The 46,601-nt window shown below is 66.4% G+C and carries 36 protein-coding genes and 1 pseudogene; 13 read left to right on the top strand and 24 right to left on the bottom strand.

Annotated features, from left to right (window positions below; genetic code table 11):
- Window positions 1-77: 77 nt before the first annotated feature.
- The 3 genes and pseudogenes from IG178_RS23415 to IG178_RS23405 form a co-directional block, all read right to left on the bottom strand.
- Window positions 78-1,586, bottom strand: a pseudogene (locus IG178_RS23415) (arylsulfatase).
- A 67-nt stretch (window positions 1,587-1,653) separates the two neighbouring features.
- Window positions 1,654-2,628: an HAD family hydrolase gene (locus tag IG178_RS23410; RefSeq protein ID WP_193215022.1), complete on the bottom strand. Its 975-nt coding sequence runs from the start codon at window positions 2,626-2,628 to the stop codon at window positions 1,654-1,656.
- 82 nt (window positions 2,629-2,710) lie between these two features.
- Window positions 2,711-4,261, bottom strand: coding sequence for an arylsulfatase (locus tag IG178_RS23405; protein WP_193215021.1), 1,551 nt, complete (start codon window positions 4,259-4,261; stop codon window positions 2,711-2,713).
- A 102-nt stretch (window positions 4,262-4,363) separates the two neighbouring features.
- Between IG178_RS23405 and IG178_RS23400 the strand changes: the two genes are divergently transcribed.
- Window positions 4,364-5,350 (top strand): LysR family transcriptional regulator, encoded by a 987-nt coding sequence (locus IG178_RS23400; protein WP_193215020.1) that lies wholly within the window; start codon window positions 4,364-4,366, stop codon window positions 5,348-5,350.
- Here the strand turns inward: IG178_RS23400 and IG178_RS23395 are convergent.
- The 15 genes from IG178_RS23395 to IG178_RS23325 all read right to left on the bottom strand — a co-directional run bounded on the left by IG178_RS23395 (window position 5,251) and on the right by IG178_RS23325 (window position 23,719).
- Window positions 5,251-6,144: a bile acid:sodium symporter family protein gene (locus tag IG178_RS23395; RefSeq protein ID WP_193215019.1), complete on the bottom strand. Its 894-nt coding sequence runs from the start codon at window positions 6,142-6,144 to the stop codon at window positions 5,251-5,253. The genes IG178_RS23400 and IG178_RS23395 overlap by 100 nt on opposite strands.
- The gene (locus IG178_RS23390; protein ID WP_193215018.1) at window positions 6,141-9,260 is read right to left on the bottom strand and encodes an efflux RND transporter permease subunit; all 3,120 of its coding nucleotides are present in this window, start codon (window positions 9,258-9,260) and stop codon (window positions 6,141-6,143) included. Before IG178_RS23390 ends, IG178_RS23395 begins: the two co-directional genes overlap by 4 nt.
- A 26-nt stretch (window positions 9,261-9,286) precedes the next feature.
- Window positions 9,287-10,465, bottom strand: a complete 1,179-nt coding sequence (locus IG178_RS23385) for an efflux RND transporter periplasmic adaptor subunit (RefSeq protein WP_193215017.1) — start codon at window positions 10,463-10,465, stop codon at window positions 9,287-9,289.
- Between the two features lie 12 nt (window positions 10,466-10,477).
- Complete coding sequence (locus IG178_RS23380; protein ID WP_193215016.1) at window positions 10,478-11,947, bottom strand: efflux transporter outer membrane subunit; 1,470 nt, start codon at window positions 11,945-11,947, stop codon at window positions 10,478-10,480.
- A 74-nt stretch (window positions 11,948-12,021) separates the two neighbouring features.
- Window positions 12,022-12,912, bottom strand: coding sequence for a polyphosphate kinase 2 family protein (locus tag IG178_RS23375; RefSeq protein ID WP_193215015.1), 891 nt, complete (start codon window positions 12,910-12,912; stop codon window positions 12,022-12,024).
- A gap of 122 nt (window positions 12,913-13,034) precedes the next feature.
- Window positions 13,035-14,642, bottom strand: a complete 1,608-nt coding sequence (locus tag IG178_RS23370; protein ID WP_193215014.1) for an integrin alpha — start codon at window positions 14,640-14,642, stop codon at window positions 13,035-13,037.
- A 267-nt stretch (window positions 14,643-14,909) separates the two neighbouring features.
- Window positions 14,910-15,311, bottom strand: a complete 402-nt coding sequence (locus tag IG178_RS23365) for a hypothetical protein (protein ID WP_193215013.1) — start codon at window positions 15,309-15,311, stop codon at window positions 14,910-14,912.
- 61 nt (window positions 15,312-15,372) lie between these two features.
- Window positions 15,373-15,822, bottom strand: a complete 450-nt coding sequence (locus IG178_RS23360; RefSeq protein WP_193215012.1) for a DUF5069 domain-containing protein — start codon at window positions 15,820-15,822, stop codon at window positions 15,373-15,375.
- Between the two features lie 44 nt (window positions 15,823-15,866).
- Window positions 15,867-16,877, bottom strand: a complete 1,011-nt coding sequence (locus tag IG178_RS23355) for an NHL repeat-containing protein (RefSeq protein ID WP_193215011.1) — start codon at window positions 16,875-16,877, stop codon at window positions 15,867-15,869.
- Window positions 16,878-16,983: 106 nt separating this feature from the next.
- On the bottom strand, window positions 16,984-17,916 hold the full coding sequence (locus tag IG178_RS23350; RefSeq protein ID WP_193215010.1) for a PEP-CTERM sorting domain-containing protein: 933 nt from the start codon (window positions 17,914-17,916) through the stop codon (window positions 16,984-16,986).
- Between the two features lie 180 nt (window positions 17,917-18,096).
- Complete coding sequence (locus IG178_RS23345; protein ID WP_193215009.1) at window positions 18,097-19,209, bottom strand: ABC transporter permease; 1,113 nt, start codon at window positions 19,207-19,209, stop codon at window positions 18,097-18,099.
- 1 nt (window position 19,210) lies between these two features.
- Complete coding sequence (locus IG178_RS23340) at window positions 19,211-20,329, bottom strand: ABC transporter permease (protein ID WP_226895710.1); 1,119 nt, start codon at window positions 20,327-20,329, stop codon at window positions 19,211-19,213.
- 5 nt (window positions 20,330-20,334) lie between these two features.
- The gene (locus tag IG178_RS23335; protein ID WP_193215007.1) at window positions 20,335-22,056 is read right to left on the bottom strand and encodes an ATP-binding cassette domain-containing protein; all 1,722 of its coding nucleotides are present in this window, start codon (window positions 22,054-22,056) and stop codon (window positions 20,335-20,337) included.
- The gene (gene hlyD, locus IG178_RS23330) at window positions 22,056-23,039 is read right to left on the bottom strand and encodes a secretion protein HlyD (protein WP_193215006.1); all 984 of its coding nucleotides are present in this window, start codon (window positions 23,037-23,039) and stop codon (window positions 22,056-22,058) included. Before hlyD ends, IG178_RS23335 begins: the two co-directional genes overlap by 1 nt.
- Window positions 23,036-23,719: a CerR family C-terminal domain-containing protein gene (locus IG178_RS23325; protein ID WP_193215005.1), complete on the bottom strand. Its 684-nt coding sequence runs from the start codon at window positions 23,717-23,719 to the stop codon at window positions 23,036-23,038. Before IG178_RS23325 ends, hlyD begins: the two co-directional genes overlap by 4 nt.
- Window positions 23,720-23,865: 146 nt before the next feature.
- Here IG178_RS23325 and IG178_RS23320 point away from each other — a divergent pair, with 146 nt between their 5' ends.
- The 5 genes from IG178_RS23320 (at window position 23,866) to IG178_RS23300 (ending at window position 31,121) form a co-directional block, all read left to right on the top strand.
- Window positions 23,866-24,855 (top strand): 2-hydroxyacid dehydrogenase, encoded by a 990-nt coding sequence (locus IG178_RS23320; protein ID WP_193215004.1) that lies wholly within the window; start codon window positions 23,866-23,868, stop codon window positions 24,853-24,855.
- Window positions 24,856-24,975: 120 nt separating this feature from the next.
- The gene (locus tag IG178_RS23315; protein WP_193215003.1) at window positions 24,976-26,133 is read left to right on the top strand and encodes an alpha/beta hydrolase family protein; all 1,158 of its coding nucleotides are present in this window, start codon (window positions 24,976-24,978) and stop codon (window positions 26,131-26,133) included.
- Between the two features lie 303 nt (window positions 26,134-26,436).
- Window positions 26,437-27,534, top strand: coding sequence for a serine hydrolase domain-containing protein (locus IG178_RS23310; protein WP_193215002.1), 1,098 nt, complete (start codon window positions 26,437-26,439; stop codon window positions 27,532-27,534).
- Window positions 27,535-27,583: 49 nt separating this feature from the next.
- Window positions 27,584-29,734 carry a DUF1549 and DUF1553 domain-containing protein gene (locus IG178_RS23305; protein ID WP_193215001.1) on the top strand — a complete coding sequence of 717 codons (2,151 nt, stop codon included), beginning with the start codon at window positions 27,584-27,586 and terminating at the stop codon, window positions 29,732-29,734.
- The gene (locus IG178_RS23300; protein ID WP_193215000.1) at window positions 29,724-31,121 is read left to right on the top strand and encodes a DUF1501 domain-containing protein; all 1,398 of its coding nucleotides are present in this window, start codon (window positions 29,724-29,726) and stop codon (window positions 31,119-31,121) included. Before IG178_RS23305 ends, IG178_RS23300 begins: the two co-directional genes overlap by 11 nt.
- A gap of 45 nt (window positions 31,122-31,166) precedes the next feature.
- On the opposite strand, the gene IG178_RS23295 is transcribed toward IG178_RS23300, so the two are convergent.
- Together IG178_RS23295 and IG178_RS23290 are read right to left on the bottom strand one after the other, a co-directional pair.
- A complete protein-coding gene (locus IG178_RS23295) occupies window positions 31,167-32,483 on the bottom strand; it encodes a DUF1501 domain-containing protein (RefSeq protein ID WP_193214999.1) in 1,317 nt (438 codons plus the stop codon).
- A gap of 18 nt (window positions 32,484-32,501) precedes the next feature.
- Window positions 32,502-34,541 (bottom strand): DUF1549 domain-containing protein, encoded by a 2,040-nt coding sequence (locus IG178_RS23290; protein ID WP_193214998.1) that lies wholly within the window; start codon window positions 34,539-34,541, stop codon window positions 32,502-32,504.
- A 178-nt stretch (window positions 34,542-34,719) separates the two neighbouring features.
- Between IG178_RS23290 and IG178_RS23285 the strand changes: the two genes are divergently transcribed.
- Window positions 34,720-35,409 (top strand): spermidine synthase family protein, encoded by a 690-nt coding sequence (locus tag IG178_RS23285; protein ID WP_193214997.1) that lies wholly within the window; start codon window positions 34,720-34,722, stop codon window positions 35,407-35,409.
- Between the two features lie 6 nt (window positions 35,410-35,415).
- On the opposite strand, the gene IG178_RS23280 is transcribed toward IG178_RS23285, so the two are convergent.
- Both IG178_RS23280 and IG178_RS23275 read right to left on the bottom strand, forming a co-directional pair.
- Window positions 35,416-37,344, bottom strand: a complete 1,929-nt coding sequence (locus IG178_RS23280) for a fructose-bisphosphatase class III (RefSeq protein ID WP_193214996.1) — start codon at window positions 37,342-37,344, stop codon at window positions 35,416-35,418.
- A 303-nt stretch (window positions 37,345-37,647) separates the two neighbouring features.
- Window positions 37,648-39,003: a Gfo/Idh/MocA family protein gene (locus IG178_RS23275; protein ID WP_193214995.1), complete on the bottom strand. Its 1,356-nt coding sequence runs from the start codon at window positions 39,001-39,003 to the stop codon at window positions 37,648-37,650.
- 100 nt (window positions 39,004-39,103) lie between these two features.
- Here IG178_RS23275 and IG178_RS23270 point away from each other — a divergent pair, with 100 nt between their 5' ends.
- Window positions 39,104-39,553, top strand: a complete 450-nt coding sequence (locus IG178_RS23270) for a PA2169 family four-helix-bundle protein (protein WP_193214994.1) — start codon at window positions 39,104-39,106, stop codon at window positions 39,551-39,553.
- Window positions 39,554-39,556: 3 nt separating this feature from the next.
- Here the strand turns inward: IG178_RS23270 and IG178_RS23265 are convergent, their stop codons facing one another.
- Window positions 39,557-39,862: a YciI family protein gene (locus tag IG178_RS23265; RefSeq protein ID WP_193214993.1), complete on the bottom strand. Its 306-nt coding sequence runs from the start codon at window positions 39,860-39,862 to the stop codon at window positions 39,557-39,559.
- 4 nt (window positions 39,863-39,866) lie between these two features.
- Window positions 39,867-40,313: an ester cyclase gene (locus tag IG178_RS23260; RefSeq protein WP_193214992.1), complete on the bottom strand. Its 447-nt coding sequence runs from the start codon at window positions 40,311-40,313 to the stop codon at window positions 39,867-39,869.
- Between the two features lie 111 nt (window positions 40,314-40,424).
- On the opposite strand from IG178_RS23260, the gene IG178_RS23255 reads away from it, so the two are divergent.
- From IG178_RS23255 to IG178_RS23235, 5 genes are all read left to right on the top strand, one after another.
- Window positions 40,425-42,224 carry an SLC13 family permease gene (locus tag IG178_RS23255; protein ID WP_193214991.1) on the top strand — a complete coding sequence of 600 codons (1,800 nt, stop codon included), beginning with the start codon at window positions 40,425-40,427 and terminating at the stop codon, window positions 42,222-42,224.
- A gap of 82 nt (window positions 42,225-42,306) precedes the next feature.
- Window positions 42,307-44,109, top strand: a complete 1,803-nt coding sequence (locus IG178_RS23250; protein ID WP_193214990.1) for an SLC13 family permease — start codon at window positions 42,307-42,309, stop codon at window positions 44,107-44,109.
- 54 nt (window positions 44,110-44,163) lie between these two features.
- The gene (locus IG178_RS23245; protein ID WP_193214989.1) at window positions 44,164-44,727 is read left to right on the top strand and encodes a hypothetical protein; all 564 of its coding nucleotides are present in this window, start codon (window positions 44,164-44,166) and stop codon (window positions 44,725-44,727) included.
- Window positions 44,728-44,841: 114 nt separating this feature from the next.
- Window positions 44,842-45,531 carry a hypothetical protein gene (locus IG178_RS23240; RefSeq protein ID WP_193214988.1) on the top strand — a complete coding sequence of 230 codons (690 nt, stop codon included), beginning with the start codon at window positions 44,842-44,844 and terminating at the stop codon, window positions 45,529-45,531.
- Window positions 45,532-45,581: 50 nt separating this feature from the next.
- Window positions 45,582-46,601 (top strand): alpha/beta hydrolase family protein (locus tag IG178_RS23235; RefSeq protein WP_226895707.1); only part of this gene is annotated, 1,020 nt, incomplete at its 3' end.

Raw genomic sequence — 46,601 nt, 5'->3', positions numbered from 1 at the left:
AGGGGCTAATTCGGTGATGGGCAAAAGTGAGCCGCGCCCGGCTGTCCCGGGCGCGGCTCTTGAAGAGAAGCAAGGCCTCAGTGGGTGCCACCTTCCTGAAGCTTCTCCAGCACCTGGTTGAGGCCGAATGTTCCGGGCTTCTGCCGCGGGGGATAAGCCTTGTACGTCTCGAGGTGCTTGGCCACGAATGCCTGTGCCGGCACCATCGCGTAGATCCGTTCGATCCTCCATTGACCGTAGTTCATCGCCTCGTGATCGGCCCGTTCATAGGGATCGGTGCGCAGGCAGAACAGCTTCGGAAGCCGCAGGGTGACGAGGGGTTCTTCCCAGACGTCGAAGCCGTGGGCGCGCTGCTACATGAACACGACCTTCCAGCGGTTGTAGCGCAAGTTCGCGAGGTTCCCGTCGTCGGTCCAATAGAAGAATTCCTTGCGGGGGGCCTCTTCGATTTCTCCCTTGAAGTAGGGCAGCAGGTTGTAGCCGTCGAGGTGGACCTTGTAGTCGCGCTCGATCGCCTTGTGTCCGGTCAGCAGCTTCTCCTTCACGTCGGGCTCGCCGGCGGCGGCCAACAGTGTGGGCAGCATGTCCTCGTGGGAGAGGATGTCGTTGCAGACGGTGCCGGGCTTGATCACGCCCGGCCAGCGGATGACGCAGGGGACGCGGTAGCCGCCCTCCCAGTTCGAGTTCTTCTCGTTGCGGAAGGGGGGTGAGCCGCCATCCGGCCAGGTGAAGCATTCGGCGCCGTTGTCGGTGGACCACATCACGATGGTGTTGTCGGCGATGCCGAGTTCATCGAGCTTGCCGAGGATCTGGCCGATCATGCCGTCGTGCTCGACCATGCCGTCGGGATAAACCCCGAGCCCGGTCTTGCCCTTCGACCCTTCCTTGAGGTGGGTGAAGATGTGCATGCGGGTGGAATTCCACCAGAGAAAGAACGGCTTCTCCGCCTTGTGGGCGCGTTCCATAGAGTCGATCGCTCCGGAGGTGACCTCTTCGTCGATGGTTTCCATCCGCTTCTTGGTGAGCGGGCCGGTGTCCTCGATCTTGCCGTCGGAACTCGACTTGATCACTCCGCGGGGGCCGAACTTCTTCTTGAATTCGGGATCCTTCGGGTAATCGACGTTTTCCGGCTCCTCCTCGGCATTGAGGTGGTAGAGGTTGCCCATGAACTCGTCGAAGCCGTGGTTGGTAGGAAGCATCTCGTCGAGATCGCCGAGGTGATTCTTGCCGTATTGGGCGGTCATGTAGCCATGGTTCTTGAGCAGTCCCGCGATGGTCGGATCCTTGATCGACATGCCCTCCTTGGTCCCTGGAAGGCCGACCTTGAGCAAGCCGGTCCGGAACGGGCTCTGGCCGGTGATGAAGGCGGCGCGGCCGGCGGTGCACGACTGCTGGCCGTATCAATCGGTGAACATGGCGCCTTCCTTGGCGATGCGGTCGATGTTGGGCGTCTGGTAACCCATCATCCCGTGATTGTAGCAACTCGGGTTGCTCCAGCCGATGTCGTCACCCCAGATGACGAGGATGTTCGGTTTCTTGTCCTGGGCGGTGGCCGCGGCGGCAAGGGCCACGGTGGCGGCGACAATGCATCGCCGGAGTGTTGGTTTTGCTTTAATGGTTTCACTGGTAGGGAGAGCTTTGGTGACGCGTGGCTCAGTCGGCCGGGTAGATGGTCTGCCAGTCGTCCTTCATGCTGACGAGGGTCCAGCCGCGCTTTGGCCCTTCGTCCAAGCCCTTGTCGAGCTTGCCGACGTGGGACTCGCGGCCGTAGGCCCATTCGCGTTCGGCGTCGGTGTGGTGGACGAGCAGGCCGAAGCGGGCACCTTTACCGGCCGTGGTCCACTCGAGCATCTGGAAGTCGCCGTCGGAGTTGCCGGCGGCGAAGATCGGCCGGCGGCCGATGTGCTGGTGGATGCCGACCGGCTTGCCGGCCTTGTCGTCGATGAAATCGAGTTCGGGCAACTTCATCACGACCGGCTTGCCGTCGCGGATCTCGTAGCCGGCCTTGATGCTGGAGCCGACCACCTGTTCGGGCGGGATGCCGTAGGCTTCCTCGGCGAAGACGCGCAGGAAGTCGATTCCGCCGCCCGAGACGATGAAGGTCTTGAAACCTTCGGCGCGGAGGTAGGCGAGCAGTTCGAGCATCGGCTGGAAGATCATCTTGTCGTAGGCCATGCCGGTCTTCGGGTGGCGGGCGGTGTCGAGCCAGTCGCGGACCACCTTCCGGAATTCCTCGTCGGTGAGGCCCGCATGGGTGGCCATCGCCATTTCCAACAGCGCTTTCTCACCGCCGGCGAGGGCTGCCTTGACGTCGCCTTTCAGCACCGAGGCGAAGGGCTCCTTCTCTTTCCACTCCGGGTGTTCCGGGGCGAGGGCCTTGATCCGGTCGAAGATGTAGAAGGCCTGGAAATACATCGGCTGCTCGGACCACAGGCAGCCGTCGTTGTCGAAAGTGGCGATGCGCCCGGCGGGATCGACGTAGTCCGGAGAGCCGGGGGTGGTGACTTTTTCCACGAAGGAAACGATGGCCTTCTTGGTGCCGGTTTCCTTCCAGGAGGGGAGCGGATCGGCGACGGCGAGGGCGGCGGAACCGAGGAGCAGGGTGGCTTTGAGGAGCAGGTGGTTCATGTCGAGATTCGGTGTATAAAAAGGGGCCGCACCCGTGTGGCGACGGATGCGGCCCCGGAGTTCGGGATGAGCCGGAGTCCGCTCACTTGCCGCCGACGGCGGACTGGATCTGCTTCTGGACCTTCTCCAGGTTGAAGGAACCCGGGGTCTGGCTGGGTGGGTAATCCACCATGGTCTGCAGGAACTTGCCGGCATAGGCCTGCATCGGCACCAGCAGGTAGACGCGGTCGAGGAACCAGTCGTTGTAGGTGTTCGCGTTGTGCTGGGCCTTCTCGAAGGGATCGCGCTCGAGGTTGAACAGCAGCGGAACGCGGAGCTCGATGAAGGGCTCGCGCCAGACTTCGAAGGCCTTGCCGCGGTTCTCGAGGAAGACCGCCTTCCAGGCATCGTAGCGGATGGCGACGATCTGACCGTCATCGTTCACATACATGAACTCGTGGCGCGGCGACTCGTCGGTCTTGCCGGTGATGTAGTCGAGCTGGTTGTGGCCGTCGATGTAGTTCTTGTAGTGGCGGCCGTTGAGGTCGACGCCCGCGAGCAGCTTCTCCTTGATGTCCGGAGCGCCGGCGATGGCGGCGAAGGTCGGCAGCCAGTCCTCGTGGGAAACGATGCCGTTGAGTACGGTGCCGGCCGGGATCTTGCCGGGCCAGCGGACATAGCAGGGCACGCGGTAGGCACCTTCCCAGTTCGAATTCTTCTCGCTGCGGAAGGGCACCGTGCCGCCGTCGGGCCAGGTGTTGTAGTGAGGCGCGTTGTCCGTCGAGTAGACCACGATGGTGTTCTCGGTGAGACCGTTGTCATCGAGGAACTTGAGGATGTCGCCGACCATCGCGTCGTGCTCGATCATGCCGTCGGTGTACTCGTCGTTGCCCTTGTGGCGATGCTCCTTCTTCACATGGGTGCGGAAGTGCATGCGGGTGGTGTTGTACCAGCAGAAGAAGGGCTTCTCGGCCTTCACCTGGCGGGACATGAAATCCTTCGCGGCGGCGAGGGTCTCCTCATCGACGGTTTCCATCCGCTTCCGGGTCAGAGGACCGGTGTCCTCGATCTTGCCGTCGGCGAAGGAGTGGATGACGCCGCGGGGACCGAACTTCTCGCGGAAGGTTTTGCCGTCGGCCATCACCATGTCGCCGGGATAGTCTTCGTGCTCGGGTTCCTCCTCGGCGTTGAGGTGGTAGAGGTTGCCCATGAATTCGTCGAAGCCGTGGTTGGTCGGCAGGTGTTCGTCGCGGTCGCCCTGGTGGTTCTTGCCGAACTGGCCGGTCATGTAGCCCTGTGACTTGAGCACGGTGGCCATGGTGACGTCGGTCTTTTGCCAGCCCTCCTTGGCGCCGGGCATGCCGACCTTGGTCATGCCGGTGCGGACCGGCACGTTGCCGCCGATGAAGGCGGCGCGGCCGGCGGTGCAGGACTGCTGGCCGTAGTAGTCGGTGAAGGCGACGCCTTCCTTGGCGATGCGATCGATGTTGGGAGTCTGGTAGCCCATCATGCCCCGGCTCCAGAAACTGGTGTTCCAGGTGCCGATATCGTCACCCCAGATGACGAGGATGTTGGGTTTCTTGTCCTGGGCCGAGGCGGTCGCCGTCAGCAGAAGTGCGCTTCCGAGGGGGAAGAATAGATTTCGTAATTTCATGTTAATCGCCGAGTTCAGGCATCCTCTTGGTAGGGAAGTCCGGCGCATTTGGAAATTGCTTAGTTTTGATGATGACGATAACCCTGATGCATTGTGATCGAATTGAGGCATCTTCATCACGCGCTGGCGCTGCATGAGCACCGCAATTTCGCGCGGGCGGCGGAAGCCCTTCACCTGAGCCAGCCGGCACTGACGCGCAGCATCCAGATGTTGGAGGAAAACATGGGCTGCCTCTTGTTCCTGCGGGCGCGAACCGGGGTGGAGCCGACCGAAGCCGGGCTGCTGATGTTGAAGCGGGCGCGGGCGATCGTCGGCCAGGCGGACGACCTGATGCGGGAAGGTTCGGCCTTGAGAAAAACGAAGGTCCGGGAAGTGCGGGTCGCCGCCGGTCCCTATGCGGCGCATCTGGTGGTCGCCCCGACCGTGGCCCGGCTGCTGGCGGCCGATCCCAGGCTCCGCTTCGACCTGCGGGTGGACCATTGGGTCAAGGTGTTCCGCATGCTCAAGGAGCGGAGGGTGGACCTGGCGGTTTGCGAGGCCAGCGAGATCGAGGACGACGAACTGGAGGTCACGCCGATGCGCATCAGTCGCGCCTACGTGGCGGTCCGCCCGGGTCATCCGCTGGCGGAGACCGGGGGGGCGCTGGACTTCAGCCGCGTGCTCCGCTGGCCGCTGGCGATCACGGCCCGGCTTCCGCCGCGCGTCCTGACGCCGCTGCTGGCGTTCCAGGGCAAGTCGACCTTCGTTCCGTCGGTCCACTGCGAGGACATCGGCGTGGTACGTTCCATCGTGAAGCAATCCGACGCGGTCGGGTTTTTCCCGCTGCCGCTGGTGCGCAAGGAACTCGAGTGGGGCGAACTGAAACTGCTCGAAGTCGAGGCCACGTGGTTGCACACGCAGTTTGCGATCCTCCGCCTCAAAGACCGGCTGACCGCAAAGCCGGTGCAGTCGTTCATCGAGGAGATCCTGAATACCGACGAGATGCTGGCTCAAACCGAGGAAGAACTTTCGGCGAGGTTCCTGCCGGCACGGCGGGACGAGATGGCGCGGGCGACGCCCCACATCAACGGCACCTCGATCACGAAGTAGACGGCGACGACCGCGGTGAGTTCATTGCGGCGGAGCAGGCTGATGGCGATCAGCGCGGCGACGCCGACATTGCGCACGGGCAGGCAGAGGGCGGCCGCCACGCCGTCGTCGCGGTCCGGGGTCCGGACGGCCAGCAGCGCGGCCGGGACCAGCGAGAGGAGCAGGAAAGTCGCCGCGGTGATCACGGCGGGGAGGTAATGGTCGATGCGGAACGCCGGGGAGAGGAGGACCAGGGCGACCAGCAGGAGGATGCCGATGCCGGTGAAGCGGTGGATCGCTTTGCCGGCTTTTGCGGCGAAGGCGGGCCGGTGGCGGCGGAGCAGCAGGCCGGCGCTCACGGGCAGGGCCAGCAGCAGCATCAGCCGCACGAACAATGGGCCCGGCGGAACCGCGAGGTAGGTTTCGCTACGGCCGCAGGCGTGGTAGCCGGCGATGATCGCGGTCATGGTCAGCGGGGCGGCGACGGCGGTGAGGATGTTGATCACCAGCGAGCGCGCCGGGTTGGCCCCGGCCAGCAAGGTGTAGACGTTGGCGATGTCACCGACCGGGCAGGCGGCGAGCAGGAGAATCCCGGCGGCGACCGCCGGCGGTGGATCCAGCAGCCACACCGTCGATAGGCCGAGCAGCGGCGGCAACAGGACCACCGCGGCGAGTTGGACGGCCAGTGGACCGGGCGGGCGCAGCGCCCGCGGCAGTCCGCGGGGATCCAGGGCGAGGCCGACGCCGGCCATCAACGCCAGGGTGACGAGCGCGATGCCCAGGTCCAGCAGGTGACTCAGGAACGCGGGGCTCAAGGTTCGGTGGGCTTGGACTTGCGACGTCCCTCGCTGAGCCGCTGGACGATGAAGTAGAGCATCGGCACCGCGGCCAGCGAGACGAGGGTCGCGGCGATCATGCCGCCGAACACGGCGGTGCCGAGGACCTTGCGCGACTCGGCGCCGGCTCCGGAGGCGATGAGCAGGGGAATGACCCCGAGGACAAAGGACAGGGCGGTCATCATCACCGCGCGGAAGCGCAGGCGGACGGCCTCGACCGCCGAGTCGAAGATGCTCATGCCCTCGTCGCGCTTCAGCTTGGCGAACTCGGTGAGGAGGATGGCGGTCTTGGTCGACATGGCGATCAGCAGGATGATGCCGATCTGGGTGTAGACGTTGTTTTCCATGCCGCGCAGCTTGATGGCGATCACCGCGCCGAGGAGGGCAGTGGGCACCGAAAGGCAGACGGAAACCGGCAGCGACCAGCTTTCATACTGCGCGGCGAGGACCAGGTAGACCATCAGCACCGCGAAGCCGAAGATCGCGACCAGGCCGCTGCCGGCCTGCTTCTCCTGGAACGACAGGTCGGTCCACGAGTAGCCCATCGACGAGGGCAGCACGCGGCCGGCGATGGCTTCCATGGTGGCCATCGCCTGGCCGGAACTGGTGCCGGGAGCCGGGTTGCCGAGGATCTTCACCGACGGCAGCATGTTGAAGCGCACCACGTTCTGCGGGCCGAGGACGTCCCTGCGTTCGGCGACCGCGCCGAGCGGGATCATCTTGCCCTCGTTGTTGCGGATCTGGAGCTTGTCGATGTCGCCGGGCTGGTCGCGGAACGGCGCGTCTGCCTGGGCGGTGACCTTGAAGACACGGCCGAAGAGGGTGAAGTCGTTGACGTAAGCGGAGCCGAGGTAGACCTGCAGGGTCTCGAAGACCGACGACATCGAGGTGCCGGTGCGCTTGACCTGCTCGCGGTCGATGTCGACGTAGATCTGCGGGACGCTGGCGCGGAAGGTGGTGCGGACGCCGCCCAGGGTCGGGTCGGCATTGGCGGTGGCGATCACCTCGCCGGCGACCGCCTGGAGCTGGTCGAGGCCGACGCCTTCCTTGTCCTGGAGCATGAAGGAGAAGCCGCCCGAAACGCCGACACCCGGCAGCGAGGGCATCGGGAAGGCGAAGGCGCCGCCTTCCTGGATCGAGCCCAGCCCGCGCTGGATCTTGGCGAGCAGGGCGCGCTGGTGGAGGCCGGGATCGCCGCGCTCGTCCCACGGCTCGAAGGTGATCACGCAGAAGCCGGTATTGGCCGCGGCGCCACCGTCGATGATCGAGTAACCGGTGATCGAAAGGCAGTCGGCGGTACCTTCGGTGGCGGCGACGATGGCCTCGACCTTCGCCATCATTGCCTTGGTGCGGTCGAGGGTGGCGCCGTCGGGGAGCTGCACGCCGATCATGCAGTAGCCCTCGTCTTCCTGCGGCACGAAGCCGGTCGGCAGGTCGCCGAGGCCCTTGATCGAGCCGCCGGTCATGGCGATGAAGGCGAGCAGGCCGATCGCGGAGAAGCGCAGCGCGAGGCGGACGATGCCGCGGTAGCTCTTGTTGGAGACGTCGATCGCGTTGTTGAACCACTTGAAGACGCCGCGGGGTTCGGCGGGGTTCGGCTTGAGCAGGATGCCGCACAGCGCCGGGCTGAGGGTCAGCGCGTTGATCGAGCTGAACACGGTGGCGATCGAAATGGTCGCCGCGAATTGCTTGAACATGGTGCCGGTGATCCCGGGCATGACCGCGGTGGGGACGAACACGGCGAGCAGGACCAGGGTGGTGGCGACGACCGGGCCGGACACCTCTTTCATCGCGGCGGCGGCGGCTTCCTTGCCGCTGAGGCCCTTCTCGAGGTGAACGAAGGTGTTCTCGACCACGATGATCGCGTCGTCGACGACGATGCCGATCACCAGCACCAGTCCGAAGAGGGTGAGGATGTTGAGGGAGAAGCCCATCGCCAGCAGCACCGCGAAGGTGCCGATGAGCGACACCGGGATGGTGATGGTGGGGACCAGCGTCGCCCGCGCGTTTTGCAGGAACAGGTAGACCGTGAGCACCACCAGCACCAGCGTGGCGAAGAGCGTGATGATGACTTCCTTGATCGAGGCGTTGATGACGTCGGTGGAATCGTAGACGACGTGGTATTCGACGTCGTCGGGGAAGGCGGCCGAAAGCTCGTCGAGCTTGGCGCGGACGCCATCGGCGACGTCAATCAGGTTGGAGCCGGGGATCTGATAGATGGCGAGCGTGGAGGAGGGCTTGCCGTTAAGGCGGGAGGCGAGGGAGTAGGCGTCGGCCCCGAGTTCCACGCGCGCGACGTCGCGCAGGCGGATGGTACCGCCGTCGTCGCCGGTACGGACGATGATGTTCTCGAATTCCTCGACCTGGGCGAGGCGGCCCTGGGTGCTGAGGATGAACTCGAAGGCGGTGCCCGGGGTGGAGGGCGCGGCGCCGACCCGGCCGGCGGCCACCTGGATGTTCTGCTCGCGGATCGCGGCGAGGACATCGGAGGGCGCGAGGTTGCGGGCGCGCAGCAGGTCGGGATCGAGCCACACCCGCATGCTGAACTCGCCGACGCCAAAGACCGTGACATCGCCGACCCCGGGGACGCGCGAGAGCTCGTCGCGCAGCCGCAGGTTGGCGTAGTTCGAGAGATAGGCGGCGTCGTAGGTGCCGCCCGGCGAGAGCAGGCCGATGAACATCACCGTGTCGGTGGACTTCTTCTTCACCGTGACACCGGTGCGCTTGACCTCTTCCGGGAGCCGGGGCTCCGCCTTCGAGACGCGGTTCTGGACCAGCACGTTGGCGGAGTCGAGGTTGGTGCCGGGCTCGAAGGTGACGGTCAGGTTCATGCTGCCGTCGTTGCCGCTGACCGACGACATGTAGATCATGCCCTCGACGCCATTGACCTCCTTCTCGATGGTCGCGGCGACCGTGTCGGCCACGGTGCGGGCGTCGGCGCCGGGATAGCTGGCGGTGACCTGGATGGTCGGCGGGGCGAGGTCCGGGTAGCGCGCGACCGGCAGGTTGATCAGGGCGACGATGCCGATGACGACCGTGACGATCGAAATCACCGCGGCGAAGATCGGTCGCTTGATGAAGAAGAGGCTGAACATGGCGGGAGCTCGCGGGGGGGCGGAGTTCAGTTGGCGGCGGCCTGCGGGGCGACGACGGCGCCGTCGCGGGCGCGCTGGAGGCCGGAAACGATGACGTTTTCACTGCCGTCGAGGCCCTTGAGGACCACGGTCTGGCGCTCGACCGGCTGGTTCGGGTCGGTCACCGGTTTCTCCACCGAGTCGCCGGTGGTGACGGCCTTGCGGTGGACGGTGTTGGCGTCGTCGACGACCCAGACGAAATCGCCGCCGAGGTCGCGCAGGACGCAGGTGGAGGGGACCAGCAGGGCTTCCCTGGCGGCGGGGTCGGCGGGATCCGGGCCGGCGGGGTAGCCGACCAGGCCGTAGAGCCCTGAGGCGAGCTTGGCATCGGGATTGGGAAACACGGCCCGGACCTTGGCGGTGCGGGTCGAGGGATCGACCTGGTTCTCGATGTAGTCGATCTTGCCGGGATGCTCGTAGGTGGAGCCGTCGGCGAGCTTGAGGCGGATGTCCGCCTGGTAAACCGGGTCGGTCGTCTTGTTGGCGTCGCGGCGTTCGAGAAAGCGGATCAGCGGGCGCTCCGGGACCTCGAAGTAGGCGAGCATGCTCGATTCCTCGATGATGGTGGCTAGCAGCGTCGATTCGTTCGCGCCGACCAGGTTGCCGGGGTCGACGTAGAGGCGGGAAATGCGGCCGGTCACCGGCGCGGTGATGCGGGTGTAGCCCTCGGTGATGCGGGCTTCCTCGAGCTGGGCCTCGGCCTGCGCGACCGCGGCGGTGGCTTCGGCGAGGTCGGCCTGGGCGCCTTCCTCATCGAGCTGCGAGACGGCGCGGTTGGCCCCGGCATTGGCGCTGCTCACGCGGTCGGCCCGGTTCTTCGCCTGCTCACGGACGGCCTTCGCGCGGTCGACCGCGGCGGCGGCGGCGCGGGTCGCCTGGGCGTAGGAGTCGGGCTCGATCACGAACAGCGGGTCCTGCTCCTCGACGACATTGCCGGCGAAGTCCGGGCGGGCACCCTTGGCGAGCGAAAGGATGCCGCGGACGCGGGCCCGGATCTCGACCTCGCGGCTGCCGACGAGCGTGGCGGGGAACTCGCGGTAGACCGTGACCTCGCGGCGCTCGGGCTTCGCGACGGTGACCGGCATCGGTTGGGGCGCGGGCGGGGCGGGCTTCTTGCCGCAGGAAGCGAGGAAGGTGGCGAGGACGAGGACGGGGAGGGATTTCACGGGCTGGGAGGATCAGGATTTGTCCTGGCTGGCGACCTTCGGCGGGCGCATGCGGGTGCCGCCGCCGAGGGCCTTGTAGAGCGAGACGTAGGCGACGGCGATCTGGCCCTGGGAGACCGCGCGGGAGTCCTCGTTGGCGAAGATCGTGCGCTGGGCATCGAGCACGTTCTGGAAGTCGATGAGGCCCTCGCGGTAGTTGTCGGTGACCAGCGAGACGGTCTTGGCGGACGCCTCCACGGCGTCGTTCAAGGCGGCGAGGCGCTCGCGCTCGTTGGCCACCGAGGCGAGGGAATTCTCCACTTCCTCGACGCCCTTTAGCACGGCGTTCTGATAGGCGTAGTAGGCCTGTTTGGTGCGGGATTCCTCGATCGCGATTTGGCTCTGGATGCGGCCGGCGCTGAAGATGTTCCAGCGGAACGACGGGCCGAAGGAGTAGTTGCGCGAGCGCGACTCCAGCAGGTTCTCGGCATCGAGCGCTTGCAGCTGGAAGGTCCCGGCGAGGGTGAAGCGCGGATAGAGGTCGGCCTCGGCGACGCCGATGAGGGCGGTCTGCGCGGCGAGGTTGCGCTCGGCGGCGCGGATGTCGGGGCGGGCGCGGAGGAGATCGGCGGGGATGCCGATGCCGGCGGAGCGCGAGGGAACCGGGATGCCCTTCGATTTCCCCAGCATCGACTCCGCGGCGGACGGATAGCGGCCGATCAGGGTGGCGAGGCGGTTGACGGCGATCGAGCGCTGGTTGCGCAGCGAGGGCACGACCGCCTTGGTGTTGGCGAGGTTGGAGGAAGCTTGGGACACATCGAGCTCCGGAACGATGCCGGCATCGAGCCGGTCCTGGGTGAGGCCGACGGACTCCTGCTGGTTCTTGATGTTGGTTTCGGCGATGCGGATCCGTTCCTCTAGGGTGCGGACCTGGATGTAGTTGTAGGCGACCTCGGCGAGCAGGCTGACCAGGGTGTCGCGGTACACTTCCTCGACGCCTTCGGCGCTGGCATCGGCGGCTTCGACCGAGCGGCGGACGCCGCCGAACAGATCGGCCTCCCAGCCGGCGTCGAGACCGGTGGACCAGAAGTCGGTGGTCTTCCCGGCGGCGAGCGAGGACCCGGTGTTCTCGCTGCTGCGGTTTCTCGACACCCCGCCGCCGAAGTCGAGGCTGGGAAAGAGCTGGCTGCGGGCGATGCCTCGGGCGGCCTTGGCCTCGGTCACGCGCTCGGCGGCGATGGCGATGTCGCGGTTGGAACTCCGCGCGGTGTCGACGAGGCGGTTGAGCGTCGGATCGTTGAAGCGGGTCCACCAGGACTCGAGGCTCGAGGACCCCGAGTGGAGGTCCGCGGCGAGGCTCTGGTGCCAGGTGTCGGGCGTGATCGCCGAAGGATCGGTATAGTCGGTGCCGACGACCATGCAGCCGGCGAAGAGGCAGGCGGCGGGAGCGGCAAGGAAACGGGTGACGGCGCTCGACGGCGCGGGATTGGGGAAGACGGGCATCCGGGACTCGCGGTTAGACTTGTCCACTATCTTCGGTTCCGGATTCTTGTCGATGCCGAAGGGGGGGCGCGTCGTCAGCCGCCGAGGGCCTGGCGATACTTCTCCACGCCGGCGAGTTGCTCTTCGGTCGGTTGCGGTGGCTCGAGCTTGAGCCCGCGGACCTTCGAGACGATGAGGTCGGCGATCGCCGCGCGGGCGAACCATTTCTTGTCGGCGGGAATCACGTGCCAGGGAGCCGCTTCGGTGCTGGTCGCGTTGAGCATGTCCTCGTAGGCGCGGTCATACTCATCCCAGAGTTCCCGTTCGGCGAGGTCGCCTGCGCTGAATTTCCACAGCTTTCCGGGCTCGTTCAGGCGGTCGAGCAAGCGCTCGCGCTGTTCCTCCTTGGAGACGTTCAGGAAGATCTTGATCACCGAGATGTCGCTGTCGACGAGGTGTTGCTCGAAGCGGTTGATCTCATCGTAGCGGGCTTCCCACAGCTTCTCCAGGGGCTTGCCGGCGAGCCGCGAGGGGATGACCTGGCGGTCGAGGAAGGACGGGTGGACCCGGACCACCAGCACTTCCTCGTAGTAGGAGCGGTTGAAAATGGCGATGCGGCCCCGGGCGGGCAGCTTCTGCATCGGCCGCCACAGGAAGTGATGCTTGAGCTCCTCGTCGTCGGGCGCCTTGAAAGAATAGACATCGACGCCCTGGGGGTTGATCCCGGACATCACGTGCTTGATTGCGCCGTCCTTCCCGGCGGCGTCGCGGGCCTGCAGGATGATGAGCAGCGACCGGGTGCTGTTCGCCCACAAAAGCGACTGTGCTTCCGCGAGTTCGGAGATGTCGTCGAGCAGGGCCTCCTTGCCGTGCTGCTTGTCCTTGATGCCCTGGGTATCCGCGGGGTCGAAGTCCTTCAGTTTGACCTTTTTGCCGGGCTCGACGCGGAAGGCGTCGCGGGGGAAGCGGTGTTTGTCTTTGCTCATGGGGCGGGAAACGGGTCTCCGAGACATAGCCACCCGTGCGGTGGCGGGTCAAAGGGATTGTCCCGGCACGAAAACGCCACGCCCCGGATTCCGGGACGTGGCGCGAGGTGGAATGCGTCCGTTTACTTTTTCTTTTTCGCGCTCTTGGCGGAAGCCTTGTCCGGCTTGAGGGCGGCGAGCTTGGCCGCCTGGGCGGCCTTGCGGATCTCTTTTTCCTCGGCCCGGGTCAGCAGGCCGGCCTTTTCCATTTCATCGGCCAGTTGGGTGACCGCCGACTGGTAGTGGGCCGGATTCCCATAGTCGTCCGGGGCGCCGAGGGCGTCGAAGCGATCCGACAAGGTGGTGCCCTCGGCATCGACGAAGTTCTCGACGTCGGTCGTTACCCCGGCGATGGCGACCGTGGGGGCGACGTTCGAGTTCGGGTTGGCGTCCTGGTCGTCGGGAATGCCGTCGCCGTCGCTGTCCACGACGACCGGCGCCTCGTCGACCTGCCAGAGGTGGGCGAAGCCGGTGCCGCCGGTGTCGGGAAACAGGACGGACGACTCGCCGGCCGCGAAGCCGAGCCCGGGGATGACCGCGGGTTTCAGTCCGAGACCGTCGTATGGAGCCGTCGAAAGCCGCTCGAACAGGGTGGAGTGGTCCGCTCCGGAGATGATCCGGATGCCCCCGGCCGCCGGCGAAACAGCGGTGTTGAGGGCAGGAGAACCCACCAGCCAGTCCTGCATGCCGTCGCCATCGTAGTCGAGGCTGCCGCCGACATGCACCGCTTTGTACGGGGGCAGGCCGGACACCGAGAGGTCGTCGATGACCGAGAGGTCGGCGCCGGAAAGGACTTTGGCAACGCCCCCGGAAAGGGAGCCGGCCATCAGGTCGGGCCGGCCGTCGCCGTCGGCATCGCGGGTGATCGACAGCGACTCGCCGAGGCGGGTGTAGCTGCCGGATCCCGTCGCCTCGGCGATCACGCCATCGTCGGTGCTACCGAACAGCGTGACTTTTCCGACGGTCCCGGAGGCGGAGCGATAGCCCGGGGTGCTTGCCGCCAGATCCGGGCGGCCGTCGCCATCGAGGTCCGGGACTGCGATCACGCTCGCCCCGAACGACGCGAATGCCGTAGATGACGGGACGTGCCGGACCGGCGCACCGGTTTTGCCCGATTGAACGACCACCTGGCCGCGGAAGCTGTCGGCCAAGGGTGCCCCGACGAAGAGATCGTCGAGGCCATCCCCGTCCTGGTCGCCGGCATTGGCGAGAGCGGTGCCATATTGCGATTGGAGGCCACCGGTTCCCGTGGATATCAAGGATCCGTCAGCGCCCGAATAGACCAGGACGGCGCCGTTGCCCCCGTTCTGACCGGGAGCCCCGACCGCGAGATCCGGAACTCCGTCGCCGTCGGCGTTGAGGGAGGCCAATGAAAAGCCGAAATAGCGGGCTTCGTCGGGAAGCCCGCCGAGGCTGCGGAGGGTGCTGCCGTCCACGCCGCTGACGAGGTGGACGATGCCGGACCCGAGCTTTGTCCCGCCGCCCCGGTAGTAGGGGTCGGCGACGGCCAGATCGGGAACGCCGTCGTCGTTCAAATCGCCGGTCGCGGCGAAGTTCGAACCCAGCTGGCGGTGGTTGGTGGTTGGAGTCAGGGTGAAGGCCGGATCATGGGCGTGAACCGGCACACAGGAGGCGACTGCCAACAGGGCGGCACGCAGGCCGCCCGGCAGGCAGGGGTGTGGGTGTGTCATGGGTGTGGGACATGTAAGTGTGATGGCGACCCTCCACGTTGACTTAAGAATTCAATGAAAGTCAATAATCCACCTAACGGTTAAATGGCGTTAACCATTTGGGAATCCGAGAGAGATCCCATTGAATGCCCGTCATTCCAATGCCGGCGGATGGCCGGCGATCTCGGTCTCGATCCCCGGGGTCGCGAAGGAACGCGCGGAACGCCGCCGCTTGATTCCCCTTGGGGCGGGTCCACTGCCCCTCGATGGACCTGTCGACGCTCGACTTTAGTAGCGGTAGTAGCCGCGCGGATAGTAGGCGCCGTACCAACGATACGCCATGTCCTGCTGCATCTGCGCGGCCTCGTACTGGGCGCGGGCAATGCTCTTCTCGGTGGCGAGCTTCTGGTACTGCTGGTAGGCGTCTTCGTTTCCCACGTAGGCGACGCCCTGCTTCTCGTCCTTGTAGGCGTAGAAGATCTTCCCCTGGTATTCGCCGCGCTGGATCTTGTAGGGCGGCAGCTGGTCGTAGAGCTGTTGCTGGGTGGTATTCTCCGGCTTCTTCACCCGGAAGCCGGAGGCGGAAAGCATGGGTTCGGTGCTGGAGGCACCCATGCCGGCACAGCCGGTCAAGGCACCGATGGCGATCGGAAGGAGGGCGGGCAGCAGGAAGCGGAGGAGCGTTTTCATGGCCATATCAAGGGCAACATGAGTGCGCACCGGCGTCAGCGCCATCTGAAAATGGTGACGGTCAGAGGCGGCCCTCCTCGAGGTCGTAGACGTCGAACCAGACATAGACCGGCCGGTGTTTCGGGACGAACTCCTCGATGTATCCCTCGAGAAAGGCCTGCAATTCGTCCGGCATCTCGCAGAGCCGCTTGCCGCGCAGGTCGTTGTTCCACTTGATGATGTCGATGTCCTTCTTCCGGGCCGTGAGCTCCTTGATCCAGGCGCCCATTTCCTCGTCCGTCGCGCCGCCGGCGACCTTGGACTTGAAGGCATCCGAGCTGATCCCGGTGAAGTCGAAGAACAAGCGGTCGAGCGGACAATCGAAGTGATACTCGCCCGCCGTGCCGGCGAGCACCGCGCGGCACTTGTCGAGGGTGCGGCCGGCGATGACGTAGCCGCCGAGCGTGGCCCGCGGGCTGCGCGGGACGTCCGTGGAGAGATCGGGGGCGAGGGATTTCAGCGTTTCATTCATGGCGCCGGACCCTAGCGCGGGTCCGGCGAAACGCGAAAATCCGCTCACAGTTTCTGCAACTTCGTCACCCGGCCGGACTGGTTCCAGTCCTGGACGTAGAGGTTGCCGTCCTTGTCGAAGGACAGGCCGTGGGGCGAGGTGAAGATGCCGAGGTGCATCTGGTCGAGCGGGATCGGGAACTTGGCCCACTGGTCGCGGTTCGGGTTGTCGCCGAGGAAGGCGACCGGAGTGCCGGACTTGTCGAGGATGGTGACGCGGGCCTCAAGCTCGGCGACGGCGAGGTGGTCGCCGAGGATCGAGACGCTGCAGGGGCGGCGCAGGTGGGTGGCGTGGACGCCGATCCAATTGCCCTCGAGGTCGAAGTGGACGAGGCGGCGGTTTTCGCGGTCGCAGACCAGCAGGCGCGGTTCGCCGAAGCGGGTGTCGATGGCGAGCCCGTGGCTTCTGTCGGTCTGGCCGTCACCCTTGCCGCTACCGCCGAAGGTCTTGAGGTGCTTGCCGGCGGCGTCGAACTTGTGGATGAACTGGGCGCCGTAGCCCATCGAGCAGAAGATGCTGCCGTCGGGTGCGACCGCCACGGCGGTGAGCCCGCCCCAACCGCCCTGGAGGTCGCCGGCGGTGGCCTGGGAGATTTCAAGGAGCTGCTTGCCGGTAGTGTCGATCTTGCACACCCGCAGTGCCTTCGGGCCGGCGAGCTGGGCGCCGTAGATCACGGTTTGGCCTTCCTCCTCGCGCACGGCCATGGCGTGGAAGCCCTGGCATTCCGGGGCGATGGCGGGCAGCGCCTTGCCGTCGGGCTGATAGACGAGGATGCCGTGCGGCGCGTCGGTCGAGACGTAGATGTTGCCGGTCTTCGGGTCGATGACCACGCCGCCGTGGGTCGGGCCGACGTTCTTGCCGTCGGGCAGTTCGCCCCAGTGCGGGACGGCCTCGTATTGCCAGGCTCCGTTGCCGGTGCGGACGGCGGTGTCGATGTCCTTGCCCGGCTCGGTCCCGTGATCGGGGTGGGCGAAGGCGAGGGCGGGCAGGAGCAAGAGCAATGCAGCAGGTTTCATGTCGGGCCAGTGAAGCGAACGAGGGGAATTTGGCAATTCCGCTGATCGGGGTAGCCGGCGGCGGACCCGGATTCAGTGGTCCTTCCGGGGCCCTTGCTCCTGTGCGTCAATGGATCGACCGCTGATGCCGCCGGCGACGGAAGCCGGCGATTGCTCCCAAGGCGAGAAGCGCGGGTGCAGTTGGTTCCGGCACCCCCGTAACATCGGACCAGGATTCGCCGAAGCGGATCGCGTCGAGTTCACCATTGCCGTTGCCATTGAGCCACAGCAGCAGGTGGTCGGCGGCCATGTTGCTGTCAAAGGCGGACGAAGCCAGCCACGAAACAGCGGCGGGATTGGTGGCGATGGACTCACCGGAGCCGTAGCGCATGATCCGGATCAGGTCATCGCCGGTCGCGCTGATCATGATCTGCCCGACGAGCAGGGTGGGGCCGTTGATGCCGCCCGCCGCTTCGCTGGCCTGGATGGCGTAGGGACCGTCGTTGTTCCCGTCGAGATCCTGGCCCAGGGTGCCATGGCTGATGTAGGCGGCGTTTGCCGCGTCTTGTGAACCCAGTGAGGTGGCGGTGTTCCAGGTGAGGCCGGCACCGACGAACTCGGAGGATCCGGCGCTCCCGTTGGCAAGCCCGATGCCCATCGAGGTGTCACCCCCGTTGTTGAGGCGGACACTGAAATAAAGGGTCCCGGTGACCGAGAAATCGACCGCGGAGGTCAGGCCGATGGTCGTGTAGATGCCGGTGTTCCAGTCAGCGCCGCCGGCACGCCAAACACCACCGTTCGCGCCGGCATTCGACGGCAGCCCGGGAAGGCCCGGGGCGGCGTCCTCGACGTTGAAGTTGTTTGCCGTGGTCATTCCGCCGATGCCGGGATCCGACCAGGTTCCGGTCAGTCCGATCGACGAACCGGTGCCACCTTGGCCGGCGATGGGAATGTCCGCGCCGGCGTTGTCGAAGAGTTCCTGGATAAGGATGGCACCCTGCAGGTTGACAGGGAACAAGAGGGCGGCGGCGAGGGCCAGGCGGGTAGGTGTGGGTTTCATGGGGAGTTGGGTTTGGCGAAGCGGCGATCCGCGTTCAGGCCCGGGATAACGGGCCATGGAGCCGCGGAAGCTATCAAGCGCCGGCGCGACCGCCTAGCTAGCCAAGCGGGTAGTCTTTTCCGCGTTGGGGTAGATTCGCAGTGGGGCGGCGTAAACGGGCTTCCGGAACCCCGCGGCAGATCAGGCTGACTTGCGGTGGAACATCACCGCGGCGGCGCTGAGCGTGAAGAAACCGATGACCATCAGCGGGACGATCAGGTGGAGGAACCGCTCCGGCGAGGCGTCCTTGAGGAACACTTCCTTCACGATCTCGATGAAATGGCGGACCGGGTTTGGCCAGGTCGCGACCTGCAGCCAGTGCGGCATGTTCTCCACCGGTGAGGTGAAGCCGGACAGCATCATCGCCGGCATCATGAAGGTGAAGGCACCGAGGAAGGCCTGTTGCTGGGTGCTGCAGAGCGAGGAGATCAGCAGGCCGACGCCGACCAGCGAGAGGCTGTAGAAGAACATGCCGAGATAGAGGAGCAGCAGGCTGCCGCGGAAGGGCACGTGGTAGAGGAAGACCGCGGCGCAGAGGATGAGGGTGGCCTGGAAGAAGGCGACGATCATCGCCGGTACCGCCTTGCCGATCATCACCATCTCCGGGTTGAGGGGCGAGACCATCAGCTGGTCGAAGGTGCCCTGCTCGCGCTCGCGGGCGACCGACAGGGCGGTGAGGATGAGGGCGCCGATGGTGGTGATGATGGCCACCAGGTTCGGCAGGATGAAGTGCTTGAAGTCGAGGTTCGGGTTGAACCAGTAGCGGGTGACGACTTCCGACGGCAGGTGCCTGCCGGCCAGTTCGGCGCGGTCCTTCATGTAGCCCTCCACCATGCCTTGCAGGTAGCTGAAGGCGATCTGTGCGCCGTTCGAGCGGCGGCCGTCCATCAGCACCTGCACCGGGGCGGTCTCTCCGGCGGCGAGCTTGCGCGAAAAGTCCTCGGGGAAGCTGACCGCGAGCATCGCCTTGCGGGTTTCGATCGCGTTCTCCATTTCACCCTGGCTGTGCACCGGCACGATGTCGGTGAAGGCGGCGGAGCGGGTGAAGCGCTGGACCAATTCGGTCGAGGCCGCGCCGGTGTCGCGGTTGTAGATGGCCATCGAGGCGTTCTCGACCTCGAGCGTGGCCGCCCACGGGAACAGCAGCGTTTGCAGGACCACCGGCATCACCAGCAGGGCGCGGCTCGACGGGTCGCCGAACAGCGATTGCAGCTCCTTGATCACCAGGGCGCGGATGCGGAGGAGGAAGTTCATGTCAGTCCATGCGGCGTTTGGTCAGCCGGGCGGTGAGGCCGAGGAAGAAGGCGGAGGAAAGCATCAGCGCGAGGATATCGGGCAGCAGGACCTTCCACAGCGAGCCGGCCTGGAAGATCGTCTGGATGGAGGAGACGAAGTAGCGCGCCGGGATGAGGTGGGTGACGCCGCGCAGGAAGGCCGGCATACTGGAGATCTCGTAGACGAAGCCCGACAGCATCATCGCCGGCAGGAAGGCGGCGTTCAGTGCGGCTTGGGCGGCGTTGAACTGGTTTCGCATCCCGGTGGAGATCGCCAGGCCGATGCCGAGCACGCTGAGCAGGAAGAAGGTGCCGACGACACAGAGGGCGAGGATCGAACCCCGGAACGGCACCCCGAGCAGCCAGCGGGCGGTGGCGGCGCAAAGCAACAGCGAGAACATGCCGAGCAGGTAGTAGGGGATGATCTTGCTGAGCAGCAGCTCGGCACGGCTGACCGGCGAGGCGAGCAGGGCCTCCATCGTCCCGCGTTCCCACTCGCGGGCGACCACCAGCGAGGTCAGCAGCGCGCCGATGACGGTCATGATCACGGTGATCGATCCGGGGATCAGGAAGTTCCGGCTTTGGGCGGACGGGTTGAACCAGTAGCGAGGCTCGAGGGCGATCTCGCGCTTCAACTCCTTCCCCCGGTCCGCGAAGTCCTGTTGCAGCCAGCTTTGCCAGACTCCGTTCACGTATGAGCCGACGAACTGGGCGATGTTCGGCTCCGAACCGTCGGCGACCACCTGCACCGGTGCGGTGCCGGAGGGATCCTTGAGGCGGCGGGAGAAGTCGGGGGGAATGATCACGAAGCCGCGGATCTTCGATTCGGTGATGTCGTGCCCGAGGCCGGCGCGGGTCTCGTAGCGGTGGACCTCGAGCCAGGGCGAGGCCTCGAGGGCCCGGGCGAAGCCGTTGGACTCGGTGCCGCTGGCCTCGTCGAGCAGGCCGATCCGCAGCACCGAGGAGTCGAGGTTGATGCCGAAACCGAAGACGAACATCATCACCATCGGCAGCACGAAGGCGATCAGGTTGCTACTGGGGTCGCGGAAAATCTGCAGCGTCTCCTTCCAGCAGAGCGCCCGCAGGCGGCGGAACGACAGATTCTTCACGTGCCCTCCTTTCCGGTAACCAGCGCGATGAAGGCGTCTTCCATGGTCGGGTCGGGGTCGTCGCGGGTGGCGACGCTCGCCTTCAGTTCGTCGGGTGTTCCGTTGGCGATGAGCTGTCCGCGGAAGACCAGGCCGATGCGGTCGCAGTACTCCGCCTCGTCCATGAAGTGGGTCGTGACCATCACCGTCACGCCGCGCTCGACCAGCCCGTTGATGTGGGTCCAGAACTCGCGGCGGGTGACCGGATCGACGCCGGAGGTCGGCTCGTCCAGGAACAGGATGTCGGGCTCGTGCATCACCGCGCAGGCCAGCGCGAGGCGCTGCTTGTAGCCGAGCGAGAGCGAGTCCGTCTTCGCGTTGAGGAAGGGCCCGAGGTGGAAGATTTCGGTCATGTCCCGGATCCGTGAGCGCTGCTTGCTGTTGTGGATCCCGTAGATTCCGGAGAAGAAGGCGAGGTTCTGGGCGACGCTGAGGTTGCCGTAGAGCGAGAACTTCTGGGCCATGTAGCCGAGCCGCTGGCGGGCCTTGCCGGCGCTGTGGCGGAGGTCGAGTCCGACGACCGTGGCGGTGCCGGAAGTGGGGACCAGGAGGCCGCACATCATCTTGAAGGTGGTCGATTTGCCGGCGCCGTTCGGACCGAGCAGGCCGTAGATCTCGCCGCGCTTGACTGCGAAGCTGACCCGGTCGGTGGCGGTGAAGTCGCCGAAGGTCTTGGTCAGGTCGCGCGCCTCGATCACGGTTTCGCCGTCGAGCGGGATTTCCTTGGTATGGGCGGCAAGGGCCGACTCCCCGGGCGGGCCGCCACCTAACAGGTCGATGAAGGCATCTTCGAAGCGCGGCTTGACCGGCTTCCAGTCGGCGTCCGGGCCGGCGCCGATTTCGCCGGGCGGGAAGGGCGCGGTGCCGGGCCGGAAGGTCAGCCGCAGGTTGTGGCCCTGGATGGTGCCGTCGCTGGTCTCGTCGCGGACCAGGGCCCTGGTGAGCAGCCGCCGCTTGCCTTCCCCCGGGTCGCGGAGGTGGAAGCAACGTCCCTCCAGCGGCCGGGCGATGTCGGCCGGGGTGCCGTCGAAGATCAACTTGCCCTCGTTGAGGACCAGGGTGGTGCCGCAGAGTTCGGCTTCGTCGAGGTAGGCGGTGCTCCAGACCACGGCGATGCCTTGGCCGACCAGTTCCTCGACCATGCGCCACAGCTCGCGGCGGGAGATCGGGTCGACGCCGACGCCCGGCTCGTCCAGCAGGAGCAGCTTCGGCGTCCCCAACAGCGCGCAGGCGAGGCCGAGCTTCTGCTTCATGCCGCCGGAGAGCTTGCCCGCGAAGCGGCCGGTGAATTTCTTGAGGTCGGTGAAGGTCAGCAGCCGCTCGAAGGACTCCTCGCGCTCGGTCCCGGTGACATGTCGGAGGTCCGCCTGCAGGGTGAGATTTTCCAGCACCGTCAGGTCCTCGTAGAGCCCGAACTTCTGCGGCATGTAGCCGACCTCGCCGCGGATCCCGGCGGCGTCGCGGATGGGATCGAGGTCGAGCGTCCGCAGCTCGCCGCGGTCGGGTTCCATCAGCCCGGCGATGAGCCGCAGCAAGGTGGTCTTGCCCGCGCCGTCGGGCCCGGCGAGGCCGGTGATGAGGCCGGTGCGGATTTCACCCGAGACCGCGTCCAGCGCCGGGACCTCCATGCCCTTGAAGGTCTTGGTCACGTCGCGGAAGTTGACCACGACCCGGGACATCAGCGTGCCTCGTCGAGGGAAAGGGTGACCGGCATGCCCTGGCGGAGGGCGCCGTCGCTGTCGGCCACCACGACCCGCATGCGGTAGACCAGCGAGGTCCGCAGCTCTTCGGTTTCGACCGACTTCGGCGTGAACTCGGCGCGCGGCGAGACGAAGCCGACGGTGCCGTGATAGGGCTGGTCCGGCCGGCTGTCGGTGACCAGCGTGACCTTGGTGCCCGGCGGGAACTTGCCGAGGTCGGGTTCGTGGACATAGGCGCGGACCCAGACCGGATCCTCGAGGGAAAGCGACATCACGGTTGCGCCGGCCTGGACGATGGCGCCCGCTTCGACCGCCCGGGTGATGACAATACCGTCGGACGGGCTCTTCAGCCCGGTGTCGGCCAGGCGGATCTTCGCCAGCTCCACGGCGGCTTCGGCCTGGGCCAGGCTGGCCGCGGCGGCGGCGATTTCTTCGCGGCGGAATCCGGCCTCGAGGTTCTTGAGCGAGGCTTCGGCGACCTTCACCTGCTGTTCGGCCTCGTGCAGCGCGGCTTCGGCGTTTTCGAACGACTGCCGGGAAACGCCGCTCGATTCCACCAGCGCGGCCTGCCGTTCATAGACCCTCCTGGCGTTCGAGGCGGTGACCTGGTTGCGGTTGAGTTGCGCCCGCGCCTGCTCGATTTCCTCCGGCCGGTAGCCGGCTTGCTTGAGGTCGAGATCCGCCTTGGCGAGCGCGAGGGCGGCTTCGGCCTGGTCGAGATCGCGGCGGTAGGGCTCGTCGTCGAGACGGGCGATCAGATCGCCGGCTTTCACCGCGTCGCCCTCGTCGACGAGCATCGTCCCGATGCGTCCGGCCACGCGGAAGCCGAGGTCGACGCCGCGGATGTCGACGTTGCCGTGGAGCACCAGCGGCGCGTGTTCGACCCGGTATTTGTCGTAGAAGTGCCAGCCGCCGGTCGAGACGGCGATGAGGATCAGGATGATGATGATGCGGGTTCTCATCGGGTTGCGGGGTTGAGGCCGAGGCAGACGGCCTCGATGTGTTCGTCGAGGATGTCGCCGATCATCGCGGCGTGTTCGGCACCGAGCTTCTTGATGCCGAGCCGGCGCAGGATGGTTTCGCGGGCCATCGCGAAGGCCAGCACCTGGCCGATCAGGGCGTGGGCCCGCAGGATGGTGACGGGCGAGGCGGGGTCCTCGCCGATCGCCGTGCCGACCATCCGCGTGAGCAGCTCGTGGGTCGGCTTGAGCATGTCCTTGTAAAGCAGGCCGAAGCTGTCGCTGGGCGACGATTGCTCGCGCATCATCACGTTGCGGATTTTCTCGAACTCGCCGCCGAATTGTTCACCGAGCAGGGTGCGGAGCATGCGCTTGATCACCTCCGCCGCCGCGGCGGGGCCGAGGGTGCCGGCTGCCTGCCGCTCTTCGGCATCGTCGGCGATGCCGCGGAACAGGCCGCCGATGTGTGCCGCGATGCCCTGTAGCACCGCGGCATAAAGCTTCTCCTTGTTGCCGAAGTAGTAGGCGATCGCCGCCACGTTCTGTCCCGCCTCGTCGGCGATCTCGCGGACCGAGGCGTTGTCATAGCCCTTGTCGCCGAACTTTTTCAAGGCGGCCAGCAGCAGCTTGCGCCGAGCCTGTTCGCCCTTGTTCGGGGTGGATGGAAAGAGTTCCCGCTGCACGGACGGAAAATTGAACGAGCGTTGAATAAAGTCAAACGAACGTATAAAAAGAGTGTGACCACCGGTCGCCGCGAATCAGGGATCCGTTGCAGCGGGCGCGAAAAGTTCCCTTGATCCGTATGGATCCTGCTGGCCCTTTGGGTTGCATGAAGGTTGCCGTTTTTTCCACCAAGCCGCATGACCGCGAGTATTTCGATGCCGCCGGGAGCGATCATGAGTTCCGCTATTTCGAGAATCGCCTGCGGGCCGAAACCGCGGGCCTGGCGAAGGGCTGCCAGGCGGCGTGCGTGTTTGTGAACGACGAGGTCGACCGCGACACCATCCGCGAGCTGGCGGCAGGCGGGGTGGGCCTGATCGCGCTGCGCTGCGCCGGCTTCAACAACGTCGACCTGGCGGCCGCGGCGGATCACGGGGTGCGGGTGATGCGGGTGCCGGAATATTCACCGCATGCGGTCGCGGAATACTGCCTGGCCCTGCTGCTGGCCGCCAACCGTCATATCCACCGGGCCTACAGCCGGGTGCGCGACGGCAACTTCGAGCTGAAGGGGCTGTTGGGATTCGACCTTCACGGCAAGACGATCGGTGTGATCGGAACCGGCCGGATCGGGCTGATCTTCTGCAAACTGCTCAGCGGCTTCGGCGTGCGGGTGCTGGCGAGCGACCCCTATCCGAACGAGGCGGCGGTTGCGGCGGGGGCCTCCTACGTCCCGCTGGAGCAGCTGCTGGCGGAGTCCCATGTGATCACCCTGCACTGTCCGCTGACGCCGGCGACCCATCACCTGATCGACGACGAGGCCCTGTCCCGCTGTCGCGACGGTGTGTTGCTGGTGAACACCTCGCGCGGCGGCTTGGTCGATACCGCGGCGGTCATCCGGAGCCTCAAGTCGGGCAAGATCGGGGGGCTGGCGCTGGACGTGTACGAAGAGGAGTCGGGAATCTTCTTCGAGAACCTGTCCGACGTGGTGATCGACGACGATCGGCTGATGCGGCTGATGACCTTTCCCAATGTGCTGGTGACCTCGCACCAGGCATTCTTCACCGCGGAGGCGTTGTCCAACATCACCTCGGTGACGCTGGACAACCTCGATGCGTACGAGCGCGGCGAGACCGATCTGGCAACCGAGGTTCGTTCCTGAACAGGAGTTGCGGGCCGGATCGAGTTCGTCGCCTGCATTGCCATTGCGGTGAATGCCATCCGTCCAGACCGCCTGCTTTGTGGTATCGACCGCCCGCGATTCCCCGGGCAGATTCTCCGGATGCGTTGGGCAAAATGGGTGGCAATTGGCGTCGTCGGATGGTCGGGAATGGCGGGCGGGCAGGAACTCCGGCAGGGGCGGGTGTTCACCCCGGAGGAAGGCAAGGCGGACCTGGCCGCGCGGGCGAAGGAGTATGAGGATCGCGAATCCTGGAAGTCCAAGGCGAAGCGTATCCGCCAGGGAATCCTCGAAGGGGCGGGGTTGTGGCCTTTGCCGGCAAAAGGAGCGCTGAATCCGATCCGCCATTCGCCTCAAAATCAGGATGGCTACCAGGTCGAGAATGTCGCGATCGAGTCGCTGCCGGGATTTTTCGTCACCGGCAACCTGTACCTGCCGGATGCACGGAAAGACATGCCTCTGGTGCTGTGTCCGCACGGCCACTGGCAAGGAAAGGACCTCCGCGAGCACGGTCGCTTCCGCGACGACATGCAGAAGCGCTGCGGAAGTTTGGCGCGGATGGGTTGTGCGGTGTTCGCCTTCGACGGGATCGGCTTCGGCGAATCGATGCTGCTCGGCTGGAAGCACGACTTCGATCCGCGGGTGCTGGGCTTGCAGCTTTGGAACGCGATCCGGGTGCTGGATTTCATGTGTGAACTCGACGGCGCGGACCGTTCGCGGGTGCTGGTCACCGGCGCGTCGGGTGGCGGCACCCTGACCATGCAGCTGGCGGCCGTCGACGACAGGGTCAGCATGTCGGTCCCTTGCGCGATGGTCTCGTCCTACTTCTACGGCGGCTGCGTTTGCGAAAGCGGCATGCCGATCCACGTCCGGCCGGGGCATGTAACCAACCCGGTCGAGATCGCCGGGGTAATCGCGCCCAAGCCGATGCTGGTGATTTCCGATGGCGGCGACTGGACCGCCCACACGCCGGACGACGTTTTCCCGCATTTGCAACGGATCTACGGGTTCTTTGGCCAGGCGGACCAGGTCGAGAATGCCCACTTTCTGGAGGGGAAACACGACTACGGCAAGGACAAGCGCGAGGCCCTGTATGAGTTTGTCGCGCGGCGGTGGAAGCTGGATGCCGGGTGTGCGGCCGAGGACAAGGTCGGGATCCTCGATGCCGCGGGCCTGCGGGTTTTCGACGAGGCGCATCCGGTTCCGGCAGGTGCGGCGAAACCGAACCAGGTTCCGGGTTTCAACGGCGACGCTCACTGAGTCCGGTCTCGCGGGGGGGGCGGGGTGGCAAGGCGGACCATGAAGTTCCGGCGGGCGTAGAAGTGGGATGTTTCCTGAGGAACCGGGCGCCGGATTGAGAGGGGATGCGTGGCGATGAAAGGGGGGGGCGGTTCCCTCCTCATTCGTGGGGGATGTTGTTCTAAAATTGAGATTCCCGGCCGCCGGTGGATCATCACCGGATGACAGAGCGCGTCCGAAAGACGCGCCTGCGGTGCGGCGTTCCGCCTTGGCGGGCAGGTTTGCTTGCCGTCCGCAGAATGCCCGGTCCCGCTGCGAAACTTCATGAAAGCCCGATCCTGTATCACCACCCTCCTGGCACTGCTGCTCGCCAGCGCGGCGGCCGCGCCGCTGCCACGAACAACGCCGGAGGCCGCGGGGGTGGCTTCGCGGACGATCCTCGATCTGGTCACGGCAGCCGACCGGAAGGTCGACACGATGCACAGCGTGATGATCCTGCGGCATGGTGAGGTGTTGGCCGAGGGCTGGTGGAAGCCGGAGGCGGCGGACAAGCCGCACGTGATGTTTTCGGTGACTAAAAGCTTCACCTCCACCGCGGTGGGGCTGGCGATCGCGGACGGAAAGCTGAAGCTGGACGACCCGGTGCTGAAGTTCTTCCCCGATGACGCGCCGGCCGAGCCCTCGGAGAACCTGAAGGCGATGACCGTGCGCGACCTGCTGACGATGACCTGCGGTCACGACGCGGAACCCAAGATGACCTGGAACGCGCCGACGGTGAAGGAATTCCTGGCCTACCCGGTGACCCACAAACCCGGGACCTTCTTCAAATACAACACGCCGGGCAGCTACGTGCTGTCGGCGATCGTCACCAAGGTCACGGAGAAGACGGCGCGGGACTACCTGACGCCGCGCCTGTTCGAGCCGCTCGGGATCGACATCCCGCGCTGGGACCAGAGCCCGGAAGGGGTCTCGATCGGCGGCTACGGACTTTTCCTCAAAACCGAGGATGTGGCGAAGTTCGGCCAGCTCTACCTGCAGAAAGGCGAGTGGCAGGGCAAGCAGCTGATCCCGCGGGAATGGGTGGAGCTGGCGACCGCGAAGCAGGTGTCGAATGCCGAGGAGAACCGCACCCAGGGGCCGGACTGGCGGCAAGGCTACGGCTACCACTTCTGGCGCTGCCAGCACGACGCCTACCGCGCGGACGGGGCCCAAGGGCAGTTCTGTGTGGTGTTCCCCGGTCAGGATGCGGTGCTCGCCAGCACCTCGCAGACCGGTGACATGCAGAAGGAGCTGAACGTGATCTGGGACTTCCTGCCGGCGGGCTTTCAGGCGGAGGCGCTGGCGCCGGATCCGGCGGGCGTGGCGGAGCTCAAGCAGGCGACCTCGGCCCTGGTGGCCAAGGAGAAGCCGGAGGAGAAATGATTTCGAATTTGGAAAACCCATTCACGGCAATGAAGGTCCGCACGAATCCATGGTATCCGGAACAAACAGAACGGGCGTGAAGTTCGGCGGGATCATCGCCGCGGCGTTCTTGGCCGGCGGCACCCTGCCGGCCGCGGAGCCGGCGGGCGCGGACGAGCCATGGTGGTCGCTGGCGCCCGTGGTGGAGCCGCCGGTGCCAGCGCTGGAGGCCGCCGGGGAAAATCCGATCGACCGCTTCCTGGAGGTGGAGCGGCAGTCGCGCGGGCTGGAGGCGGTCGGCCCGGCCGACAAGCTGGTGCTGCTGCGGCGCGTCTATCTGGATCTCATCGGCCTGCCGCCGTCCCCGGAGGATCAGCAGGCCTTCCTGGCCGATTCCTCGCCGGATGCCTACGAGAAGGTCGTCGACCGCTTGCTGGAAAGCGAGCAGCACGCGGTCCGCTACGGGCGGCACTGGCTGGATGTGCTGCGCTACTCGGACGCGGACGAGCGGATGACCGCCGCGCCGGGGATCCACCTGTGGCGTGACTGGGTGATCGACGCGCTGGCGGATGACGTGCCCTACGATGAATTCGTGCAGGTCCAGCTGACCGGCCGCCGGTCCGACGAGCGGACGCAGATGTCGGCGACCGGCTACCGCAGCGAGAAGGAAATGCGGCCGGGCGACCTGTTCGCGCTGGGCTTCCTGGCGCGCGGCGCCGGGGTGGGCCCGCAGGATCTGGCGATCAACGCGGTGGACACGGTCTCGACGGCCTTCATGGGGATGACCGTCGGCTGCGCGAAGTGCCATGACCACATGTTCGACCCGATCTCGGAGGTCGACTACTATTCGATGAAGGCGCTCTTCGATCCGCTGGTGCTGCGCAAGGTGACGCTGGCGGGCGCGGACGATCTGATCGAGGCCGGCAAGGTAATGGCCGAGCGCGACGAGAAGCGCGCGCCGCTGGTGAAGGAGCTCGCCGCACTGCTGGAGCCTTTCAAAAGCCAGCTCTACGAGGAACGGGTGGAGATGCTGCCGGCCGAGGTGAAGGAGGTGATCCGCAAGCCGGAGGAAGCGCGCAGCGTGGCGGAGCAGAAGATCGCCGATGACTACTTCCCGATCCTGCGGATCGACGACGGCAAGATCGACGAGATCCTGCCGGACGAGATCCGCAAGCAGGCGGGCGCGCTGAAAAAGCAACTGGGCGAAGTGGACCGCAGCGGCCCGCGGGGGCCGGAGATCCCGGTCTTCCACACCGTGGAGGTGGATCGGATCCGCGAGCAGGAGAAGAGCTACGTGCTGACCAGCGGCGACGCGGCCCGGCCGGAGCTGGACAATGAGGTGCAGCCGGGTTGGCCTTTTTCGGGCGGCGACTACGATTTCCGCGACGGCCGGGTGGAGGCCTTCACCGACTGGCTGACCGCGCCGGAGAACCCGCTGTTCGCCCGGGTGGCGGTGAACCGGATGTGGCAATGGCACTTCGGGACCGGGCTGCACCAGCAGCCGAGCGACTTCGGCAAGCAGGCCGGCGAACCGACGCATCCGGCGCTGCTCGACTGGCTGGCCGCGGAGTTCGTGCGCGGCGGCTACCGGATGAAGCGGATGCACCGGCTGATGGTGACTTCCCGGGCCTATCGGATGGCCTCCGAAAGCGGACCCGCGGAGGCCGCCAGCCAGCAGGCCGACCCGGGCAACACCTGGCTCTGGCACTTCCGCCTGGAGCGGCTGGAAGCCGAGCCGGTCTGGGACTCGATCCACGCGGCGGCGGGCAAGCTCGACCTCGCGGTCGGCGGGCGGTCCTTCGAGCCGGGCCGCGGCCGCCGCGGGAAGGAAGCGGCGACGGTACGGCGGGCCTCGTACATGATCCGCGGGTATTCGCCGAGCCGCGACCTGACGCCGGGCTTCCTGCAGACCTTCGACGTGGACGACGGACGGGTGCCGTGCCCGGTGCGGACCCGCACCGTGACCGCGCCGCAATCGCTCTTCCTGATGAACAGCCCGGAGATCGAAACCGCCTCCGCGGCGCTGGCCGATCGGCTGCGGGAAAGCGCCGGCGGCGACCTGAAGGCGGCGGTCGACGAGGCCTACCGCCTGACCGTGGGCCGGCCGCCGGACGAGGCGGAGACCGGCCGTGCGCTGGACTACCTGCAGGGCGACCCCGACCGGCTCAAGGCGCTGTGCTGGCTGATCTTCAACCTCGATGAATTCATCTATGTCCGCTAGTTCGCCCCTCGATTCCCGCGGTCTGGTTTCCCGCCGGAACTTCCTGTTCCAGGCGGGCGGCGGCTTCCTCGGCACCGCGCTGGGTGGGCTGTGGGCCCAGGACGGCGCGATCCCCGACGCGATGCTCGGCCCGCATTTCCAGCCGAAGGCGAAGTCGGTGATCTTCCTTTTCATGTGCGGCGGCGTCAGCCACCTCGACACCTTCGACCCAAAGGGTAACGCGCACGTCGGCAAGTTCATCGACGCGATCGGCTTCGGCGACAACCTGGCCGAGATGAAGCGCCCGGTGATCCCCTGCCACCGCACCTTCACCCGCTACGGGCAATCGGGGATCCCGGTGTCCGACTGGTTCCCGCACGTCGGCGGGGTGATCGACGACATCGCGGTGGTGCGCTCGATGTGGTGCCATGAGGGGAATCATTTCCCGGCGGTGATCGAGACCACCACCGGGCATCGCGGCCGCGCCTTCGAGCACCCGAGCTTCGGCAGCTGGGTGTCCCACGCGCTCGGCTCGGTGAACCGCGACCTGCCGAGCTTCGTGAACATCGGCCGGCCGTCCTCGCCGGTGCAGCTGACCGGCGGCTACCTCGGGGCCTCGGTCTCCGCGACGCCCTTCCAGGCGGGCGAGGTGCCGATCCCGAACCTGCATCCGCCGAAGGGCACCCCGGCCGCCGAGCGCGACCGGCAGATGAAGGTGCTGGAAAGCATGAACGCGGAGTTCCGCCAAAGATATGCGCTCAACAGCGACATCCAGGCGCGGATGAAGGCCTACGAGCTGGCGGCGAGCATGCAACTGTCCGCGCCCGAGGCGGTCGATTTCTCGAAGGAGCCGGAGCACGTGAAGGCGCTCTACGGCATGGATGAGGACATCACCCGGGACTTCGGCAAGCAGCTGCTGCTGGCGCGGCGGCTGGCCGAGCGCGGGGTGCGCTTCATCCAGATCTGCCACTCCGGCGGCGGCAACGGCGGCTGGGACGCCCACGGCGACATGAAATCCCACGAGCCGCTGTGCCGGGCGACCGACAAGCCGATCGCCGGCCTGATCCGCGACCTGAAGCAGCGCGGGATGCTGGACGACACGCTGGTCGTCTGGACCAGCGAGTTCGGCCGCACGCCATGGTCCCAGAACACCACCGGCCGCGATCACAACCCGAAGGGCTACACCTCCTGGATGGCCGGCGGCGGCATCAAGGGCGGCATCATTCACGGGGCCACCGACGAGGTCGGCTACCGGGCGGTGGAGAATCCGCATTACTACAGCGACCTCCACGCGACGATCCTCCATCAGCTCGGGATCGATCACACCAAGATGTTCATCCCCGAGCTGGGCCCCGTGTCACGGCTGGTCGAGGACGGGCACGGGCCGATCCGGGAGATCATCGCCTGACCGGATGCTGCCGGTTCGCGGCCGCGCGTGTCACCGGCGTTCCGGTCAGCCGAAGATCGCGGTGATCGGCTTGCCTTCCTGTCCGCCCATCTTGAACGGGCGCTTGGCGGGCGACATCACCGGCAGGTCGTGGGGGAGGCCGAGGGAGAAGGCGATGGTGGCGTTGAAGTCGGCGGCGCCGACCTTGTTCTCGATCACGTTCGAGCCGGTCTTGTCGGTGGCACCGTAGACCTGGCCGCCGCGGACCCCGCCGCCCGCCAGCATGCAGGAGAATGCCTTGGGGAAGTGGTTGCGGCCGGCGTTCGGGGTGATCTTCGGCGAGCGGCCGAACTCGGTGGCGACGACGACCAGCGTCGAGTCGAGCAGCCCGCGGGCGGCGAGGTCGGAGAGCAGGGTGGAAAGCGCCTGGTCGAGCACCGGGATCTTCTCCTCCATTTGTTCGAAATTGTCGGCGTGCCAGTCGAAGCCGCCGTATTCGACCTCCACGAAACGGACGCCGCGTTCCACCAGGCGGCGGGCGAGCAGGACGCCCTGGCCGAAGCGCTCGCTGCCGTAGGCGGCGCGGCTGTCGGCGGGTTCCTTGGACAGGTCGAAGGCCTCGAGGTCCTTTGAATTCATCATGGTGACGGCGGCGTCGTAGACCTCGTTGTAGGCGCGCACCGATTTCTGGCCCTTGTGGTAGCGGGTGTCGAAGTCGTGGTCGAGCTCGCGGCGGAGGTCGAGCTGGCGCTTGAACGAATCGTCGGTGGTGTTGGAGCGGCGCCGGATGTTCTGGAGGCCGAGTTCCGGGTCGCCGATCGGCAGGGGCGAGAACTCCGGTTCGAAGAAGCCCCCGCCCGGGTGGCGGTTGGCGCCGCCGACCAGGACGAAGGGGGGGAGATCCGCATTGATGCGGCCGGCGAGCTTGGCGACCCAGGAGCCGGACGAGGGATGGGTCACGGTGCCGCGCGGGGCGTAGCCGGTGTGCATCAGGTACTTGCCTTGTTCGTGGGCGCCCTGGGTGGTGCTGAGGGAGCGGATGAGGGCGATCTTGTCGGCGTGTTTGGCGAGCCCGGGCAGACAGTGGCCGAGTTGGATGCCGTCGGCCTTGGTCGAGATCGCCTTGACCGGCCCGCGGTACTCGGAGGGCGCGTCGGGCTTGGGGTCGAAGGTGTCGAGGTGGGTCATGCCGCCCGACATGTAGAGGTAGATGACGTGTTTCGCCTTGCCGCCGCCGGCCTGGACGACCGCGGGATCGGCGGCGAAGGCGGGGCTGTCGAAGAGCTTGGCCATCGAGCCGCCGATGGTGAGGCCGAAGCAGGTCCGGGCGGTGCGGCTGAGGAAGTCGCGGCGATTGATTTCGTCGAGTTGGTTCGGGCGCATGGCGGGTCGGGGTGACGGTTACTGGATGAACAGGAAGCGGTTGGAAGTCATCATCGCGCGGGCGAGGTCGCGGAGGGCGGTGGGGTCCTTGGCGAGGGGCAGGAAGCGCTCCTGCTCCGCGGCGTCGGGGCGTTGGCTGAAGAGGGTGAGGAACAGGCAATCGAGCCGCTCCCGGGGCGTCTTCAAGTTGGCGAGTTGCCGGCCGAGCATGCTTTTCTTGCCGGCGACGATGTCGGTCTTGGGGTTGTTGAGCAGGGCCAGCGCCTGGGGAACCGTGGCGGTGGTGTCGCTGGAGGACGGGGTCTGGCGGTCGGAGCCGCCGAACTCGCGCACCAAGCTGCCGGGGTTGAAGGGGGCCGGGTGCTCGGAGGCGCGGAGCGAGCCGTTGTTGTCCCGGGCACCGGCGCGCTTGCCCATTTGCATCGCGCGGAGCGGGTCGGCCTGCTTGCGCGCGGCGAGGAATTCCTCGCGTGCGTGCTGGAATTCGGCCTGCGCGGCGCTGCGTTCCGCCGGGGTGCCGGCGACTGCACGGGCTTTCTGGGCGGCGCGCAGTCCGGCCTGGGCCTCGCGGAGCAATTTCTCGCCCTGGCGCGCGGACTCGCCGAGGAGGACCAGGTCGCGGGTTTCGGCATTGAGCAGGTTGGTGACCTGCTGGCGGTAGGCATCCCACGACTTGGTGAAGGCCGGCGTCGGCGAGTCGTCGATGGAACTGCGGGTGAGGACCAGGAACGAGTCGTGCAGTTGCTCCGCGCTCATGCGCGTCAGGGTCGGCCCGCGGAAGGCGAGCGGCATGCCCATGGCAGGCTCCTCGTCGAGGCATTCGCGCTCGAAGAGGCGGGTGCGGTAGAGGATGCGGAGGAACTGGCGGAGGTCGTAGCCGACGCCCTTCATGGTGGTGTCGAGATAGGCCAGCACCTCGGGATGCGATGGGACGGTGTCCTCGCTCCAGTCGTCGACCGGGTCGACGAGGCCGTGGCCGAAGGTGCGGGCCCACAGGCGATTGGCGATGACCTTGGTGAAATACGGGTTGTCCGGCGAGGTCACCCACGCTGCGAAGGTTTCGCGGCGGTCTTCGGGGGCGACCCCGCTGATTTTTTCGCCGAACAGGGTTTCCGCCGCGACGATCTCGCCGGGTTTACCGTCGCGGTACTGGTAGTCGTCCGGCAGCTTCAACATCGCGCCGGGGTCGTCGAGGATGGCGTTCTTGTTGAAGTCCTTGAAGATCGGCCGGAACTGGCCGGCGAGCGTCTTGTTGGCGCGCTGGAGCTCGCGGCGGCGCTTCTTTTCCGCATTCTTGTTCTTGCCGGCCGCCTTGATCTCCCGCGGTCCGTTGGCCGCGGTCTTCGACGAGGACAGTTCCTGGACCGTCTTGCGGATCAGGTCCTGCGCTTCCTTGCTGCGGTACTCGATTCCGCCGCCGAAGGCCGCCATCTGGTAGTAATCGTACTGGGTCCAGGTGTCGAACGGGTGGTCGTGGCACTGGGCGCAGCCGATCTGGCGGCCGAGGAAGACCTGCATCGAGTTGCTGAAGTTATCCAGCTGCATGTTGCGGTCGCGCAGATAGTAGCCGACCGCCGGGTCGGTGACGCAGTGGCCGGTGGCGCCGAGCATTTCGGAAACCAGCTGGTCCCACGGCGTGTCGCCGGCGAGCGACTGGCGCAACCAGACATGCCAGCCGAGCCCGAACTGTTCCTGGCGCGTCTGCACCCGCAGCAGGTCGGCGGTCCAGTTGAAGAGGTGGGAGTCGAAGCCGGGCGAGGCGACGAGCCGGTCGACCAGGGCGCTCCGCTTGTCGCCGGCCCGATCGTCGAGGAAGGCCAGCGCCTCGGCTTCCGACGGAATGCGGCCGACGATGCCGAGGTAGGCGCGGCGGAGGAAGGTGGCGTCGTCGACCCGCGGGTTGGGCGTGCTGCCGGCGCGCTTGAGGTCCGCTTCGAGCAGGGAGTCGATGCGTGCCGCGGCCTGCTCGACCGTGGCCTCGGGCAGCGGCTTGGACCACGCGGCGAGCGGGGTCAGGACGAAGGTGGTGAGGGCGAGAAGCCGTGGGGTCGTGAACATGGCGGAAATGGGCGGTCGGCTCTAGGGGACTTCGCGAAGGTGAAAAACGTTCCTGGGAAAAAGCGGACGGTCGCAAAGGCGCGGCCCGGGCGGTCATTCATTAAACCCGGGATGGCCGTCCGTCCTGTCGAAAAAGCCCGGACTTGCCCGCGCGGGGATTCGGGAGATGGTCGCTCGCGTGAAACCCTACGTCCAACTCGCCGAGGCCCGCCTGCCCGACGGCACCTTGTTCACCCTGCACAAGCACGACGGGCGTTTTTATCTCAAGAACGACGGGCGCGAGCTGATGAGCACGGCGCTGACCCACTCCGAGCAGATGCTGGCGGAGCTGGGATGCGCGGGCATCGCCGAGGGGATGCCAGGGCGCCCGAAGCATCCGAAGGTCCTGATCGGCGGGCTCGGCATGGGCTTCACGCTCAAGCGGGCGCTGGAGGTGGTCGGCAGCCCGGCCACGGTCGAGGTCGCGGAGCTGATGCCGGAGATCATCGGCTGGAACCGCACCTTCCTCGTCGAACACAACGGCCCGATCCTCGCCGACGAGCGGACGAGGATCTACGAGGGCGACCTGTTCCACTGCCTGGCGAAGTACCCCAAGGGCAGCCTCGACGCACTGCTGGTCGACATCGACGACGGCCCGGACATGCTGATCACCGGGGGCAACTCGCGGCTCTACACGCCGGCCTTCTTTGCCAAGGTCCGCGAGACGCTGGCCCCGGCCGCTTGCGCCGCCTACTGGATGGCCCATCCCACGCCGGCCTTCGAAAAGGCGCTGGTCCGCGCCGGATTCCGCGTCGAGGCGCACCCGGCGAAGGCCCATGCCAAGGCGAAGAAGCCGCGGCACTGCATCTACGTGGCGAGGCGGAGATAGAGCGGCTCAGCGCGGCGGGCGCTCCTGGATGTCGCCGTTTTCAAAGGCCGTGACCAGTTCCTCGAGCGCCCGGATCTGGGCGCGGATCGCCTCGCCCTGTTCGGTGTCGCCGACACTGCGCGGGCGCGGATAGCCGCGAAGCAGGGTGCGGATGGGGATCAGGTCGTCGCCCTGGCGCACCGCCGAGATGGGATCCGGAAAGGCGTGGTGCTCTGCCAGAACCTCGCCCTCAGGACCGAGGATCAGGGTGTAGCCGCGGTCGCCGTAGGCTTCGGAAAAAGCGCCGTCGATGGTGACCGCGTTGCCGCCGTCCTTGAGCGGGCTTTCGCCTTGCTCGACCTTCACCGGGACGTGGCCGTTGACCACGATGCCACCTTCCGCGACGCCCATCTCCTGGCAAATCCGGTCGCAGAAACCGAAGTCGTGGATCCAGCGGAACCACGGGTTCTTCACCTCCTTGTGGGTCGTCTTGTCGGCGACGAAGTAGGTCTCGAAAGTGGCCATCCGGTCCTTGCCGAACAGCGGCGAGCGCGGCCCGGCCCACAGGTAGTAGAACCAGTCCTTGTCCTCCCGCGTGGCGTGGGTGCCGGCGCGGAAGGCGCGCTTGATCACGCGGTTCAGGGCGTCGAACTGCTCTGGGCCGCGGCACTCCTTGCCGTCGATGGTCAGCGGCAGGTAGTTGCCGTCCGCGTCCACCGCCAGGCAGGCGTGGAAGATCACCGCGCGGTCGCGGACCAGCGCCATCTTCCCCCGTTCCGCCATCCACTGCATGTGCTGCCACAGGCGGGGCGAGGTGGTGAACGACTCCACCAGGCGGTCGATGCAGTGCTGCTCGTCCTCCGACAGGCGGTTGGGATCGGCGGGGTCGACGGTCGGCAGGGAGGTGTCGCGCAGCGGGTAGTCGCGGCCGCCGAGGCGGACAGTGCCCTTGGCGAAGTCGATCTGCCGCAGCACGTTGCGGTCGTCCATCCGCCACTCCGGATGACGCTCGACCAGCTGGCCCTCCAGCTTGAACTCGAGCACCGCGGCGGCCTTGTGCATGCGGGCGATAAGCAGCGGGTCGCGCTCGCCCTCGCGCTTCGACAGGAAATGCTCGGCCGGGTCGTCGCCGTAGGCCGTCTGGGCGAGCTGCTCCAGCGCCTTGGTCAGCAGCCCGTAGCCCTCCTCGAGCTGATAGAGCCGGCGGTAGCGCAGCGAAATCCGTAGCACCAGGGCGATCAGGGCCTCCTGGCCGAGGCAGGCGCCCATCCAGCTGACGTCGTGGTTGCCCCAGATCAGCGAAACGTTCGGCTGGCGCAGGAGGTAGTCGACCACCCGGTCGAGCCGCGGCCCGCGGTCGCCGAGGTCGCCGGCGACGATCAGCTCCTCGACCGTCAGGTTGCGGATGAAGCGCGAGGCGCTGCGGATCGCGGAGAAGGCCAGCCGCCGCTTCACCATCTCGCGCAGCTGGACCTCGAGGAAGACCTCGGCGTGGCCGCCGGCGGGGTAGTTCAGCAGCACCTCGAAGAGTTCGCGGTGTTCCTTCGGCGCCATCGCCTTGACCGTCTTGCGGCGGCGGTTGCGGATCATCACCCGGATCAGCGCGAACTGCCGCTTGAGGATCTTCAGCACCCATTGGTAGCGCGCCTCCTCGTCGGACAGGTCCTCGCCCTTCAGTTGCAGGATCTCCGCCGGGTAGTAGAGCACGTTGAGGAATTCGCGGAATTCCTCCTCGTCGAGTTCGTCGCGGAACAGGTCCTCGACCAGCGGCCGCAGCCGGCCGGAGGCGTTGTTGATCACGTGGCGCAGCTTCTTCGCCTCGCCGTGGATGTCGGAGATCACGTGGATCACGCCCTTGGGCAGCTCCAGCTGGGCCTTCAGCGCGGCGATCTCGGAGACCGCCGACTCGATGGAAGGGAAGCGCTCGGCGAGGGCGCGGTGGATCCACTCGGACATGGCCGGATCATGCCGTGGAATCCCGGCGACCCAAGCGGGAAGGACGCCCGAATGACACGATTGCCAGAGGGCTTTTCATGGCCGTCATGAATCCGGTCCGCAGGGAGCGCCGGATTCATCCGGCTTGGAGGGATGGTGGGTGGAGGCGCGAGCTTGGAGGGATCCAAACCTCGCTTGCCGGGTTCGCGATCATTCACTCCCGGCTGGAACGGTGCCGGCCGGCCGGACCCGCCTCCATCCAACCGTCCAAGCCGACTGAAGTCGGCGCTCCCTTCTGAATGATCTGCCCTTTACGCCGGTCGCTCACGGATGCACGTACGGCGCGCGGTAGGGCCGGGCGAGGGCCAGGTTGGCCTCGTCGTCGTTGACGATCCGCGTGGCGTCGTTGTCCCAGGCCAGCGAGCGGCCGAGCTTCTGCGACATGTTCGCGAGGATGCAGGCGGTGGTCGAAAGGTAGCCTTGCTCGATGTCGGCCACCGGCTTGCCGCGGTCGGCGACGCGGAGCAGGAGGTCGCGCATGTGGCCGCGGCCGGCGGAGGCGACGTGGACCTCCAGGTCCTTCTCGGTCTCGTCCTCGGGGTACTTGTCGAATTCGATCAAGGCCGTTCCCTTGAGCCGCGGACCCTTGCCGCGCGGGATGAATTCCCACTTGTGGAGGTCCGCCTTGAGGGTGCCCTTGTCGCCGTAGAGGAAGAAGGCCCAGGGGTACTCCGGGTCGGTCGCCTCGCCCCACGAGCGGTGGTTCCACACGACCTCCAAGCCGTCGAAGCTGAAGGTGGCGGTCTGGGTGTCGGTGATGTTGGCGATGCTTGCCGGGTCGACGTAGATGCCGCCACTGGAGGAAACCCGCCGCGCCGGGCCGAGGTCGAGCAACCAGCGGACGGTGTCGAGCATGTGGATGCACATGTCGCCGATGATGCCGTTGCTGTATTCCATGAAGGCGCGCCAGCTGCGCGGGTGGACGATGCTGTTGTATTCCCGCAGCGGCGCGGGGCCGGTCCACAGTTCCCAGTCGAGATGGGGCGGCACCGTCGCCTTGGCCTGCGCCGGCGTGGTGCCGTTGCGCATGTGGTAAAAGCAGCAGATCTCGGCGTGGGCGATGTCCCCCAGCAGGCCGGCGTCGACGACCTGTTTTTTGGCGTCGATGAGGTGGGGCGTCGAGCGGCGCTGGGTGCCGACCTGGACGACCCGCTGGTGCTTGCGCGCGGTGTCGAGGATCGCCTTGCCTTCGGCGACATCGACGGAGATCGGCTTTTGCAAATAGAGATCGGCGCCGGCTTCCATCGCCGCGATCGCGGGCAAGGCGTGCCAGTGGTCGGGCGTGGCGATGATCACGATCTCCGGCCGCTCCTTCTCCAGCAGCTCCTGGTAGTGCTTGAAGGTCGGCGGGCGCTTCTTCGAAAGCTGGCGGCTGGCGACGATGTCCGCGGCCCCGTCGAGCATCTTCGAGTCGACGTCGCACAGCCCGACCACCTCGACCGGCGCGACCTGGATCAGGCGCAGCACGTCGACCTTGCCGAACCAGCCGGAGCCGATCACCGCGACGCGCTTCTTGAAGTCGCCGTATTCGCCGTAGCTCGCACCCAGCGAGCGGGAGGTCGAAAGGAAGGGCGCGGCGGCGAAGGCGGCAGCGGTGCGGGTGAAGGTGCGGCGGTTCATGGCCTCCGAACCTGAAGCTTTCGCGCGGGGCTGTCGAGTTGGAGCGCGCGGGAGCTTTGGGCGTGTGCCGCGGTGACGCCTCGTGTAGGGATCTGGAATCATGGATGCAGAGCCCGCCTCGACCGCCGTTCCGGATCTCCAAAACGTCCTCACCCGCTACGCGGATTCCTACGAAGGCTTCCACCAGGCAGCCGAGTTGATGCCCAAGTCCCATCTGGCCGACGCCTTCCGCGAAATCGCCGCGCGACGGCACGAAATCGGGCAGCGCGTGTCCGGGCTGATCCGCCGCGAAGGCGAGCAGCCGGAAGCCGGCGGCAGCGTCGAGGGCGGGGCCCACCGCTGGTGGATGCGGCTGCGCGAAAAGCTCGGCGACGACGAGCTTCAAGCCGTGCTGGCCGAGTGCGTGCGCGGCGAGGAAGTGCTGGCAGGCTCCTTGGAGACCGCCTTGAAGTCGCAGGAACTCACCGCGGAGCAAGCCGAGCTCCTGCGCGAGGCGCTGGCCGAGGTGAAGACCGGCATCGGGCACTTCACCAGCGCGCTCAAGGGCTGATCGTCACAGGTCCACGAAGCGCTCGTGGTGATAGAAGGCCTTCCGCCAGCGGGTGATGAAGACGCTTTCGAAAAGGCCGCAGGTGTTGAACGGGTCGCCGGCGACGAAGGCCTCGGCCTCGGCCCGGCTGTCGGTGTCGAGGATCAGGATCCCGCCGTGGGGGATGGTGCCGCCGTCGTCGAGCATCGCCCCGCCGGCCAGCAACAGCCGGTCGTTGTGGGCGTCGAGGTAGCGCTTGTGCGCGCCGGCGTGTTGCTCGCGCAGGTGGGCGGAGTCCGGCTTGTCGCGGGTGATGATGGCGTAGGCCATGGGCTCAGAGGGGCGGGAGTTCGACGCCGATCTGCTCGAAGATCCCGCGCGGCGCACCGCCGGGGACGGGAACCGGGCGGATCTCGGTGAGGGCACCGTTTTCGACGCGGTAATAGAAGTAGTGCTCGGGAATGGTCACGCTGCGGCCGGTGGCCTCGACGCCGGGAAAGCCGGGGAATTCCAGCTTCTCGGTGTGGGTGCCGCCCTGCCGCCATTTCACGCCGATCAGGCCGTCGTCGCGGAAGTCGACCTCGGACTCGTCGTAGCCATAGCTCCAGTCGGGAAAGCCGCGGTAAAGGGCGGTGAGGAATTCGAGGATCTCGTCGTGGCCCATGGTCTTGACCGGCGTGATGAAGACGGTGTCCGGGGAGAACGATGAGCCGATCATGGCGATGTCGTGGGTGCGGAGACCTTCCATGTAGGTGGCGAGCGCAGGCGGGATTTCGGGCATGTCGCGGCCAGCCAAGGCAGCGCGGCCTGCCATGGCAAGCTTTCGCGGTCCGCCGGGAAGAGCATGCTTGCTTCAAGCCACGGTGGCGGAAAGGGTGGAAGCCGTGACACCATGACCTGGGAGAACTGCCAGATGATCCTGACTTTCGCCGTGCTGGCGGGCGTGTTCCTTTGCTTCATCAAGGAATGGTTCCCCTCCGACCTGGTGGCGCTCGGCGGGATGTCGGTGCTGCTGGTGACCGGCGTGCTGGGCGAGCCGGAATTGAAGCGCATCTTCAGCAACCCTGCACCGATGACCATCGGCGCGATGTTCGTGCTCGGCGAGGCGCTGACCCGCACCGGCGCGATCGACTGGCTGGCGCACCGCTTCGAAAAATGGGCGGGGCGCTCGATGAACCGCGCGCTGCTGATCCTGGCGCTGATCGTGGTGCCGCTGTCGGCCTTCATGAACAACACGCCGGTGGTGATCGTGTTCCTGCCGGTGATGATGGCCTTCGCGCGGAAGTCCGGGCTCAAGGCGAGCAAGCTGCTGATCCCGCTGTCCTTTCTGAGCATCCTCGGCGGCACGATCACCCTGATCGGCACCTCGACCAACCTGCTGGTCGCCGGGCTGGCGGTGGAGCAGGGCCAGACGCCGTTCGGGATCTTTGAAATCAGCGGCCTCGGCGCGGTCTACGCGGTCGTCGGTTTCCTTTATCTCTTCTTCTTCGGCCGCCACCTGCTGCCGGTGCGGGACACGGTCAGCAGCCTGCTCGACGCGGAGGACACCCGTCGTTTCTGCAGCGCGGTGGAGATCCTGGCGGGCTCGCCGCTGGCCGGCCAGCGGCTGATCGAGCACCCGCTGTTCTCCGACCGCAAGAAGACCATCGTCTATGAAACCGTGCGCCACGGCCGGCGGGTCGATGACATCCCGCTCGACGCCCTGGTGATCCAGGAACACGACGTGTTCTGGTTCCGCGCCACCTCGAAGCAGCTTGCCGAGATCCGCGCCACCAAGGGCGTCGAGATGCTGCACGACAAGGTCAGCACCGACGCCCCGGGCGGGGCCGGCGATCTCGAGATCAAGACGGTCGAGGCGATCATCGGTCCGCAGAGCGAGCTGGTCGGCAAGAGCGTGAAGGAATCCAACATCCGGCGGACCTACGGCGTGGTGGTTGCCGCCGTGCACCGCAAGGGCGTGAACCTCAGCGAGGGCTACCAGAACATCCGCCTGGCCTTTGGCGACACGCTGCTGATGGAGGGACCGGTCCACAACCTGATGCAACTCCAGCGGGAGGGCCATTTCCTCAGCCTCAACGAAAGCGTGGTGAAGCCGCCGCGGAAGTCGAAGGTCGCGATAGCCGTCGCCATCCTCGCCGCGGTCGTGCTGGGCGCGGCCTTCAACTTGATCTCCATCACCAGCGCCGCCCTGGTCGGCGCCGTGCTGGTCATCGCCACCCGCTGCATGGACGTGCGGGACAGCTACAAGAGCATCGAGTGGAGCATCCTGTTCCTGATCTACGGCATGCTCGGGATCGGCCTGGCGATGGAAAAGACCGGCGGCGCCGCGCTGATCGCCAACGGCGTGGTCGGGCTGCTGCAAGGCTTCGGTCCGCTGGTGATCCTCGCCGCGGTCTACCTGCTCGCCTGGATCCTCACCGAGCTGGTGACCAACAACGCCGTGGCGATCCTGCTGACGCCCATCGCCATTTCGATCGCCGTTTCGCTGGGCGTCGACCCGCGGCCCTTCATCGTCGCCATCATGTTCGGCGCCAGCGCCAGCTTCAGCACGCCCATCGGCTACCAGACCAACACCTACGTCTACGGTGCCGGCGGCTACAAGTTCGCCGACTTCCTCAAGGTCGGCATCCCGCTGAACCTGATCCTCTGGGGCGTGGCGGTCTTCGTGATCCCGAGGATCTGGCCGTTCTAACACGTTCCACCCGGGATCCGCCGAATTGCCTTGCGGGCACCGGGATCCCGGCGATGGAAGAGGGAGCGCGCCATCCCCCTCCATGACCTGGGAAAGCTTCCATCTGATCCTGACCTTCGCGGTGCTCGCGGGGGTGTTCCTCTGCTTCGCCAAGGAATGGCTGCCGGCCGACCTGGTGGCGCTCGGCGGGATGTGCGTGCTGCTGGCCTCGGGAGTCCTGCGGGAGGATGACCTGAAGGCGGTCTTCAGCAACCCGGCGCCGATGACCATCGGCGCGATGTTCGTGCTCGGCGAGGCGCTGACCCGCACCGGCGCGATCGACTGGCTGGCGCACCGCTTCGGAAGATGGGCGGGATCCTCGATGAACCGGGCGCTGGCGATCCTGGCGCTGATCGTGATGCCGCTGTCCGCCTTCATGAACAACACGCCGGTGGTGATCGTGTTCCTGCCGGTGATGATGGCTTTCGCGCGGAAGTCCGGGCTCAAGGCGAGCAAGCTGCTGATCCCGCTGTCCTTCCTGAGCATCCTCGGCGGCACCATCACCCTGATCGGCACCTCGACCAACCTGCTGGTGGCCGGGGTGGCCAAGGAATATGGCCAGGCGCCGTTCGGGATCTTCGAAATCAGCGGCCTCGGCGCGATCTACGCGGCGGTCGGCTTCGTCTATCTTTTCTTCTTCGGCCGCCACCTGCTGCCGGTGCGGGACACGGTCAGCAGCCTGCTCGACGCGGAGGACACCCGGCGTTTCTGCAGCGCGGTGGAAATCCTGGAGGACTCGCCTCTGGCGGGCCAGCGGCTGATCGAGCACCCGCTCTTCTCCGACCGCAAGCGGACCATCGTCTACGAGGTCGTGCGCCACGGCCGGCGGGTCGATGACATCCCGCTCGACGCCCTGGTGATCCAGGAACACGACCTGTTCTGGTTCCGCGCGACCTCCAAGCACCTCGCCGAGATCCGCGCCACCAAGGGCGTGATGCTTCTCCACGAGAAGGTCGGCGGGGACGACGGCGACGACGATGCCGATGACGTCGAGATCAAGACCGTCGAGGCGATCATCGGCCGGCGCAGCGACCTGGTCGGCAAGACCGTCCGCGAGTCGAACATCCGGCGGAACTTCGGCGTGGTGGTCGCCGCCGTGCACCGCAACGGCGCCAACCTCAGGGAAGGCTACCAGGACATCCGCCTGGCCTTCGGCGACACCCTGCTGCTCGAAGGCCCGGTCCACAACCTCGTGCAGCTCCAGCGGCAGGAGAATTTCCTCAGTCTCAACGAGAGCGCCGTCAAGCCGCCGCGGAAGTCGAAGGTCATGCTCGCGGTGGCCATCATGGCGGTGGTCGTGCTCTTCGCCGCCTTCGACCTGATGTCGATCACCAGCGCCGCGTTGATCGGTGCGGTGCTGGCGATCGTCACCCGCTGCCTGGACATCCGCGACGGCTACAAGAGCATCGAGTGGAGCATCCTGTTCCTGATCTACGGCATGCTCGGCATCGGCCTGGCGATGGAAAAGTCCGGTGCGGCGGGATTGATCGCCGGCCAGGTGGTGCGGTGGCTGGAAGCCTTCGGGCCCGTGGTGATGCTGGCCGCGATCTACCTGCTCGCCTCCATCCTCACCGAGCTGGTGACGAACAACGCCGTGGCGATCCTGCTGACGCCCATCGTCATCTCCATCGCCGACTCGATGGGGGTCGACCCGCGGCCCTTCATCGTCGCCATCATGTTCGGCGCCAGCGCCAGCTTCATCACCCCGGTCGGCTACCAGACCAACACCTATGTCTACGGGGCCGGCGGCTACAAGTTCAGTGACTTCCTCAAGGTGGGTATCCCGCTCAACTTGGTCCTGTGGGGTGTGGCCACCCTGCTGATCCCGCGGATCTGGCCTTTCTAACAGGACCGGCGCTGCGCCATTGACCGGCCGCGGCGGGCGGGCCAGCCTGATGACATGAAGCGGTTTCTCCTATTGGCATTGATCGGTAGCCTCCACGCGGCCCCCGCTGAGCGGGTGAAGGAGATCCGCGGCTGGTATCAAACGATCCAGGAGGCGACCGCGAAGAAAGAGCGCACGATCAAATTCGAGGACGAGCCGCTTTCAGGCACCCTCACCGTGCGTGAGTTCGACAGTGGCTTCGCGGCCGTGACCTTGTCCTTCGGCGCGGAACACGGGGAGGGCGACGACCATTACTACTTCAAGGACGGCGAGCTGTTCTTCGTCTTCTCCGTCCACACGCTGTGGCAGTTCGCCCCACGGCCGGGTGACGACGGGACCAATCCCACCACGGTTGATACCCGCTCGGAGACCCGCCTCTACTACGAAGATGGAAAGTGCATCCGCAAGTTGACCAAGAGCGCGTCCTCGGAAGACCGGGACAGCTTGCCGGCGAAAGTCGGGAAAATGGAATCGACGGAGGAGGCCCTGAAGGAGAGCGACGAGGTCCACGCGAAGCGCGGCGCCCTGTTGTTGAAAGCCACGGATGCGGGCGAGGTGTTGAAAGCCTTCGGCAATTGATCCCGGCGGGTGGCCGGTTTTCTTCCGGCGAGGGCTTGTCTTCGTGTTTTCGGGAAGATAAACCGCGCGGCCCTGCGGTCCGTGCAGGGTGGTATTCCCATCATCCAACATTTCATGAAGCAACTCTTCCCTTCCTCCGTCCTGGCGGTTTCCACCCTGCTTTTCTGCAACTGCAGCTCGACCCTGAGCGAGAAACAGAAGGCCGCGATCACCCAGGTGACGGTCGCCAAGCCGGCGGTCGGTCCGGAGGACTTCCAGCCGGCGAGCGGCACCCAGTCTCCCGGCGCCGCGAATGGCGTGCCGATGGCGACCGGCGGCGGGGCGCTCCCGGCCTTGATCGGATTGGCCATCGATGCCGGCGTGACGGCGCACCAGGCGAGCGAGTTCAAGAAGCAGTACGGGGCGCAGCTCGACGAGGTGAACGCGGCGGCACGCCGGGACATCGGCGAGGCCCTGCGCGAGCGCGGTTCCAAGGTGGTGAAGAACGACCCGTTCTTCGGGCCGAAGCTGGCGACCTCCGCCCCGTATCGCTTCGACGGCGAGCTGGTGCGATACGGACTTGTCCGTTTCAGCCGCAGCGACGACCAGACCTATCTCGGTGCCGAGATCGTCTGCAATGTCTGGCTGGCCGACGCCAGCGGCAAGAAGCTGTTCACCCGCACGACGGTCTGCCGTTCCGAGGATTCCCACACCATCCACGACTTCGCCGCGAAGAAATCCCTGGTGAACGACGTGTTCAAACAGGCGGCCGACCAGTTTGAGAGCCAGTTCAAGGCCATCCTCGATCAGCAGCTCGGTCGCTGAGAGGCGAGGGGTGATTGACGCGGTGCCGGGCATGGTCTTGTCTGAAACCCGTGAATCACCCCGGCTTTTCGTTCCGACGCGCGACGTCCGCCCTCTTGCTGGCCGTCGTGCTTCTTCCGGGGCACCTGCTCGCCGGCGGTGTCACGGTCATCGTCCACGGCTTCAATAGCGGGGTGGACGGCTGGATCATCCCGATGGCCGAGGAAATCCCCGGCCACCCCGGTTTTGCCGGGAGTGAAGCGGGCTGTTACCGCTTATTGGTATCATCGACTTCCTCACCCGCCACCCTGACCCGGCTCGCGGGTGTGGGCCCGACCGAGTCCGACTCGGGCGAAGTTTTGATCAAGCTGGACTGGTCGGCGATCGATGGATTCTTCCAGGCGTCGACCGGTCAGGTCGCCCAGATCGCGGTCAATGCATTGACCGATTCCCTGCTTAGCGCCGATACGGGCGGAAGACCGCTGGTGGAGTTGCCTCTGCATCTGATCGGCCACAGTCGCGGTGGTTCGGTGGTGACGGAAATGGCCAGGCTGTTAGGTCAACAGGGCATCTGGGTGGACCAGGTCACGACGCTCGATCCCGAGCCGGTTTCCCTTTTCGGCGATGCGGCGGTGCAGACATGGACGAACGTCCTCTTCGCAGATAACTACTGGCAGAACATCGGCGACGGGGATCCGATCACGGGTCAATCGCTCGCCGGCGCCTTCAACCGCGAGTTGATCAATCTCGACGGCGCCAATTCCTCCAGCCACAGCGACGTCCACCTTTGGTATCACGGAACCATCGACCTCGCCACGCCGGCGACCGACACCCAGGCGACCATCGGAACCGCCGAGCGGGCGGCTTGGTGGGCTGCCGCGGAAAACGCGGGGGCTGCCACCGGCTACCATTTCAGCAGGATCGGCGGGGGCGACCGGCTCAGCACCGCGACCCCCGTCAGCGAGGGCATGATTCGCGACGGCTTCAACCGCGCCTACGACCTGGGGGCCGGGGTTTCCAACAATCGCGCCGCCCTGGCGTCCAATAGCGGCCTGTGGCCGAACGTGATCCGTTGCCAGCGGAACGGGTCC

Origin of the sequence: Neoluteolibacter marinus (assembly GCF_014904755.1) — a bacterium.
Classification (GTDB): Bacteria; Verrucomicrobiota; Verrucomicrobiia; order Verrucomicrobiales; family Akkermansiaceae; genus Haloferula; species Haloferula marina.
The sequence above is the reverse complement of the archived record's forward strand: the minus strand, read 5'-3'. Positions and strand labels throughout refer to the sequence as shown.

What these genes read in the sequence shown, in the direction of transcription:
- IG178_RS23305 (WP_193215001.1), top strand. Translation starts at nt 27,584, where the DNA reads ATGGTATCCGGAACAAACAGAACGGGCGTGAAGTTCGGCGGGATCATC.
- IG178_RS23290 (WP_193214998.1), bottom strand. Translation starts at nt 34,541, where the DNA reads ATGTTCACGACCCCACGGCTTCTCGCCCTCACCACCTTCGTCCTGACC.
- IG178_RS23255 (WP_193214991.1), top strand. Translation starts at nt 40,425, where the DNA reads ATGACCTGGGAGAACTGCCAGATGATCCTGACTTTCGCCGTGCTGGCG.
- IG178_RS23390 (WP_193215018.1), bottom strand. Translation starts at nt 9,260, where the DNA reads ATGTTCAGCCTCTTCTTCATCAAGCGACCGATCTTCGCCGCGGTGATT.
- IG178_RS23350 (WP_193215010.1), bottom strand. Translation starts at nt 17,916, where the DNA reads ATGAAACCCACACCTACCCGCCTGGCCCTCGCCGCCGCCCTCTTGTTC.
- IG178_RS23380 (WP_193215016.1), bottom strand. Translation starts at nt 11,947, where the DNA reads ATGCCCGTCTTCCCCAATCCCGCGCCGTCGAGCGCCGTCACCCGTTTC.
- IG178_RS23335 (WP_193215007.1), bottom strand. Translation starts at nt 22,056, where the DNA reads ATGTCCCGGGTCGTGGTCAACTTCCGCGACGTGACCAAGACCTTCAAG.
- IG178_RS23365 (WP_193215013.1), bottom strand. Translation starts at nt 15,311, where the DNA reads ATGAAAACGCTCCTCCGCTTCCTGCTGCCCGCCCTCCTTCCGATCGCC.
- IG178_RS23260 (WP_193214992.1), bottom strand. Translation starts at nt 40,313, where the DNA reads ATGCCCGAAATCCCGCCTGCGCTCGCCACCTACATGGAAGGTCTCCGC.
- IG178_RS23410 (WP_193215022.1), bottom strand. Translation starts at nt 2,628, where the DNA reads ATGAACCACCTGCTCCTCAAAGCCACCCTGCTCCTCGGTTCCGCCGCC.
- IG178_RS23280 (WP_193214996.1), bottom strand. Translation starts at nt 37,344, where the DNA reads ATGTCCGAGTGGATCCACCGCGCCCTCGCCGAGCGCTTCCCTTCCATC.
- IG178_RS23275 (WP_193214995.1), bottom strand. Translation starts at nt 39,003, where the DNA reads ATGAACCGCCGCACCTTCACCCGCACCGCTGCCGCCTTCGCCGCCGCG.
- IG178_RS23320 (WP_193215004.1), top strand. Translation starts at nt 23,866, where the DNA reads ATGAAGGTTGCCGTTTTTTCCACCAAGCCGCATGACCGCGAGTATTTC.
- IG178_RS23375 (WP_193215015.1), bottom strand. Translation starts at nt 12,912, where the DNA reads ATGAGCAAAGACAAACACCGCTTCCCCCGCGACGCCTTCCGCGTCGAG.
- IG178_RS23310 (WP_193215002.1), top strand. Translation starts at nt 26,437, where the DNA reads ATGAAAGCCCGATCCTGTATCACCACCCTCCTGGCACTGCTGCTCGCC.
- IG178_RS23270 (WP_193214994.1), top strand. Translation starts at nt 39,104, where the DNA reads ATGGATGCAGAGCCCGCCTCGACCGCCGTTCCGGATCTCCAAAACGTC.
- IG178_RS23405 (WP_193215021.1), bottom strand. Translation starts at nt 4,261, where the DNA reads ATGAAATTACGAAATCTATTCTTCCCCCTCGGAAGCGCACTTCTGCTG.
- IG178_RS23245 (WP_193214989.1), top strand. Translation starts at nt 44,164, where the DNA reads ATGAAGCGGTTTCTCCTATTGGCATTGATCGGTAGCCTCCACGCGGCC.
- IG178_RS23250 (WP_193214990.1), top strand. Translation starts at nt 42,307, where the DNA reads ATGACCTGGGAAAGCTTCCATCTGATCCTGACCTTCGCGGTGCTCGCG.
- IG178_RS23345 (WP_193215009.1), bottom strand. Translation starts at nt 19,209, where the DNA reads ATGAACTTCCTCCTCCGCATCCGCGCCCTGGTGATCAAGGAGCTGCAA.
- IG178_RS23240 (WP_193214988.1), top strand. Translation starts at nt 44,842, where the DNA reads ATGAAGCAACTCTTCCCTTCCTCCGTCCTGGCGGTTTCCACCCTGCTT.
- IG178_RS23265 (WP_193214993.1), bottom strand. Translation starts at nt 39,862, where the DNA reads ATGGCCTACGCCATCATCACCCGCGACAAGCCGGACTCCGCCCACCTG.
- IG178_RS23295 (WP_193214999.1), bottom strand. Translation starts at nt 32,483, where the DNA reads ATGCGCCCGAACCAACTCGACGAAATCAATCGCCGCGACTTCCTCAGC.
- IG178_RS23300 (WP_193215000.1), top strand. Translation starts at nt 29,724, where the DNA reads ATGTCCGCTAGTTCGCCCCTCGATTCCCGCGGTCTGGTTTCCCGCCGG.
- IG178_RS23370 (WP_193215014.1), bottom strand. Translation starts at nt 14,642, where the DNA reads ATGACACACCCACACCCCTGCCTGCCGGGCGGCCTGCGTGCCGCCCTG.
- IG178_RS23315 (WP_193215003.1), top strand. Translation starts at nt 24,976, where the DNA reads ATGCGTTGGGCAAAATGGGTGGCAATTGGCGTCGTCGGATGGTCGGGA.
- hlyD (WP_193215006.1), bottom strand. Translation starts at nt 23,039, where the DNA reads ATGAGAACCCGCATCATCATCATCCTGATCCTCATCGCCGTCTCGACC.
- IG178_RS23355 (WP_193215011.1), bottom strand. Translation starts at nt 16,877, where the DNA reads ATGAAACCTGCTGCATTGCTCTTGCTCCTGCCCGCCCTCGCCTTCGCC.
- IG178_RS23360 (WP_193215012.1), bottom strand. Translation starts at nt 15,822, where the DNA reads ATGAATGAAACGCTGAAATCCCTCGCCCCCGATCTCTCCACGGACGTC.